Below are 57671 nucleotides of genomic sequence, written 5' to 3' on the forward strand. Positions count from 1 at the left end.
GAGAAGTACCAGCTCAAGCCACGCGACTGGGCCGCCGCCGCCCGCGAGGGCCGCACCATCGCCCCCCTCATCACCAAGCTCAACACCATCCGGCGTGCGAACCCGGCACTCCACCAGCTGCGCGATCTGCACTTCCATCCCACGGACAAGGAGGAGGTGATCGCCTACTCGAAGCGGCAGGGGTCGAACACGGTTCTGGTGGTCGCCAACCTCGACCCCCACCACACCCAGGAGGCCACGGTCTCGTTGGACATGCCGCAACTCGGCCTGGACTGGCACGAGTCGGTGCCGGTGCGCGACGAGCTGACCGGCGAGACCTACCACTGGGGCAGGGCCAACTATGTGCGCCTGGAGCCGGGCCGTTCGCCCGCGCACGTCTGCACGGTTCTGCGACCGTCCCACCCGCAGATCGGAGGGTCACCCACCATATGATCGTCAACGAGCCCGTGCCGGACACCTTCGAGGACACCCCGGCCAAGGACCGCGACCCGGACTGGTTCAAACGAGCCGTCTTCTACGAGGTCCTCGTCCGCTCCTTCCAGGACAGCAACGGCGACGGCGTCGGCGACCTCAAGGGCCTGACCGCCAAGCTGGACTACCTGCAGTGGCTGGGCGTGGACTGCCTCTGGCTCCCGCCCTTCTTCAAGTCACCGCTCCGGGACGGCGGTTACGACGTCTCCGACTACACCGCGGTGCTTCCCGAGTTCGGCGACCTCGCCGATTTCGTCGAGTTCGTCGACGCCGCCCACCAGCGCGGCATGCGCGTCATCATCGACTTCGTCATGAACCACACCAGCGACCAGCACCCGTGGTTCCAGGAGTCCCGCAAGAACCCCGACGGCCCCTACGGCGACTACTACGTCTGGGCCGACGACGACACCCAGTACGCGGACGCCCGCATCATCTTCGTGGACACCGAGGCGTCCAACTGGACCTACGACCCGGTGCGCAAGCAGTACTTCTGGCACCGGTTCTTCTCCCACCAGCCGGACCTCAACTACGAGAACCCGGCCGTGCAGGAGGAGATGATCTCCGGGCTGAAGTTCTGGCTGGACCTGGGCATCGACGGGTTCCGGCTGGACGCGGTGCCGTACCTGTACGCCGAAGAGGGCACCAACTGCGAGAACCTGCCGCGTACCCACGAGTTCCTGAAGCGGGTGCGCAAGGAGATCGACGCGCAGTACCCGGACACGGTGGTGCTGGCCGAGGCCAACCAGTGGCCCGAGGACGTGGTCGACTACTTCGGCGACTACTCCGCGGGCGGCGACGAGTGCCACATGGCGTTCCACTTCCCGGTCATGCCGCGCATCTTCATGGCGGTCAGAAGAGAGTCGCGCTACCCGGTCTCCGAGATCCTCGCCAAGACCCCGGCCATCCCGTCCGGCTGCCAGTGGGGCATCTTCCTGCGCAACCACGACGAGCTGACCCTGGAAATGGTCACCGACGAAGAGCGCGACTACATGTACGCGGAGTACGCCAAGGACCCGCGGATGCGCGCCAACATCGGCATCCGGCGGCGCCTGGCCCCGCTCCTCGACAACGACCGCGACCAGATCGAGCTGTTCACCGCGCTGCTGCTCTCCCTGCCCGGCTCGCCGATCCTCTACTACGGCGACGAGATCGGCATGGGCGACAACATCTGGCTCGGCGACCGCGACGCGGTGCGCACCCCGATGCAGTGGACGCCGGACCGCAACGCCGGCTTCTCGTCGTGCGACCCGGGACGGCTGTTCCTGCCGACGATCATGGACCCGGTCCACGGCTACCAGGTGACGAACGTCGAGGCGTCGATGGCCTCGCCCTCGTCGCTGCTGCACTGGACCCGGCGCATGATCGAGATCCGCAAGCAGAACCCGGCCTTCGGACTCGGCACCTACACGGAACTGCCCTCTTCCAACCCGGCCGTCCTGGCCTTCCTGCGTGAGTACGAGGACGACCTGGTGCTGTGCGTCCACAACTTCTCGCGGTTCGCGCAGCCCACCGAACTCGACCTCAGCGCCTTCGGGGGACGCCACCCGGTGGAGCTGTTCGGCGGAGTCCGCTTCCCCGCGGTCGGCGACCTGCCGTACCTGCTGACCCTCGGGGGCCACGGCTTCTACTGGTTCCGGCTCCGCAAGGACGCCGTCTGACCGAGCCCCCGGGCGGGACGGTTTCCACCGCCCCGCCCGGGGCACGCATCAGTAACACCCCGACGATCCGGGGAAAGGACGCTACGCCATGCCGGAAGCCGTCACACGCACCGTCACGAGCCCGCCGGGCCTCCTAGCGTCTCTTGATCCACTTCTGCGGGACTGGCTGCCACGGCAGCGCTGGTTCGCCGGCAAGGGACGCCCGGTCACCGGCTTCTCGCTGGTCGCCGCCACCGACCTGCTCCCCGCCGACTCCCGGCTGGGCCTCCACCACGTGCTGGTCCGCGCCCACCAGCAGTCCTCCCCCGCCGCGGGCGCGCCCGAGGAGCCCGGCGACTGCTACCAGCTGCTCATAGGCACGCGCGAGGCGCTCCCGCCCCGGCTGGCGCCCGCGCTGATCGGACACGTGACCGAGGGCCCGTCCGCCGGCCGCACCGCCTACGACGCCCTGTACGACACCCGGCCCGCCGAGGTGCTCCTGGAGGCCATGCGCACCGGGGCCCGTATCGGCGGGCTCCGCTTCGAGCGGGAGGAGGACCGCGAGATACGCGCCGGCCTGGTGCCGCGGCTGATGACCGCCGAGCAGTCGAACTCGTCGGTCGTGTTTGGAGATACGTTCATTCTCAAGGTGCTGCGCCGGATCGTGCCCGGCGTCAACCCCGACCTGGAGCTGCCGCTGGCGCTGGCCCGCGAGGGCAGCGCCCGGGTGCCCGCCCCGGCGGGCTGGATGACGGCCGACCTGGACGGCCGGACCTGGGTGCTGGGGGTGCTCCAGCCGTACCTGCAGGGCGCGACCGACGGCTGGGAGCTGGCGCTGCGCGAACTGGCCAAGGGCGAGGACTTCGCCGCCGAGGCGCGGGCGCTCGGCCGGGCCACCGCCGAGGTGCACACCGCGCTGGCCCGCGCGCTGCCGACCGTCACCCTCGGCCACGCCCAGGTGCGGCAGCTCGCCGACGGCATGATCGCGCGGCTGGAGGAGGCCGCCCGGGCGGTGCCCTCGCTGCGGCCGTACGCGCCCGCCCTGCGCACCACCTTCACCGCGCTGGGCGACCTGGCGGCCGAGGGCCGCACCTGGACCGCGCAGCGCGTCCACGGCGATCTGCACCTCGGCCAGTGCCTGCGCTCGCCCACCGGGCGGTGGTCGCTGATCGACTTCGAGGGGGAGCCCGCGAAACCGCTGGCCGAGCGCCGGCTGCCGCAGCCGACGGTGCGGGACGTCGCCGGGATGCTGCGTTCCTTCGACTACGCGGCGCACTCGGCCGAGGCTCCGGTACCGGGATGGGCCGCGGGCTGCCGGGCAGCCTACTGCACCGGGTACGCGGAGGCCGGCGGCGGCGACCCGCGCACCGATCCGGTGCTGCTGCGCGCCTACGAGACCGACAAGGCGGTCTACGAGGTCCTGTACGAGGCACGGCACCGTCCCGACTGGCTCCCGGTGCCGCTGGCCGCGGTCCGCCGCCTGTCGGCACCCGAACCGGCCTGACGCCCCCGCTGTTGCTCCCACTCGCCCAGGAGGCTCCACCCGTGACCCCCCGCCCCTCGTCCAGCGGTCCCGACCCGAAGAAGACGGCCGCCAAGCAGGCGGCCGAGAAGAAGACGACCGACAAGCAGGCCGCCGCGAAGAAGTCACCCTCGAAGAAGACGGCCAAGACGGCTAAGACGACCGACAGGGCCGGGACGGCGAAGGCCGGCGTGAAGAAGACCGCGACGAAGAAGAGCGCCACGAAGAAGGCGGTGGCGAGCAAGGCGGTGGCCGGCAAAGCCGTGCCCAAGAAGGCCATGACGAAGAAGGCCACCGCAAAGGAGGCCACCGCCAAGAAGCCCCCTGCCCATGAGCCTGCCGCCCGGAAGGTCACCGCTCCCGCCGTCGAGATCGCCGTCTCCCCCTCCCTGGACGCCGGCGACCGGGGACGGCTGCTGGCCGGCACGCACCACGACCCCCACTCCGTGCTCGGCGCCCACCGGGTGCCCGGCGGGGTCGCCTTCCGGGTCCTGCGGCCGTACGCCCGCCAGGTGACCGTCCTCTCCGGCGACCTGCGCGTCGAGCTGCACGACGACGGGGACGGCTTCTTCTCCGGGCTGCTGCCCCTGCGGGAGGTCCCCCTGCACCGGCTGCGCGTGGCGTACGAGGAGACGGTGCAGGAGGTCGAGGACCCGTACCGCTTCCTGCCCACACTGGGCGAGCTGGACCTGCACCTGATCGGCGAGGGCCGGCACGAGCAGCTGTGGCAGGCGCTGGGCGCGCACCCGATGACCCACGACGGCGTCGCGGGCACCCGCTTCACGGTGTGGGCGCCGAACGCGCGCGGGGTCCGGGTGGCCGGCGGCTTCAACTTCTGGGACGGCACCGGCCACCCCATGCGGTCGCTGGGCGCCACCGGGGTGTGGGAGCTGTTCCTGCCCGGCGTCGGCGCGGGCGAGCTGTACAAGTTCGAGATCACCCGCGCCGACGGCTCGCGCACCTTCCGCGCCGATCCGCTGGCCCGCGCCACGGAGGTCCCGCCGGCCACCTCGTCCGTCGTCCACGCCTCGCACTACACCTGGGGCGACGAGGAGTGGCTGGCCCACCGCGCCGACGCGCCCGCGCACGAGGCCCCGATGTCGGTGTACGAGGTCCACCTGGCCTCCTGGCGGCCGGGACTGACGTACCGGGAACTGGCCGAACAGCTCCCCGCGTACGTGGCCGACCTCGGCTTCACGCACGTCGAGCTGATGCCGGTCGCCGAGCACCCCTTCGGCGGCTCCTGGGGCTACCAGGTCACCGGCTTCTACGCGCCCACGGCCCGCCTCGGCGACCCCGACGACTTCAAGTACCTGGTGGACCGGCTGCACCAGGCCGGCATCGGTGTCCTGATGGACTGGGTGCCGGCGCACTTCCCGCGCGACGACTGGGCGCTGGCCGAGTTCGACGGGCGCCCGCTGTACGAGCACTCCGACCCGCTGCGGGCCGCGCACCCGGACTGGGGGACGCTGGAGTTCGACTTCGGGCGGCGCGAGGTGCGCAACTTCCTCGTCGCCAACGCCGTGTACTGGTGCGAGGAGTTCCACATCGACGGGCTGCGGGTCGACGCGGTCGCCTCGATGCTCTACCTGGACTACTCGCGCGAGCCCGGGCAGTGGACGCCCAACGCGCGGGGCGGCCGGGAGAACCTGGACGCGGTGGCGTTCCTCCAGGAGATGAACGCCACGGTGTACCGGCGGGTGCCGGGCGTCGTGACCGTCGCCGAGGAGTCGACGGCCTGGGACGGGGTCACCCGGGCCACCCACCACAAGGGGCCGAGCGGCTTCGGCGGGCTCGGGTTCGGGCTGAAGTGGAACATGGGCTGGATGCACGACTCGCTCCAGTACATGAGCCACGAGCCGGTGCACCGCAGGTACCACCACGGGGAGATGACCTTCTCCATGGTGTACGCCTACAGCGAGAACTACGTGCTGCCGATATCCCACGACGAGGTCGTGCACGGCAAGCGGTCGCTGGTGTCCAAGATGCCCGGCGACTGGTGGCAGCAGCGCGCGAACGAGCGGGCGTACCTGGCCTTCATGTGGGCCCATCCCGGCAAGCAACTGCTGTTCATGGGGCAGGAGTTCGCGCAGGGCGCCGAGTGGTCCGAGGCGCACGGCCCCGACTGGTGGCTCCTCGACCCGGAGTACGGGGCGGCGGCGGACCACCGGGGCGTGCGGGATCTGGTGCGGGACCTGAACACCGTCTACCGGACCACCCCCGCGCTGTGGCGGCTCGACACCCATCCGTCCGGGTTCGCCTGGGTGGTCGGGGACGCCGCCGAGGACAACGTGCTGGCGTTCCTGCGGCTGGACGCCGACGGCACCCCGCTGCTCGCCGTGTCGAACTTCGCCCCGGTCGTCCGCGCCGACTACCGCCTCGGCGTCCCGGACGACGTCCCCGCCTGGCACGAGGTGCTCAACACCGACGCCGCGCGCTACGGCGGCGGCGACGTGGGCAACCCGGACCCGGTGAAGCCGGAGCCGCAGGGCTGGCACGGACGGCCGGCGAGCGTGCGGCTGACCCTGCCGCCGCTGGCGACGGTGTGGTTGCGTCCGGCGTGACGGCGGCTCCCCGGCCGCCGACGGCGGCGGCCGGGTCCCCCGCGCGGTCGCCTATCCGGCCGCGTCCACCAGCCCCTTCGGCAGCGGCCCGGTGTGCAGGACGCCGAGCCGCTGGGTGGCGCGGGTGAGGGCCACGTAGAGGTCGCTGGTGCCGTAGCGGCCCGGCTCGACGACGAGGACGGAGTCGAACTCCAGGCCCTTGGACTGGCGCGGGTCGAGCAGGACGACCGTCCGCGTCAGGTCCGGCTCGGCGCCCGGCGTCACGCCGTCCAGCCGGGCGGCCAGGACCCGGTGCAGCTCGCGCGGTGCGATGACGGCGAGGCGCCCCTCCTCGGGGGTCAGCTCCCGGACGGCCTGGGCGACGGCGGCCGGGAGGTCTCCGGTGGCGCGGACCCAGGGGCGTACGCCCGTGGAGCGTACCGAACTCGGCGGCGCGAACTCCGGGTCCTCGGCCCGCACGACGGCCGCCGCCACGTCCATGATCTCGGCCGGGGTGCGGTAGTTGACGCCCAGCCGGGTGTGCTCGAAGCGGTCCTCGACGTAGGGGGCGAGGATCTTCGACCAGGAACCGACTCCGGCCGCCTCCGCGGTCTGCGCCGGGTCGCCGACCAGGGTCATCGAGCGGGTCGGGCAGCGCCGCATCAGCAGCCGCCACGCCATCGGGGACAGCTCCTGCGCCTCGTCCACGATGATGTGCCCGAACGCCCAGGTGCGGTCGGCCGCCGCGCGCTCGGCGGCGCTGCGGTGGTCGTCCTCCTCCTGCCGCTCGGCGAACCGCTCCGCGTCGATGATGTCGTGCGCGGACAGGACCTCGGCGTCGTCCTCGTGCTTGTCCTCGAACTCGTAGGTCCGGGACGCGTACGACACGTCCAGCACGCCCTGCGCGTAGGCGATCTGCTCCGCCCGCTCGCGCTCGGCGCGGGAGCGGGCCACCCGGTCGTCCACGCCGAGCAGTTCCGCGGCCTCGTCCAGCAGCGGCACGTCGGCGACGGTCCAGTGCCGGGTGACCGGGCGGCGCACGGCGGCCGCGTCCTCGGCGGACAGGAACGCCTCGGGGGCGGCGAGGAAGTCGGCGACCAGGCGGCGCGGGGTCAGGCGCGGCCACAGCTGGTCGACGGCGGACCAGACCTCGGGGTTCTCGGCGAGTTCGTCGCGGATCTGCGTGATGTCGCTGGGGTCGAGGAGGTTGGAGCCGTCGTAGGGGTCGGTGCCGATGCGTTCGGCGACCATGTCGGTGAGGGTGTTGAGGATGTGGCCCTCGAAGTGCTCGCGGGCCGCGTTGTGCGGCAGCCGCGTGGCGCGGGTGCGCTCACGGGCGACGTTCACCAGGTCGTCGTCGAGCATCAGGATCTCGCGGTCGTGCTCGATCGCGATCACCGGGTCGGGCAGCGCCTGCCGGTCCCGGACCACTTCGGCGAGCACGTCGGCCATGTCCGCGCGGCCCTTCACCGCCGCCGCCTCGGGGGTGTCCGTCGCCGTGGCCCGCACGCCCGGGTACAGCTCGCCGACCGTCGACAGCAGGACGCCGGTCTCGCCCAGGGAGGGCAGCACCTCACCGATGTAGCCGAGGAAGGCGGGGTTGGGGCCGACGATGAGGACGGCGCGCTTGGCGAGCAGTTCGCGGTGCTCGTAGAGCAGGTAGGCCGCCCGGTGCAGGGCGACGGCGGTCTTGCCGGTGCCGGGGCCGCCCTCGACGACCAGCACGCCCCGGTGCGGGGCGCGGATGATGCGGTCCTGGTCGGCCTGGATGGTCTGCACGATGTCGCCCATGCGGCCGGTGCGCGCGGAGTTCAGCGCCGCCAGCAGCACGGCGTCGCCGGACGGGTCCTCGTGACCGGTCCGCGTCTCGTCGCCGAGGTCCAGGATCTCGTCGTGCAGGGCGGCGACCCGGCGGCCCTCGGTGGCGAGGTGCCGGCGGCGGCGCAGGCCCATCGGGGTGTGGCCGGTCGCCAGGTAGAAGGGGCGGGCGACGTCGGCCCGCCAGTCGATGAGGACCGGGGTGCGTTCGGCGTCGTCGGTGCGCAGCCCGATACGGCCGATGTGGTGGACGTCCCCGGAGGCGAGGTCGATCCGGCCGAAGCAGAGGGAGCCGTCCACCGCGTTGAGCGCGGCGAGCAGCCCGGAGCGCTCGGCCACCAGGATGTCCCGCTCCAGCCTGGCCTGCTGGGGGGTGTTGCCCTGCGCGAGTGCGTCCGTGACCGAGACCTCGGTGTCGCCGCGCAGCGCGTCCACGCGCGCGTAGAGTCCGTCGACGAATTCCTGCTCGTGCCGCAATTCATCGTCCGGAAATTCGGTGTTTGACAATTCCACTCCCGCCCGGATATACTGTGCACACTGAACTTCTTCATGACCTCATTTCCTTGAAGTCACGAATCCCCGAATATACGCAGAGAAATCCCCCGAGCGCAATTGCTCGGGGGATTTCTCGTGCCGCGCGCGGGTCGGCGGCCCACGGTCAGAGCCCGGTCAGAACACGTCGGCCAGCTCCTCCAGCAGCCGCCGCTTGGGCCGGGAGCCCACCATCGACTTCACCGGCTCACCCCCGCGGAACACCATGAAGGTCGGCATCGACAGCACCTTGTACGCGTTCGTCGTCGCCGGATTCCGGTCCACGTTCAGCTGCACCACGCGCAGCCGGCCGCCCTCCTCCTCGGCCACGGCACTGAGCACCGGCGCCATCTGCCGGCACGGCGGGCACCAGTCCGCGGTGAACTCCACCAGCACGGGCAGCTCACTGCCCAGCACCTCGCTGCCGAACTCCGCGTCCGTCACCTCGGGCACCCCGCTGCTCGTCATGCGTGTCCTCCCAGTTCGCACTTGGGCTCCGGACCCCCCGGAACCGCCGCCTCGGCCCGCGCCAGCTGCGCGCCCACCTGCGCCCGCACGGACGTGAGCTCCTCGATCAGCGCGTCCAACTGCGCCAGCTTGCGCCGGTAGACCACGAGGGACGCCGGGCACGAGTCGCCCTCGGGGTGTCCGGCGCGCAGGCACTCCACGAACGGGCGGGTCTCCTCCAGGTCGAACCCGAAGTCCTGGAGCGTCCTGATCTGCCGCAGCAGCCTCAGGTCGTCCTCGTCGTACGTCCGGTACCCGTTGCCGGTGCGCCGCGCGGGCAGCAGCCCCCGCGATTCGTAGTACCGCAGCGTCCGCGTCGTGGTCCCGGCCCGTGCGGCCAGCTCGCCGATTCGCATGGCACGAACGTAGGCGTTGACCCGGACGTCAAGGCAAGAGGCCCGGCGCCGGGGGGCGCGGGGCCTCTTGCGGGAGGGGGATCGAGCGGCTTGCGGGAGGGACCGGGCGGCTGAGCAACGGGGGGAGCACCTCAGCCGCCCGGAGCGTGCGGGCCGGGCCTCGGACTCAGGCCCGCGCCAGCTCCTTCTCGCCGCCCTGCTCGGGCAGGTCCGGTGCGTCGTCGGCGTCGTCGGCGCCGTGGTGGTCGTCCAGCAGGGTCTTCTCGTCGAAGGGGGCCCGGCCGGCGAGCACCTCCTTCACCCGGTCCTTGTCGATCTCCTTGGTCCAGGTGCCGATCAGGACCGTGGCCACCGCGTTGCCGCCGAAGTTGGTCAGGGCACGGGCCTCGCTCATGAAGCGGTCGATGCCGACGATCAGGCCGATGCCGTCCACCAGGGCGGGCTTGTGCGAGGACAGGCCGCCGGCCAGCGTGGCGAGACCGGCGCCGGAGACACCGGCGGCGCCCTTGGAGGCCACCAGCAGGAAGAGGAGGAGCGGGATCTGCTCGCCGATGGACATCGGCGTACCCATGGCGTCGGCGATGAACAGCGAGGCCATGGTCATGTAGATCATGGTGCCGTCGAGGTTGAAGGAGTAGCCGGTCGGGACGGTGATGCCGACCACCGGCTTGCTGACGCCCAGGTGCTCCATCTTGGCGATCAGGCGCGGCAGCGCCGACTCCGAGGAGGAGGTGGACAGGATCAGCAGGAACTCGCGGCCCAGGTACTTGAAGAGCGAGAGGACGTTCACCCCGGCGACCAGGCGCAGCATCGCGCCCAGTACCAGGAAGAGGAAGAGGAAGCAGGTCACGTAGAAGCCGAGCATCAGCACGGCCAGGCTCTTCAGCGCGTCCACGCCGGCCGATCCGGTGACGGCCGCGATGGCACCGAAGGCGCCGACCGGGGCGGCCCACATGATCATGGCCAGGACGCGGAAGACGAGTCGCTGGATGTGCTCGATGCCGCGCAGCACGGGCTGTCCGGCGGAGCCCATGGCCTGCAGGGCGAAGCCGCACAGCAGGGCGATCAGCAGGGTCTGCAGGACCTCGCCGGAGGTGAACGCGGAGACGATGGTGGTCGGGATGACGCCCATCAGGAAGTCGACGGTGCCCTTGGCCTCCGCGTCGACCTGCGCCTGGCCGGTCTCCTTGACGGCGTCGGTCACGGCGAGGCCCGTGCCCGGGTCCAGGATGTTGCCGACGATCAGGCCGATGGCGAGCGCCACCAGCGACATCACCAGGAAGTAGCCCAGGGCGATCCCGCCGACCGCGCCGACCTTGGCGGCCTTGCGCACCGATCCGATGCCCAGCACGATCGTGCAGAAGATGATCGGCGAGATCATCATCTTGATCAGGTTCACGAAGCCGGTGCCCAGGGGCTTCAGCTCGGTGGCGAAGTCCGGAGCGATCAGACCCACCGCGATGCCGAGGGCGACCGCGATGATCACCGCGATGTAGAGATAGTGCGTGCGGTCGCGCTTGGCTTTGGGTGCGGCAGGTGCCGTAGCGGCTTTGCTGGTCACGGCGGCCCTCCTTGACGACGTCGTCGGCATCACCGGCGTGCGGCTCACGTCCGGGGGTTTGTATCGGGGATGCGGTGACTATCTCCCGGCGTGTGAGGGCGGTCACCCTTGCGTTCATTGAGTTCACAATCCAGCCAGGAGGGAGACTGACGGCATGCACCTCCACGTCCCGAGACCCCGAAGCCTGGCCGGGCAGCTCTTCGCCATGCAGGCCGTGCTGATAGCGGTCGTCGTGGTCGGGTACGCGCTGTTCAGCTGGATCAGCGACCGGGGGCAGGCCGAAGACGCGGCCGGGCGGCAGGCCAGGGCGGTGTCGCTGGCCATCGCGGACTCGCCGTCGGTGGTGGCGGCGATCGGCACGCCGGATCCGACGGCGCGGCTCCAGCCGTACGCGGTGCGGGTCATGCGGGACACCGACGTGGACTTCGTGACGATCATGGATCCGCGCGGCATCCGCTGGACCCATCCGGACCCGGCGCAAATCGGCCACCCCTTCCAGGGGCACATCGAGCGCGCGCAGCGGGGCGAGACCTTTACGGAGACCTACACGGGCACGCTCGGGCCCTCGGTGCGGGCGGTCACCCCGGTCCTGGACGGGGACCGGGTGGTCGGACTGGTCAGCGCCGGGATCAAGGTCGAGGAGATCAGCAAGCGGGCGCAGGAGCAGCTCACCGCCCTGACGGGGGTGGCGGCCGGGGCGCTGCTGCTCGGCGCGGTCGGCACGTACGTGATCAACGCGCGGCTGCGCCGGCACACGCACGGCATGAACGCGGACGAGCTGAGCCGGATGCACGACTACCATCAGGCCGCGCTGCACGCGGTGCGCGAGGGGCTGCTGATGCTGGACGGGCAGTACCGGGTCGCGCTGATCAACGACGGTGGACGGGAGCTGCTGGGCGTGACCGGTGACGTGGTGGGCGCCTCGGTGGCGGAGCTCGGGCTGCCGGCGCAGCTGACGGGGGCGCTGCTGGCGTCGGAGCCCCGGGTGGACGAGGTGCACCTGGCGGCCGAGCGGGTGCTGGTCGTCAATACCTCGCCGGTCTCCGGCGGTGAACGGCGGGGCACGGTGGTGACGCTGCGGGACGTGACCGAGCTGCAGTCGCTGACGGGCGAGCTGGACTCCGAGCGCGGGTTCACGCAGGCGCTGCGCTCACAGGCGCACGAGGCCGCGAACCGGCTGCACACGGTCGTCTCGCTGATCGAGCTGGGGCGCGCGGAGGAGGCCGTGGAGTTCGCGACGGCCGAGCTGGAGCTGGCGCAGGCGCTCACCGACCAGGTGGTGGCGGCGGTCGGCGAGCCGGTGCTGGCGGCGCTGCTGCTGGGCAAGACGGCGCAGGCTAACGAGCGGGGAGTGGAGCTGGTGGTGTCGCGGGAGAGCCGGCTGGACGACGGTCTGCTGCCGCCGTCGCTGCCCGCCAGGGACCTGGTGACGATCCTGGGCAACCTGGTGGACAACGCGGTGGACGCGGCGCAGGGCGCGGTGCCCTCGCGGGTGACGGTGGCGGCGTACACCGAGGCGGCGGGGGACGGTTCCGAGCTGGTGATGCGGGTGTCGGACACGGGGGCCGGGGTCGATCCCGCCCATGCCGACCTGGTCTTCCAGCGGGGTTTCTCCACGAAGCCGTCCGGTGAGGGCGGCCGGGGCCTGGGCCTGGCTCTGGTCCGCCAGGCGGTACGACGCCACGGCGGCACCCTCACGGTCACGGCGGCCGAGGGCGGCGGCGCCCGCTTCGAGGCACGGCTGCCACTGGGCGATGCCGGAAGCGGCACGGCGACGCCGGCCGGCGTGGCGGGCGGAGCGGACTCGGGAGGCTCCGCATGACCACGCACCCGGTTCACGTGCGCACCATCGCCGATGCGCGAGCCTCGTACAGCGGTCAGGGCCCGGGCCCCACGACGCCACCCGCGGGATCGCACGCCGCGCGGCGGCCCGGCCCGGCGGTGCCCTCCGGACCCGTCGCGGGCAGACCGGACTCGGGAGGCGCCGTATGACCACCAACCCGGTCACCGTGGCCGGCGCGCGAGCCCCGTACGACGGGCGGGGACCCGGCTCCGGACCCGTCACGGGCACCCCGTACTCCGGAGGCTCCGCATGACCGGGGAGCAGCCCATCCGGGTCCTGGTCGTCGAGGACGACCCGGTCGCCGCCGACGCGCACGTGATGTACGTCGGCCGGGTCCCCGGGTTCACGGCCGTCGGCAAGGCGCACACCGGGGCGGAGGCTCGGCGCCTGCTGGACCGTATGCCGGTGGACCTGCTCCTGCTGGACCTGCACCTGCCGGACGTGCACGGGTTGCAGCTGGCCCGTTCGCTGCGGGCGGCCGGGCATCACACCGACGTGATAGCGGTGACGTCGGCGCGGGACCTGACGGTCGTGCGGGAGGGCGTGTCGCTGGGGGTCGTCCAGTACGTCCTGAAGCCGTTCACCTTCGCCACCCTGCGCGACCGGCTCGTCCGGTACGCGGAGTTCCGGGGCACCGCCGGAGAGGCGAGCGGCCAGGACGAGGTCGACCGCGCCCTGGCCACCCTCCGCGCCCCCGGCCCGGCCGCCCTGCCGAAGGGCCTGAGCGGACCGACCCTGGAACGCGTCACGGGCGCCCTGCGCGGCTCCGACGAGGGCCTGACGGCGGCCGGGGTGGCCGAGGTGGTGGGCATCTCCCGTATCACGGCCCGGCGTTACCTGGAACACCTGGTGGACGCGGGGCGGGCGGGGCGGAGTCCGCAGTACGGGCAGGTGGGGCGGCCGGAGTTGGTCTATCGGTGGGTACGGGGCCGGTAGCGGACCGGCCGCCGTCGTCCCCTGCTCACGCTCACGCCGCCCTCGCGTACCGCACCACCTGCGAGGCGAGCCCCGCCACCGCGAGCGCCTCCAGTGCCGAGAGCCCGACGAGCAGGCCTCCGGCGTCCCCGTTGGACCAGAAGACGATCAGCGCGGCCAGCGGTACCGCGCAGAACGCCGTCAGGTCGATCACGGTCTGTATCGCCTTGCGGGACCGGCGCCGGGTGTCGCCGCGGTGGTACGCCTCCCACCCGAACGTCGTGAAACCGGCCCCGTGTGCCGCGAGGGCGGCCAGCCGGGGGCCCAGATCGTCCCGGACGTAGAGCCCGATCGCCGAGATCTTCTCGTCGTTGACTAGGTAGGTCCAACCCAGGACGACACACACCGGCGGCAGCGCCAGCAGCATCGAGGGCTGCTTCGCCTGGGCCGTCGCGGCGATCACGGCCGCCACGACCGCGAGTGTCACGTAGAGGAGGTTGTCCCGGAACCCGATCCTCGCCCTCTGCTCGCTCTTCACACTCTCGTACTCGGCAAGCAGCAACTGCCCGGCCGTGACGTCCTGTTCCGGCACCTGAACCCCATCTCCCAGCGGTAACCCATGACTGTGCAGGAGGCGGTCGAGGCATACGGCAACGAAGCCGCACAGTCCCGCGCCACCGCGCACCCGGCTCCCCCGAATCCCCACTCGCAGGAGCATTGACCTGACTAGACCATTCCTCTTACGTTCGCCACGCAGCCGTCCAGGCCACAGTGTCGTGTGCCCGTAGGAGGTCATGCCCGTGCGTCCCACCGTCCGGTTCACCGCCCTGTTCTCCCTCACCGCGCTCGCCGCCACCTCGCTCGCCGCCTGCGGAAGCGGCTCCGGCAGTGATCCGGACACGGTGAAGGTCTCCTTCAAGCAGTCGACGGACAACTCCATCAAGGTGATGGACACGTATCTCGCCGACATCAAGAAGCAGTTCGAGAAGGCCAACCCGGGGAAGAAGGTCGAACTCGTCCCCATCAAGGCCCCGGACTCGGAGTACTACACCAAGCTCCAGCAGATGCTCCGCTCCCCCAAGACCGCACCGGACCTGGTCTACGAGGACACCTTCCTCATCAACTCCGACATCACCAGCGGGTACTTGAAGCCCCTCGACCCGTACCTGGAGAAGTGGAAGGACTGGGACCAGTTCATCGACACGGCCAAGGCGGCGACCGCGGGCGAGGACGGCAAGACGTACGGCGTCCCGGACGGCACCGACACCCGCGGGCTGTGGTTCAGCAAGGACGTCTTCGCCAAGGCCGGGCTGCCCGCCGACTGGCAGCCGAAGATGTGGGCCGAGGTGCTCGACGCCGCCCGCACCATCAAGGAGAAGGTCCCCGGCGTCACCCCGGTCAACGTGTACACCGGCAAGCCGGCCGGTGAAGCGGCCACCATGCAGGGCTTCGAGATGCTGCTGTACGGCACGAACGACGGGACCACGGACCCGCTGTACGACAAGGACAGCAAGAAGTGGATCACGGCGGGGAAGGGGTTCGAGGACTCCCTCTCCTTCGTCGAGAGCGTGTACAAGGAGAAGCTCGGCCCGGAGGTCTCCGACGCGCTCGACCCCAACTTCGGCACCGCCGTCCGCGGTGAGCTGCTGCCGCAGGGCAAGCTCGGCATCGCCCTGGACGGCTCCTGGCTGCCGCAGGACTGGCTGGAGGGCAGCGGGCACGAGTGGCCCGAGTGGTCGGAGGAGCTGGGCCTGGCGGCCATGCCGACTCAGCACGGCCAGGCGCCCGGCAAGGTGAGCATGTCCGGCGGCTGGGCCTGGTCGATCCCGGCCAAGGCGGCCAACCCGGACCTGGCCTTCGACTTCGTCAAGACCATGCAGACCAAGGCCAACGCGCAGAAGTGGTACATCGCCAACTCCGGCATCGCGGTCCGCGAGGACGTCGCGAACGATCCCGCGTACGTCGACGCCCAGCCCGGCATCAAGTTCTTCACCGACCTGGTCGAGAGCACCCACTACCGGCCCGCCTACCCGGCGTACCCGAAGGTGTCGGTGGCCATCCAGGAGGCGATGGAGGGCGTGACGACCGGTGACCTGTCGGTCGAGGAGGCGGCGCGCGGATACGACGAGGCGCTCAAGGAGGCCACCGACAACCAGGTGGTGAGCAGGTGACCGCGGCCACGCCGCGGCACGCCGGTCCGGAGGCCGCCAAGGCTCCGCCGGGTGCGCCCGCCCCGGGCCAGGCCGGGGGCGGGCGGTCCGTCACCGCCCGCCGCTCCCTGCTGCGCGCCCTGCCCGTCTCCCCCGCAGTCGTCCTGCTGCTGCTCTTCCTCGCCGGCCCGATCGCCTACTGCGTGGTCATCGCCTTCACCGACCTCCAGCTCACCGGTCAGGCAACGGAGTCCTTCGTCGGCTTCGAGAACTTCCGGCGGGCCTTCCAGGACGAGGCGTTCCTCAACGCGGTGTGGCTGACCCTGGTGTTCACGGTGCTGTCCTCGCTGATCGGGCAGAACACCCTGGGGCTCGCGCTGGCCACGCTGATGCAGCGGGCCTCGAAGCCGGTCCGCACGCTCACCGGTGGCATCGTTGTCACCGCCTGGGTGCTGCCGGAGGTGGTGGCCGGCTTCCTGCTCTACGCCTTCTTCCGCCGCGAGGGCACCCTCAACGCCGTCCTGGACTGGCTCCATCTGCCCTCCCAGAACTGGCTGTTCACGCTGCCGATCCTGGCGGTGTCCTTCGCCAACGTGTGGCGGGGCACCGCGTTCTCGATGCTGGTCTACTCGGCCGCCCTGAACGAGATCCCCAAGGAGGTCACCGAGGCCGCCGAGGTCGACGGCGCGGGCGGCTGGCGCCGCATGTGGCACGTCACGCTGCCGATGATCCGGCGCTCCATCGCCACCAACCTCATGCTGAACACCCTCCAGACGCTGTCGGTCTTCGGGCTGATCTGGGTGATGACCCGGGGCGGTCCCAGCGGCAAGAGCCAGACGCTGCCGCTGTTCATGTACGAACAGGCCTTCCAGAACAGCCTGATCGGCTACGGCACGGCGGTGGCGCTGCTGCTGTTGCTGATCGGCTCGCTGTTCTCGGTCGTGTACCTGCGCCTGCTCCGGACGGAGGTCTGATCCCGATGGCCCTCATGACACGCCCGCCCGCCAGGCGCCGCACACGGCGCAGGCTGGCCGCCGACGCCGGTCTGCTGGTGGTGACGGCGGCCTTCGTCCTGCCGCTGGCCTGGGTGGTGCTGTCCGCCCTCGACCCGGACGCGGGGCTGCGGGTGAAGGTCCCCGACGGGCTGACCCTGGACAACTTCGACGCGATCCTCACCCCGGAGATCACCTTCACCCCGCTGCTCAACAGCCTGATCCTGTGCGGCGGAGCGACCCTGCTGACGGTGGTCTGCGCGGCGCTCGCGGCGTATCCGCTCTCCCGATTCCGGTCCCGGCTCAACCGGCCCTTCCTGCTGACCATCCTGTTCGCGACCAGCCTGCCGATCACGGCGATCATGGTGCCGGTCTACGCGCTGTTCGTGCGGGTGAACATGATCGACACCATGCAGGGGACGATCTTCTTCTTCGCCGCCTCCCAGCTGCCCTTCGCCATCTGGCTGATGAAGAACTTCATGGACGGCGTGCCCAAGGAGCTGGAGGAGGCGGCGTGGACGGACGGGGCCTCGTCCTTCCAGTCGCTGCTGCGGATCGTGCTGCCGCTGATGGGTCCGGGGGTGGCGGTGGTGACGGTGTTCTCGTTCGTGATGATGTGGGGGAACTTCTTCGTCCCCTTCATGCTGCTGCTCTCCCCGGACCAGATGCCCGCCTCGGTCAGCATCAACGACTTCTTCGGCAACCGGGGCATGGTGGCGTACGGGCAGCTCGCGGCGTTCTCGATCGTCTACTCGACGCCGGTCGTGCTGCTGTACGTGCTGATCTCCCGGCGGCTGGGCGGCGGGTTCGCGCTGGGCGGGGCGGTCAAGGGGTGAGCGGCGGGGGCGCACCCGGGTCCACGCGCCCCCGTACGTTCCTACAATCCGTATCGCTGGTTGAACGGCCCGTAGTCAGCCCGGCCCCGTACCCCTACGGTGTGGCGCGTGCGCCGACCCTCATCCGGCCCGAACCAGTCGGGCCCCCCGTTCAACGCCCTCGCCGCCCGCCGGCTGCGTGCCGCCCTCAACATGGGCCCCGAGCACGTCGCCCACAACATACGGGTCTCCTACGGACTGCCGTACGTCACTCCCGACCTCGTCATCGCCTGGGAGCGGGGGACGGTCTCCCCGGGGAATCCGGAGCTGACCGCGCTCGCCGGGGTGCTGTGGTGCTCCCCCGGTGAGCTGATCGGCCGGCCGCAGACCCTGCGCGAGCACCGGGTCGCCCGCGGTCTCGCGCCCGAGGACGTGGCGCGGACCGTGGGGCTCGCGCTCGCGGCCTACCTGCGGATGGAGGAGACCGACGACTGGCGGGGCACCGACCGCCAGTCCGCCCAGCTGGCCGACGTGCTGGGGCTGTCGCTGCCGGACTTCGTGACCGTCACGGGCCGCGAGGAGAAGCTGGCCGACCTGCTGACCAGCGCCGTGAGCACCCGCTGGCAGGGCTATGTGCGCCCGGTCGCCAAGCTGGCCCCGCTGGACCGGCGCGTCCTGGAGAACGTCCTCCAGGTGCTGCACCAGGACTACCAGGGGCACATGGCCTCCACCCTCAGCTGGGGCGGGGGCGGCGGTGACGCCGGCGCCGGGGGGCGCGACTTCCTGGACCGCATCGTGGATCACTTCTGGTCGGCGGTCGAGAGGCACCCGTGAACGTCGGCGGGCGGCCGGGCGGCGGTCCGGGCCGGCGGCCGGAAGACCGGCGGTCAGAAGACCGACTCCGCCTCGTCCATCCGGTCCTTCGGCACCGTCTTCAGCTCGGTGACGGCCTCCGCGAGCGGCACCATCACGACGTCCGTGCCACGCAGCGCGGTCATGTGACCGAACTCGCCCTGGTGCGCCGCCTCCACCGCGTGCCAGCCGAAGCGGGTGGCGAGCACCCTGTCGTACGCGGTCGGCACGCCACCGCGCTGGACGTGGCCGAGGATGACGGGCTTGGCCTCCTTGCCGAGCCGGCGCTCCAGCTCGTACGCCAGCGCGGTGCCGATGCCCTGGAACCGCTCGTGGCCGAACTTGTCGATCGCGCCCTTGCCGTAGTCCATGGAGCCCTCGGCGGGGTGGGCGCCCTCGGCGACGCAGACGACGGCGAACTTCTTGCCGCGGGAGAACCGCTCCTCGACCATCTTGACCAGGTCGGCGGGGTCGAAGGGGCGCTCGGGCAGGCAGATGCCGTGGGCGCCGGCGGCCATGCCGGACTCCAGGGCGATCCAGCCCGCGTGCCGGCCCATGACCTCGACGACCATCACGCGCTGGTGGGACTCGGCGGTGGTCTTGAGGCGGTCCATGGCCTCGGTGGCCACTCCGACGGCGGTGTCGAAGCCGAAGGTGCGGTCGGTGGAGGAGATGTCGTTGTCGATCGTCTTCGGCACGCCGACCACCGGCAGACCGGCGTCGGAGAGCATCCGGGCGGCGGTCAGCGTGCCCTCGCCGCCGATCGGGATCAACGCGTCGATGCCGAAGTTCTGGATCATGTCCGAGGCGTTCTCACAGGCCTCGCGGAGCCGGTCGCGCTCCAGCCGGGAGGAGCCGAGGATGGTGCCGCCGCGGGCCAGGATGCCGCTGACCGCGTTCAGGTCGAGGGTGCGGTAGCGGCCGTCCAGCAGGCCCGCGTAGCCGTCCTCGAATCCGATGACCTCGTCGCCGTAGTTGTCGACCGCTCGGTGCACGACCGACCGGATCACTGCGTTCAGGCCGGGGCAGTCGCCGCCTGCGGTGAGAACTCCGATACGCATCGTGCTGTGTCTCCTGCTCGCTGTGGACACCGGTGAGCCGATGCAATTGTTCCACGGCCCGGGGAGCGAGGGGCACTGACGGGCGCCTTAGCTACTGAGAGAGGTATTGTCAAGAGGGTTCCGCTCACCCCGGTGGGCGATTTTTGTGCCCGGGTCAGCCGCCGCCAGACCGACACCAGACGAAACGGAGAGCACGCGTGACGCGCAGCGTGTACGTGACCGGTATCGACCGCGGGGACGGCCGCCAGGTCGTCGAGCTGGGGGTCATGGAACTCCTGACCCGGCAGGTCGACCGGGTCGGCGTCTTCCGCCCTCTCGTGCACGACGGGCCGGACCGCCTCTTCGAGCTGCTGCGCTCCCGCTACCGGCTCTCGCAGGACCCGTCGACGGTCTACGGCATGGACTACCAGGAGGCGTCCGCCCTCCAGGCCGAGCAGGGCACCGACGAGCTGGTCTCGGCGCTGGTCGACCGCTTCCACCTGGTCGCCCGGGACTACGACGTCGTCCTCGTCCTCGGCACCGACTTCGCCGGCACCCAGTTCCCGGACGAGCTGTCGATGAACGCCCGGCTCGCCAACGAGTTCGGTGCCTCGGTCGTCCCGGTCGTGGGCGGCCGCAAGCAGACCGCGGAGTCCGTGCTCGCCGAGACCGTCAACGCCTTCCGCGCCTACGACACGCTGGGCTGCGACGTCCTGGCCATGGTGACCAACCGGGTCGCCCGCGAGGACCTGGACGAGATCGCCGAACGGCTGGCGAACCGGCTGCCGGTGCCGTGCTGGGTGGTGCCGGACGAGCCCGCCCTGTCCGCGCCGACCGTCTCCCAGATCGCGCACACCCTCGGCGCGCAGGTGGTCCTCGGCGACGACTCCGGGCTCGCCCGCGACGCGCTGGACTTCGTCTTCGGCGGGGCCATGCTGCCCAACCTGCTGGCCGCGCTGACCCCGGGCTGCCTGGTCATCACGCCCGGCGACCGCGCCGACCTGGTGATCGGCTCCCTCGCCGCGCACAGCGCGGGCACCCCGCCGATAGCCGGCCTGCTGCTGACCCTGGACGAGGTGCCCGGCGACGGCATCCTCACCCTCGCCGCCCGCCTCGCCCCCGGTACGCCGGTGCTCTCGGTGACCGGCAACAGCTTCCCCACCGCCGAGCAGCTGTTCTCCCTGGAGGGCAAGCTCAACGCGGCCACCCCGCGCAAGGCGGAGACCGCCCTCGGCCTGTTCGAGCGGTACGTCGACACGGCCGAGCTGAGCAGCCGGGTCTCCGCCCCGAGCAGCGACCGCGTCACGCCGATGATGTTCGAGCACAAGCTGCTGGAGCAGGCCCGCTCCGACCTGCGCCGGGTCGTCCTCCCGGAGGGCACCGAGGAGCGGGTGCTGCACGCGGCGGAGGTGCTGCTGCGCCGGGGCGTGTGCGAGCTGACCCTGCTCGGCCCGGTCGAGCAGATCCGCAAGAAGGCCGCCGACCTGGGCATCGACCTGGAGGGCGCCGAGCTGACCGACCCCGCGGTCTCCGAGCTGCGGGACTCCTTCGCCGAGAAGTACGCCGATCTGCGCGCCCACAAGGGCGTGACCGTGGAGCTGGCGTACGACGTGGTGTCGGACGTGAACTACTTCGGCACCCTGATGGTGCAGGAAGGATTCGCGGACGGCATGGTGTCGGGGTCGGTGCACTCCACCGCGGCGACCATCCGGCCCGCCTTCGAGATCATCAAGACGAAGCCGGACGCGTCGATCGTCTCGTCCGTCTTCTTCATGTGCCTGGCCGACAAGGTCCTCGCCTACGGCGACTGCGCGGTCAACCCCGATCCGAACGCGGAGCAGCTCGCCGACATCGCGATCCAGTCGGCGGCCACGGCGGCCCGGTTCGGGGTGGACCCGCGCATCGCGATGCTGTCCTACTCGACGGGCACCTCCGGGTCCGGCGCCGACGTCGACAAGGTGCGCGCGGCGACGGAGCTGGTCCGCGCGCGCCGGCCGGACCTCAGGATCGAGGGGCCGATCCAGTACGACGCCGCGGTGGAGCCCTCGGTGGCCGCGACCAAGCTGCCGGACTCGGAGGTCGCCGGGCAGGCCAGCGTGCTGATCTTCCCCGACCTGAACACCGGCAACAACACCTACAAGGCCGTGCAGCGCTCGGCCGGCGCCATCGCGGTGGGCCCGGTGCTCCAGGGTCTGCGCAAGCCGGTCAACGACCTGTCCCGGGGTGCGCTCGTGCAGGACATCGTCAACACCGTCGCCATCACGGCGATCCAGGCCCAGCAGTCCCCCACCGAGAAGGCTTCCGACCAGTGAGTCCCACGCGCGTCCTCGTCCTCAACTCCGGCTCCTCGTCGGTCAAGTACCAGCTGCTGGACATGCGCGGCAGCGACCGGCTGGCCGTGGGCCTCGTCGAGCGGATCGGCGAGGAGACCTCGCGCCTGAAGCACACGCCGGCCGGCGGCGACAGCCGTGAGTGGAGCGGCTCCGTCCCCGACCACGCGTCCGCGCTGAAGGCCGTGGCGGCCGAGCTGGCCAAGGACGGCCTCGGCCTGGACTCGCCGGAGCTGGCCGCGATCGGGCACCGCGTGGTGCACGGCGGCAGGCAGTTCACCGAGCCGACCGTGATCGACGACGCCGTGCTCGCCGAGATCGAGCGGCTGATCCCGGTCGCCCCGCTGCACAACCCGGCCAACCTCACCGGCATCCGCACCGCGCGGGCGCTCCGCCCCGACCTGCCGCAGGTCGCCGTCTTCGACACCGCCTTCCACACCACGATGCCGGAGTCCGCGGCCCGCTACGCGATCGACGTGGAGACCGCCGACGCGCACCGCATCCGCCGCTACGGCTTCCACGGCACCTCGCACGCGTACGTGTCCCGGGAGACCGCGCGGCTGCTGGGCCGGGCGCCCGAGGACGTGAACGTGATCGTGCTGCACCTGGGCAACGGGGCGTCGGCCTCGGCGGTGCGGGGCGGGCGGTGCGTGGACACCTCCATGGGGCTGACGCCTTTGGAGGGGCTGGTGATGGGTACGCGCTCGGGAGACATGGACCCGGCCGTCATCTTCCATTTGATGCGTGTTGGAGGAATGTCCGCCGACGAGATCGACACTCTCCTCAACAAGAGGAGCGGTCTGACCGGGCTGTGCGGTGACAACGACATGCGGGAGATCCGCCGCCGCGTCGACGCCGGCGACGAGCGGGCCCGGCTGGCCTTCGACATCTACCTTCACCGGCTGAAGAAGTACATCGGCGCCTATTACGCCGTACTCGGACGGGTGGACGCGGTGGCCTTCACGGCCGGGGTCGGCGAGAACGCGGCGCCGGTGCGGGAGGCCGCCGTGGCGGGCCTGGAAGGGCTGGGCCTGGCGGTCGACGGCGGGCTGAACGCCGTACGCGGCGACGGGGCGCGGCTGATCTCGCCCGCGGACGCGCGGGTGGCGGTGGCCGTCGTACCGACCGACGAGGAAATGGAGATCGCGACACAGACCTACGCGCTGGTAATTGGTTCAGGTGGTTCGGCGGGTTCCGGGAATCTCACCTGAGCGGCATCCCGCCCTTTTGTATTTTCCGCCAGACGGAATATTCCGCGCCGAAACAAACCGATAGGATGGCACCCATGCGCCGTTCGAAAATCGTCTGTACTCTCGGCCCCGCGGTCGACTCCCACGAGCAGCTCGTCACGCTGATCGAAGCCGGCATGAACGTGGCCCGCTTCAACTTCAGCCACGGCACTCACGCCGAGCACCAGGGGCGGTACGACCGCCTGCGGGCCGCCGCCAAGGAGACCGGGAGGGCCATCGGTGTCCTCGCCGACCTCCAGGGCCCGAAGATCCGCCTGGAGACCTTCGCGGAGGGCCCCGTCGAGCTGGTGCGCGGTGACGAGTTCACCATCACCACCGAGGACGTGCCGGGCGACAGGACGATCTGCGGCACGACGTACAAGGGCCTGCCCGGCGACGTCACCAAGGGCGACCAGGTGCTCATCAACGACGGCAACGTCGAGCTGAAGGTCACCGGGGTCGAGGGCCCGCGGGTGAAGACGATCGTCATCGAGGGCGGCGTCATCTCCGACCACAAGGGCATCAACCTGCCCGGCGCCGCGGTCAACGTGCCCGCGCTGAGCGAGAAGGACGTGGAGGACCTCCGGTTCGCCCTCCGCATGGGCTGCGACCTGGTCGCCCTCTCCTTCGTCCGGGACGCCAAGGACGTCGACGACGTGCACCGCGTGATGGACGAGGAGGGCCGCCGGGTCCCCGTCATCGCCAAGGTGGAGAAGCCGCAGGCGGTGGAGAACATGGAGGGCGTCGTCGCGGCCTTCGACGCCGTCATGGTCGCCCGTGGCGACCTGGCCGTCGAGTACCCGCTCGAGAAGGTCCCGATGGTGCAGAAGCGCCTGATCGAGCTGTGCCGGCGCAACGCCAAGCCGGTGATCGTGGCGACCCAGATGATGGAGTCGATGATCACCAACTCCCGGCCGACCCGCGCCGAGGCCTCCGACGTGGCCAACGCGATCCTGGACGGCGCCGACGCGGTCATGCTGTCCGCGGAGTCGTCGGTGGGCGCGTACCCCATCGAGACGGTCAAGACGATGTCGAAGATCGTCACCGCCGCCGAGCAGGAGCTGCTCTCCAAGGGCCTGCAGCCGCTGGTGCCGGGCAAGAAGCCGCGCACGCAGGGCGGTTCGGTGGCCCGTGCCGCCGCCGAGATCGCCGACTTCCTGGGCGGCAAGGGCCTGGTGGCCTTCACCCAGTCCGGCGACACCGCCCGCCGCCTGTCCCGCTACCGCGCGGCCCAGCCCGTGCTCGCCTTCACCACCGACGAGTCGACCCGCAACCAGCTGGCGCTCAGCTGGGGCGTGGAGCCGCACGTGGTGCCCTTCGTCAACAGCACCGACGAGATGGTCGACCTGGTGGACCAGGAGACGGCCCGGCTCGGCCTGTTCAGCGACGGCGACATCGTCGTGATCACCGCCGGTTCGCCCCCCGGCGTCCCCGGCACCACCAACATGGTCCGCGTCCTGCACCTGGGCGAGACGCGCCGCGGCTGAGACAGCGCGCACGGTCTCTGTACGGCGCTGAGGGCGCCCCCTGCGGACAGGGGGCGCCCTCTGCGGTTCCGCGGCTCCCGAACGGGCTTGTGGGCGCGCTCAGTCGGTCACGTACTGGTGCAGGCCCGGGACGTGGAGCGTGCCGCCGAACTGGCCGGCCTGGACGACCGTCACCTTGGTGAAGTAGATCAGCGGGATGTCCAGCGGCGGCGGATTCTCCGGGTCGAAGGTGATCGGGATCAGCCCGAGCAGGTTGCCCGAGATGCTCTCGGTGTACATCACCGTCTCGCCGTCACGGATCGTGGACGTCGAGCCCTCGGCCGCCTGGACGTGGTGCGTCTTGCCGGCCTGCTTGTCCTTGACCGTCTGGTGCAGGTCGCCGATGTCGGTGCCGTTGGATATGACGTACTTCAGCACCTTCTTGGTGGTGCCGTTGGCCGTCCTCACCTCGACGACGCCCTTGTAGGAGGCGCCCTTCAGCAGCAGCGAGCTGGCGTTGAGGTACCAGGGGTCGTCGGGCAGCGGCACCTTGTTGTCGACGCCGCCCTCGTCGTCGGTGGCGACGGGGCAGTCGTCGGCGTCCACACCGGCGCTCTCGGAGGCACTGGGCGTGGGTGAGGCGGTGGCCTCCTCCTTCGCCTTCTCGGCGGCCTCCTTGGCCTTCTCGGCCTCCTCCTTCGCCTTCTCGGCCGCCTCGTCCACCGACTTCCCGGTGTCCTCGGCCGCCTTCGACGCCGCGTCGGTCGCGCCCCCGACGGTGTCCTTCGCCGTGTCGGTGACCGTGTCGGTCGTGTCCTTCACGGTGTCGGAGGCGTCGTCGCCGGCCTTCTCGGACGCGGACGGTGACTCGGAGGGGGTCGCCTCGGGGCCCGGGGTCTCCTCGGCCTTCTTGCCGCCGGTGAAGAGGCCCTCGATGGCGTCGCCGATGCCGTCCAGCAGCCCGCCCTTGTCCTCCGACTCGGAGGGTGCGGGCGCCGGGGCGTCACCGCCGGCCGACTCGCCGCCCTGCGACGCGGAAGGGCTCGGGGCGGGCTGGGACTTGTCGTCCTTGCCGGCCTCGCCGCCCTCGGCACCGGTGCCGTCCTCGTCGTCGGAACCTGAATCCGACGAAGAGGACTCGCCCTTGTCCGTGCCCGAGTCCGAGGCGTCGGGCTCCTTCGCGTCGCCCTCGTCCTCCTTGCCGCCCTTCTCGTCGGTCTTCCCGTCCGTCGCCGAGGGAGACGGGGTGGGCGACGCGGACGTGTCCTTCTCGGCGTCCTCCAGGGCCGCCACGCAGTCCTTGTACTCGTCGGCCGTCAGGCTGTTGGAGGACGGCGCCGCGTCGTTGCCGTCGGCGAGGGCGAGCGTCGGCGTGAACCCCATCCCCATGAGCACGGCCGTGGGCATCGCCGCGATGGCTATCGCCTTGCCGGCCGGCATGTGGAACCTGGTGAACAACGGCTTTTTGGGTGCCGCGTGGCGCGGCCCGGTTCTCGCACGGGACGACTCCACGTCAGTCCCGCGGGTCACCTCGTCAGCCGGCACTGTGCCTCCCGTTCGCCCCGTTGGCCGGGCTCGTTCCTGACAGATCGTGCGCCCCCAGTGCCTCGAAGGTCTGGGTGGGACCCCCGCCCTCCATCCCTTCGCGCGGCCTCGGCACCGTGGCGTCGGACGCCGTGCTGCCGGGCGCCGGGATGCCGGGGAACTCGGTGCCGGGGACCGCGCCCTCGGGCGCGTCACCCCTTCCCTCACCCTCCACCGGCGGCTCGTCCTGCGGCGGTTCGCCCGGCACCCACGAGACGGCCATCGCTCCGCCGACCAGCGCGAGCAGGAAGCCGATGAGGAAGCCGCCGAGGTTGGACACGGGGATGGAGACCAGCGCGAGCAGGATCGCCGCCACGCCCGCGAAGACCCGGACGTGCTTCTGGAACCACAGGCTGACGCCCAGGACGACCAGCAGCACACCGATGATCAGTGACCCGGAACCCGCGGTGGTGGCCATCGCGAGGGTCAGGTGACCGATCTGGAGGTTGGCGTACGGGAAGTAGGCGATGGGGAGTCCGCCGAGCGCGATGAACAGGCCGGCCCAGAACGGCCGCCCGCCTCGCCAGGCACGGAACTGCAGCCTCCGGCGGGTGAACTGGCCGGCTGCGGCAGGAGTCTCGGCGCTCATGGAAAACAGCTCCCTGGTACGGCTTTGCTGTGGTGGAGATGTGGGCCGCCCGTGAAGGTGCGACCGGAGAGTGGACGGGCGGGGGCGCCAGTGGCTCCCCCGCCCGTCAGGGGGTGCTTAGTAGCACTCCTTGACACCCTTGGACAGCGACATCTTCAGACCGCTGAGCTTGAAGGTTCCGGCGGTGGTCGCCCACGCCGTCTGCTTCACACCGGTCAGCGTGGCCGAGTCGGCCTGCTGCGCGAATCCGTTCGGGTTCGCGGTGTCGCCCTTCTTGATGCCGGGACCCTTGTTGGCGTCCTTGGCGGCCACACCGATGTCGATGCCGCGGAACGTCGCGTCGGCCTCGAGTTCCTCGACGTCGATGTAGAGGTTCTGCGCCTCGACCGGCTTGTCACCGCCGCCGGCCTTCAGCATGAGGCTGACGGAACCGATCAGCGGGATGTCCGGGGTGACCACGGACTGGCACATGTTCTTGATCGACGCGGACTTGAACGCCGAGACCGCGACGGGGTGAGCCGTCTTCTCGCCCTTCAGCGTGTAACCCGAGTCGATCGCCCCGTACTGGGAGAAGCCCGTGCCGTCGAGCCGGTCCGCCGTCACCTTGAACGACTGGCCGGAAACGCTGAACGACGCGGCGAGAGCGCCCTGCGCGAGCGCGACGCCTATCGCAGCCGTGGCGGCAACGCTGGGCACCATCACCACAGCGAACCGCTTCCATCTGGTCCCGCCACGCACCTGGGACTCCATATTTCCTCCTTCTCGGACGTACATCTCCTGGCCTCGGCCGGCCGCCGGTTCGACGGCCCGGTCTGGCAGGGATGGGAGAAGTGCTACGTCCTCGGGAAGGAGAGCGCCCGGACTCGGCGGCGCGTACCACGCGCCCGAGTCACCGGCGATCACCCCCGAGCGACAACCACTGGTCGCGCCTGACACGCATCACGCACAACCCTGCTGGGCAGGCTTCGCCGGGTGAGCGAAGACCCCCCTGCCCAAGAGCCGGCTCCACTGCCGCCGGCCCTGCTCGGTGGGGACCCAGGAACCCCCGCGACCCGACTGGCTTTCGGGGTACGGGAATGGACCGAGCGTCGCCGATCGTGGTGCATTCTCGCCGCCGACACAAGGGGGTTCGTTACTCGCTAGTAACGGCCGGGTCACCACGGGACGACGCATCGGGCCCGAACGGCGACGCTGGGTGTGCCATGGGTGCGGAACAAAACTATTGATCGATGGACAGAGTCCGACAGATCGACGCCGTCGACTTACTGGCAGTAACAGCGGCCGCGATTGCCAAGTTTTGGCAAAGCGCGGCCGCATTGACGCCTCGTCGACAGCTCCTTCACACCGGCAACACTCCGGTGGACACCTCTAAAAGAGGGCGCGAGCCAGTGCCCTGCGGGCCGCGGTGACCCGCGGATCGTCGGCGCCGACCACCTCGAACAGCTCCAGCAGCCGGACGCGTACGGCGTTGCGGTCGTCGCCGGCCGTGACGCGCACCGCGTCGATGAGACGGCCGAAGGCGTCCTCCACGTGACCGCCCACCAGGTCCAGGTCGGCGGCGGCGATCTGCGCCTGCGCGTCGCCCGGCTTGTCGGCCGCCTCCTGGCGGACCTTCTGCGGGTCGGCGTTCTGCACCCGCTGGAGCAACTCGGCCTGCGCGAGACCCAGTTTGGCCTCCGCGTTGCCCGGGTCCTCGGCCAGCACGTTCTTGTACGACTGGACGGCACCGCCCAGGTCGCCCGCGTCCAGCGCCTGCACGGCGGCCTCGAGCGCCGCGTCGTGCGGTCCCGCCGGACGCTCCTCGGCGGCGGGCCGCTCGGCACCGGGCTGGGCCTCGGGGTCGACGACGAGACCGGTCAGACCGAAGCGCTCCTCGGCGACCTGCACCAACTGGTCCAGGGTCTGGCGGATCTGCGCCTCGCCCGCGGCGCCCTGGAAGAGCGGCAGCGCCTGGCCGGCCACGACCGCGAATACGGCCGGGATGCCCTGGACACCGAACTGCTGCATCAGCATCTGGTTGGCGTCGACGTCGATCTTGGCGAGGAGGAAACGCCCGCCGTACTCGACGGCGAGCCGTTCGAGGACCGGGCTGAGCTGCTTGCAGGGCTCGCACCACTCGGCCCAGAAGTCGATGACGACCGGGACCTCGGTGGACCGCTGCAGGACCTCGCTCTCGAAACCGGCCTCGTCGACGTCGATGACGAGGTCGGCCGGTGAGACCGCCCCCGTCCCGCCGTGCCGGGCGGCCTCGGCGCGGGCCTGCTCCGCCTTCGTCTTGGCCTCCTGGGCCGCCTTCACCGCGGCGAGGTCGACGACCCCGCTCATGGACATGTTCCGTGGCTGCATGGGTCTATCCTCCCCCGTCCTGCGCGCGCGTGTGAAAACCGGGTCGAAAGCCCGCCCGGATGTGTGCTGTTCGGCATGTGTGCTGTTCGGCGCCGGGTCCCCACCCCACGCCCGTGGTCGTCGCTGGGGCACGGGCACACCCGTGCTTTCGCTACGAGTCGTAGCGTAATACCGGGAGGCGCCCGCGGAACACCCCACCCCGGTGATCTCCCTCACGGCCACACGGAACCCGCCGATTGTGGCCGGGGACTTATGGTCGGGGAATGCAGAGCAGTACCCACGCCGGCCGTGCCGGGCGCCCGCGCAGTGCCGCGGCGGACACCGCCATCCTGGCCGCGACGCGGGAGGCCCTGGTCGACCTGGGGTGGTCCAGGCTCACCCTCGGAGACGTCGCGGGCCGGGCCGGGGTTGCCAAGACGACGCTCTATCGCCGCTGGGCGGGCAAGAACGAGCTGGTGGTCGACGCGGTGGCGGAGCTGTTCGACGAACTGCGCCTCCCGGACCGCGGCTCCCTGGCCGCCGACATCGAGGGCGTGGTGCTCCAGTTCGCGGCGATCCTGGCCCGTCCGGAGGCCAAGAGCGGCCTGATGGCGGTGGTCGCCGAGTCGACCCGGGACGACGCGCTGCGCGAGCGCATCCGCACGTCGATCGTGGAGCGCCAGAAGCGCCTGGTCCTGGAGGGCAGGGCGCGCGCCCAGGCCCGCGGCGAGCTGCCCGCCGAGACCGACCCGGCCGAGGCCGCCCGCACCGCCGACCTCATCTTCGACGTGGTCGCGGGCGCGGTGGTGCACCGCACCCTGGTCAGCGCGGAACCGGCGGACGGCGACTGGGTACGCGGCTTCACCCAGGTACTCCTGTGGGGACTGACCGCCCCCGCCCCGAACCACCGACACCCTGACCCGCCCACCCGACCGACGTAGCGCAGGTGCCGGCACCGGGAGCCGGGGGGCCGGGAGCCGGGGGGCCGGGAGCCGGGGGACCGGGCGACCTTTCAACGGGCCGAGGCGCCGGGTGGCTCGCCCTTCAACTGACCGAGTCGGGTGGTGGGTGGGCACAGGCCGGGGGTCCAGGGGGCGGAGCCCCCTGGTAACGCCCGCACCGGCGCCGGGCCCTAGAACCCCGCCGGTTCCGTGTACACCCCCCACTCGTCCCGCAGCACCCCGCAGATCTCCCCGAGCGTCGCCTCAGCCCGCACCGCGTCCAGCATCGGCCCGATCATGTTGGCCCCGGACCGCGCCGCCGCCAGCATTGCGTCCAGCGCACCGCGCACCGCCGCGTCGTCCCGGCGGGCCTTGCGCTCGCCGAGCACCCGCACCTGCTCCCGCTCCACCTCGTGGCTGACCCGCAGGATCTCCAGGTCGCCGGTGACGGAACCGGTGTGCACGTTGACGCCGACGACCTTCTTCTCGTCCTTCTCCAGGGACTGCTGGTACCGGAAGGCGGACTCGGCGATCTCGCCGGTGAACCACCCGTCCTCGATGCCCCGCAGGATGCCGGAGGTGACCGGCCCGATCGGGTGCTGCCCGTCCGGGTGCGCCCTGAGCCCCCGCTCCTTGATCTGCTCGAAGATCTTCTCGGCGTCGGCCTCGATCCGGTCCGTCAGCTGCTCGATGAACCAGGAACCGCCCAGCGGGTCGGCGACGTTGGCGACGCCGGTCTCCTCCATCAGCACCTGCTGCGTGCGCAGGGCGATCTCGGCGGCCTGCTCACTGGGCAGGGCGAGGGTCTCGTCGAGCGCGTTGGTGTGCAGGGAGTTGGTGCCGCCGAGCACCGCCGCCAGCGCCTCCACGGCCGTACGCACCACGTTGTTGTACGGCTGCTGCGCGGTCAGCGAGACCCCGGCGGTCTGGGTGTGGAAGCGCAGCCACTGCGCCTTGTCGGTCTTCGCGCCGTACACGTCCCGCATCCAGCGGGCCCAGATGCGCCGGGCCGCGCGGAACTTGGCGATCTCCTCGAAGAAGTCGAGGTGCGCGTCGAAGAAGAAGGAGAGGCCGGGGGCGAAGACGTCGACGTCCAGGCCGCGCGAGAGACCCAGCTCCACATACCCGAAGCCGTCCGCCAGGGTGTACGCCAGCTCCTGCGCGGCCGTCGCCCCGGCCTCGCGGATGTGGTAGCCGGAGACGGAGAGCGGCTTGTAGGCGGGGATGCCGGCCGCGCAGTGCTCCATCAGGTCACCGATGAGGCGCAGGTGCGGCTCGGGCTGGAAGAGCCACTCCTTCTGGGCGATGTACTCCTTGAAGATGTCGGTCTGGAGCGTGCCGTTGAGGACGGACGCGTCCACGCCCTGCCGTTCAGCGGCGACCAGGTACATGCAGAACGCGGGCACGGCGGGCCCGCTGATCGTCATGGAGGTCGTCACGTCGCCGAGCGGGATGTCCTTGAAGAGCACCTCCATGTCGGCGGCCGAGTCGATGGCCACCCCGCAGTGCCCGACCTCGCCGAGCGAGCGCGGGTCGTCGGAGTCGCGGCCCATCAGCGTCGGCATGTCGAAGGCGACGGAGAGCCCGCCTCCGCCATTGCGGAGGATCATCTTGTAGCGCTCGTTGGTCTGCTCGGCGTTGCCGAACCCGGCGAACTGCCGGATGGTCCACGTGCGCCCCCGGTAGCCGGTCGCGTGCAGGCCCCGGGTGAAGGGGTACTCCCCCGGCCAGCCGATCCGCTCGAAGCCCTCGTACTCGTCCCCGGGCCGGGGCCCGTAGACCGGCTCCACCGGGTCGCCGGAGAGCGTGGTGAAGTCCGCGTCGCGCTTGCGCGCCGCGTCGTACCGGGCCTGCCACCGAAGGCGGCCTTCCTCTATGGCGTGAGCGTCCATACCCCCAATTTACTAGGACGTCCAAGTAAATGTCGATGGGAAACCGCCGCACGGGTGTCCGCACGGCGGTGGGACCGGGTGACTCAGGCCTTGACGGCCACCGGCTCGGCCCCGGCGACCTTGGCGTCCAGCTCCCGGCTGATCCGTCGCTCCACGAAGAAGGCGGCCGTCGGAACGGTCCCGGCGAGCAGCACCCAGAGCTGCTTCTTCACCGGCCACTTCGCCTTGGACCCCAGGTCGAAGGCGAAGATGAGATAGACGACGTACAGCCAGCCGTGGGCGATGCTGACGACCTGGGTGAAGTCCGCGGCGCCGTCCATCTCCAGGGCGTACTTGGCGATCATGCCAAGGCACAGCGCGATCAGCAGCACACCGGTGACGTACGCCATGACCCGGTAGCGGGTCAGCACGCTCTTTTTCATGGGTCCGAGCGTAACCGTCCGTTTCACGCGATCTTCGGGCAGCCCCGGCGACTCGCCCGGGCCTCGTCCGGGGCCCTCACCCCAGACCCTCACCCCAGACCTCCGCCCTCAGTCCTCGGCGAAGTCCCCGGCGGCGACCCGCAGCGGGCGGAGCATCGCGAAGATCTCGCCGCACTCCTCGGCGTCGTACGCGCCCAGGCCGAAGTCCATCGCCATGAGGTCACGGGTGGCGGCCTCCACCACCTCGCGGCCCCGGCCGGTGATGGAGGCCAGGGTGCCCCGGCCGTCGTTGGGGTTGGGGCGCTTGTCCACCAGGCCGGATCTCACCAGCCGGTCGACGGTGTTCGTCACGGACGTGGGGTGCACCATCAGGCGCTCGCCGATCTTGGACATCGGCAGTTCGCCCGACTGGGAGAAGGTGAGCAGCACCAGCGCCTCGTAGCGCGCGAAGGTCAGCCCGTACGGCTTGACCACCGCGTCGACCTCGGCCAGCAGGATCTGGTGAGCCCGCATGATCGAGGTGATCGCGGACATCGAGGGCACGCCGCCCCAGCGCTGCTTCCAGAGTTCGTCGGCTCGGGCGATGGGGTCGAAGGAGAGACTGAGCGGCTTGGACACGGCACCAGACCTTACCGGCCGGTCATATGCCGGTCAGCCCCGTCTCGCCCTTCGATACCACCGCCCGCGGCGGACGGCTACTCGGCGAGGTGCCGCTCCACCGTGTCCACCTTCGACGTGAGGCCGTCCGTCACTCCGGGGCGGATGTCCGCCTTGAGGACCAGGGAGACGCGCGGCGCCCGCGCCTCGACGGCCGCGACCGCCCGCCGGACCACGTCCATGACCTGGTCCCACTCGCCCTCGACGGAGGTGAACATCGCGTCGGTGCGGTTCGGCAGCCCCGACTCGCGGACCACCCGTACGGCGTCGGCGACGTACTCCCCGACGTCCTCGCCGACGCCGAGCGGCGTCACGGAGAAGGCGACGATCATGCGCCGACGATCCCTTCCTGGCGGGCGCGGGAGGCGATGACCGCGCTCTCGGCCTCACGCTTGAGCATGCGCTCCGCGAAGAAGCCGCCGGTGGGCAGGACGGAGAGGACGAAGTAGAGGGCGGCGGTCTTCAGCGGCCACTTGGCGCGGTTCCAGGCGTCCGCCCAGAAGAGCACGTAGAGGACGAAGAGGAAGCCGTGGACCGCGCCCATCACCGGCACCGCGTTGAAGTCGGTGGTCCGCTTCAGCACCGAGCAGACGAGCAGCAGCAGGAACGAGATCGCCTCGGGGCCCGAAACCAGGCGGAGGCGGCGGAGGGCGGAGGCGGTCTTCAGGTCCACGGGTCACCTTCGGTGGGAGAGGAATCGGTACTCGGGCGCACCGCCGGCCGCGGCGGTTTGTGAACGCACGCACAAGCGCACGCCCATTGTGGCAAACCCCTCGACGCGCCCGGGTGAGGGGGTCGATCCCTGTCGGCGGACCCGCTCGGCGGGCTACCTTCGCATTTGTGGCGATGTTCCGACTTCAAGGAAGCAAGGTACTCGCCGTCGACATGACCGGAGACGCCGTCAAGGCGAAGAACGGCTCGATGGTCGCGTACGACGGGGAGATGGCCTTCAAGAAACTGAGCGGCGGCGGTGAGGGCATCCGCGGGATGGTGACCCGGCGGATCACCGGCGAGCAGATGACGGTGATGGAGGTGAGGGGGCAGGGGACCTGCTGGTTCGCGGACCGGGCCTCGGAGATCAACCTCTTGGGTCTCCAGGGCGACAAGCTGTACGTCGAGTCGAGCAACTTCCTGGCGGCGGACGCCGGACTGCGCACCGGCACCAGCTTCACGGGGACGCGCGGCGCCTCGCAGGGCAACGGGCTGTTCACCACGACCGTCGAGGGGCACGGGCAGGTGGCGATCATGTCGGACGGCCCGGCGGTGGCGCTGCGGGTCAGCGCGCAGTACCCGCTGACCGTCGACCCGGGGGCGTACGTGGCGCACCAGGGGAACCTGCGGCAGTCCTTCCAGTCGGGTGTGACCTTCCGCACCCTGCTCGGGGAGGGCGGCGGCGAGGCGTTCCAGATCCGCTTCGAGGGCGACGGAGTGGTGTACGTGCAGCCGAGCGAGCGGAACACGATCGCGGGGGATGTCTGACGATGGCCTTCCAGGAGATCAACTCCAAGATGGTGCAGGCGACCGTCGCCCCCGGGCAGCGGCTGTTCAGTCAGCGCGGCGCGATGCTCGCCTACCGGGGCGAGGTGTCCTTCACCCCGAACCTGCGGGGCGGCCAGGGCGGCGTCATGTCGATGATCGGCCGCCGGGTGGCGAACGAGGACACCCCGCTGATGACCGTGGAGGGCAGCGGCACCGTCCTCTTCGGGCACGGCGGCCACCACGTCCAGGTGATCAACCTCGCCGGCGACACGCTCTACGTCGAGGCGGACCGCCTCCTCGCCTTCGAGGGCACCCTGGAGCAGGGCACGGTGTTCCTGGGCTCCCAGGGCGGCGTCATGGGCATGGTGCGCGGGCAGGTCAGCGGGCAAGGGCTGTTCACCACGACGCTGAAGGGCCACGGCTCGGTGGCCGTGATGGCCCACGGCGGTGTCTTCGAGGTCCCGGTCACCCCGCAGCGGCCGGTGCGCGTCGACCCCCAGGCGTACGTCGCCCACCACGGCGACGTACGCAACAAGCTGTCCACCGCCATGGGCTGGCGGGACATGGTGGGGCGCGGCTCGGGCGAGGCGTTCCAGCTGGAGCTGAGCGGCAGCGGCACGGTGTTCGTCCAGGCGTCGGAGGAGAAACTGTGAGCACGGTCCACCACGACCCGTCGACCCTGCCGGCCGACGACAACGTGAACGCGTACACCTTCTGCGTGGAGCTGAAGGGGAGCCAGTGGTTCCTGCAGAAGGGGAAGATGATCGCCTACTACGGGACGATCGATTTCAACGGGATCGGGCACGGCCGGCTGGACCGTCTGGTGCGTACGTCGTTCCATTCGCCACTGCACGCGAGCGACTGGGTCGTGGCCGAGGGTTCGGGCAAGATGCTCCTCGCCGACCGGGCCTTCGACGTGAATTCGTACGACCTCGAGGACGGCAACCTGACCATTCGCTCCGGCAACCTGCTCGCTTTTCAGCCAAGTCTCGCGCTGAAGCAGTCGATCGTGCCGGGTTTTCTGACGCTGATCGGAACCGGAAAGTTCGTGGCCGCGTCGAACGGTCCGGTGGTGTTCATGGAACCGCCGATCCGGGTCGACCCGCAGGCCCTGGTCGGCTGGGCCGACTGCCCGTCTCCGTGCCATCACTACGACCACGGGTACATGACCGGCCTGATGGGCGGTCTACGTGCGATGACGGGGCTCGGCGGGGCCTCCGGGGAGGAGCACCAGTTCGAGTTCGTGGGAGCGGGGACGGTGCTGCTGCAGTCGAGCGAGGCGCTGATGGCGGAGCAGGCCACGGGGGCTCCGCCGCAGCAGGCGGGGGTGCCCGGCGGCGGGTCGCCGGGAGCGCACGGAGGGCGTTCCGGGGTACCGGGGCTTCCCGGACAGCTGGGGGACCTCCAGCGCCGCTTCGGGCTGTGAGCGGTAATCTGCGGAGTGTGACATCGAACGCGTGCGCACCGTCACCGTCACAGAAGAGCCCTCACTAGTTCGCCTTTCAACTTCTTAGGTAGACTTCATTCATGGAGACCGAGACGGCCACCCGCTGGCTGACCGATACGGAGCAGTGTGCTTGGCGCACCCACCTGGAGGTCAACAGACTGTTGACGCACCAGCTGGAGAAGGACCTGCAGCCGTTCGGCCTGACAATGAACGACTACGAGATCCTGGTGAACCTCTCCGAGTCGGACGGGAACCGCATGCGGATGAGCGACCTGGCCACCGCCACGATGCAGTCCAAGAGCCGCCTCTCCCACCAGATCACGCGCATGGAGAACGCGGACCTGGTCCGCCGGGAGAACTGCGAGTCCGACCGCCGCGGCCTCTACGCCGTCCTCACCGAGCACGGCATGGAGACGATGCGGAAGGTCGCACCGCACCACGTGGCCTCCGTCCGCAGGCACTTCATCGACCTGCTGGCCCCCGAGACCCTGACCGAGCTGGACAAGGCACTCAAGCCCATCGCGGAGCACCTGCGCGGACAGCGCGGACGTTCTTGATCTAGGCGGCCGGCAGGCGGAGCTCGAACAGGGCGCCGCCTGCCGGCGCGTCGTGCACGGTGAGCGTGCCGCCGTGCCGCACGGCGACGTCGCGGGCGATGGCCAGCCCGAGCCCCGCCCCGCCGTCGTCGCGGCTGCGGGCGGCGTCGAGCCGTACGAACCGTTCGAAGATCCGCTCCCGGTCGGCCACCGGCACCCCCTCGCCGTCGTCGGCCACCCCGACCACGGCCAGGTCGCCGTCCCTGCGCACGGACACCTCCACCGCCGAGCGGGCGTGCCGCTGGGCGTTGTCGAGCAGATTGGCCAGCACCCGGCCCAGCTGCCCGCGCGAGCCGGCCACCGTCACCCCGCCGGCGACCCCGGCGTCCTCCCGCACGCTCACCCCGGCCCGTCCCCCGGCCTCCTCCCGCGCCAGCGCCGCGAGGTCGACCCGCGCGTCGGCGGGCCGCTCCCCCGCGTCCAGCCGGGCCAGCAGCAACAGGTCGGCGGCGAGGTGCTGGAGCCGTACGGTGTCCTCCACCGCGCCGTCCAGGTCCAGCAGCTCGGGGTGGGCGGCGGCCACCTCCAGCTGGGTGCGCAGCGAGGCGATCGGGCTGCGCAGCTCGTGCGAGGCGTCGGCGACGAACCGCCGCTGCCGCTCCACGGAGGTCTCCAGCGCGGCCAGCGTCTCGTTGGTGGTCGAGGCGAGCCTGGCCACCTCGTCGTGGGTGCCGGGCACCGGGACGCGGCGGGCCAGGTCCTCGCTGGCGGTGATCGCGGCCATCTCGCGCCGGATGCCCTCCACCGGGCGCAGCGCCCGCCGGGTCACCAGCCAGGTCACCCACCCCACGACCGCGAGCAGCACCGGGAAGCCGATCAGCATGACGGTCAGCGCGGTGTTCACGGCGCCGTGCTCGGCGGAGAGCGGGGCCCCGGCGTAGACGGTGAGGCGGCCCCGGTCCTCGGTCTTCACGGGGACGGCGGCGAAACGGTAGTCCTCCGTGTCGCCGTCGATGGTCGCCGAACCGTCGCTGACGGTGGTCCGTTCGCCGATCTCCCCCGCTTCGAGCGGCTCCCCCGCGTCGTCATCGTCGTCCGCGTCGTCCGTGTCGCCGGCGTCACCGGTGCCGTCGGTGCCGTCGGTGCCGTCGGGCGAGGCGGCCGGCCGCGGCTCGACCGCCTCGACGCCGGTGCCGGTGATGCGCTCCAGGTCCTCACTGGCGGCGACCAGCGTGCCGTCCTCGTCGACGACCTGCACCGGGCGGTCGTCCACGTCCAGTGACAGGTCGGCGTACGGCGTCCCGACCGCCAGCTCGGTGGCGACCTCCCGCGCGGAGCGTTCGGCCTGGGTGCCGGCCTCGCCGAGCAGGTTGGAGCGCAGGGAGAGCAGGACGGCGGCACCCGCCGCGACGAGGGCGACGGCGACCACCAGGGTCGCGCCGAGCGTGGCGCGGGCGCGGACCGACCCGAAGAGGCGGCTCATCGCCCGCCGTCCAGGCGGTACCCGGCGCCGCGCACGGTCCGGATGAGCCCGGCGCGCAGCTTGCGCCGCAGGGCGCTGACGTACACCTCGACGATGTTCGGGTCGCCGTCGTAGGCGAAGTCCCAGACGTGCTCCAGGATCTCCGCCTTGGACACGACCTGCCCGGCCCGCACCACGAGCTGCTCCAGGACCGCGAACTCCTTCGCGGTGAGGGTGACCTCGTCCTCGCCGAGGAAGACCCGGCGGGCGGCGGTGTCCACCTTCAGGTCTCCGTGGACGTGCACGGGCGAGGCCCCGCCGCCCTGCGCGCGCCGCCGCAGCAGCGCCTTCACGCGGGCGACCAGGACGACGTACGAGAAGGGCTTGGTGAGGTAGTCGTCCGCGCCCGTGTCCAGGCCCTCCGCCTCGTCGTACTCGCCGTCCTTGGCGGTGAGCATCAGGATCGGCACGTCGTGGCCGGCGGCGCGCAGGGCGGCGCAGACCCGGTAGCCGTTGAGGCCGGGCAGCATGATGTCGAGGATGACGAGGTCGTAGTCGCCCTCGCCGGCCCGGTGCAGGCCCTCCATGCCGTCGTGGACGACGTCCACGGCGTATCCCTCCGCGGTGAGGCCCTTGGCGAGCGACACCGCCAGACGCTTTTCGTCCTCGACGATCAAGAGTCGGGAGGGGCGGCGCGAAGCGCCTCGAGCAGGGTGGTGGTGGGCGACGGGTGGGTGCATGCCTAAAGAGTGGCAAAGGGTGGCTGAAGATCCCTTCAGGAGGCTTCAGCTCCGGCTCAGCGTCGCTCCGCGACAGTGCAGAGGTCGGAAAACGACAGCACTCTGGACGACTCGGGAGGAACCAGCATGAGGCGCAACATCGTCATCGCCGCCGTCACCGCCGCCGCACTGATCGGAGGCGGTACGGCGACGGCCCTCGCGACCACGGGCGACGGCGACGACGCCGCCCGCGCGTCCTCCGCCGAGGTGACGGCGGCCGACGCCATCGCCGCCGCCCTGCGGGACACGCCGGGCACCGCCGTCTCCGCCGACCTGGACGACGAGGACGACCACGCGGACGACGACGGCGACGGCGACCGCGGTGAGCGTGCCGCCTGGGAGGTCGACGTCCTCGCCGGCGACGGCACCTGGCACAGCGTCCGGATCGACCCGGCCTCCGGCAAGGTCCTCGGCTCCCACAAGGACACCGACGAGGACGACACGGCCGAGGCGCGGGCCGCCCTCGAGGGCGGTTCCGTCAGCGCTGCCGAGGCGGCGCGGGCCGCGGCCGGCAAGTCCACGGTGACCTCCGTGGACCTGGACGACGACGGCGACGACGGCCCGGCCGCCTGGGAGGTCGAGACCCGTGCCGACGGCAAGGGCGAGCAGGACTGGCGGGTCGACCTGAAGACCGGCAAGGTCACGGCCGACCGCTCGGACTCGGACGACTCCGGCTCGGACGACTCCGGCTCGGACGACGACTGACCGGTCCGGCCGGCCAAGAGGAGGAACACGCGGGTCAAGGTAGCGGCGCGGCGCCGGGTGCACGCGGCCTTTTCCGGACCCCGGTGTCAGCCGCCGAACGCCCGGTGTCAGCCGTCGGACGCCGGATGCCGGCCGTCGGACGCCGGGCGTCAGCCGTCGGACGCCGGGCGTCAGCCGTTCGTCAGCCCCGTCACCAGTTCGTCCGCCGCGCGGTACGGGTCGAGCGTGCCCGCCACGATCCGTTCCGCGAGGGCGCCGAGGCGGCGGTCGCCGTGCAGGTCGCCGATGCGTTCGCGCAGGGTGGTGACGGCGATGGTCTCGACCTCGCGGGCGGCGCGGGCGCGACGGCGTTCGGCGAGGACGTCGCGCTCCTCCATCCACGCGCGGTGCTTCTCCAGGGCCTCGACCACCTCGTCGACGCCCTCGCCGCGGGCGGCGACCGTCTTGACGATGGGCGGGCGCCAGTCGCCGGCGGCGCGGGCCTCGCCGAGGCCCAGCATGTGGTTCAGCTCGCGGGCGGTGGCGTCGGCGCCGTCCCGGTCGGCCTTGTTGACGACGTAGACGTCGCCGATCTCCAGGATTCCGGCCTTGGCCGCCTGGATGCCGTCGCCCATGCCGGGGGCGAGGAGGACGACCGAGGTGTCGGCCTGGGAGGCGATCTCGACCTCGGACTGGCCGACGCCGACCGTCTCCACCAGGATCACGTCGCAGCCCGCCGCGTCCAGGACGCGGATCGCCTGCGGGGCCGCCCAGGCGAGACCGCCGAGGTGGCCGCGGGTCGCCATGGAGCGGATGTAGACGCCGGGGTCGGAGGCGTGGTCGGACATCCGGACGCGGTCGCCCAGCAGCGCGCCGCCGGAGAAGGGGGAGGAGGGGTCGACGGCGAGGACGCCGACCCGCCTGCCCTGCTTGCGGTACGCCGTCACCAGGGCCGAGGTGGAGGTGGACTTGCCGACGCCCGGCGAACCCGTCAGACCGACCACGTAGGCCTGGCCGGTCAGCGGCGCGAGCGTCTCCATGACCTCCCTGAGCTGCGGGGACGCCCCCTCCACCAGAGAGATCAGCCTGGCCACGGCCCGCGGTCGGCCTTCCCTGGCCTGGGCCACCAGTGAGGAGACGTCCTGCATCACAGCTCCGTTCAGCTCCGTCCGACTGCGTATCGACTGCGTTCGACTGCGTTGACTGGGTTCCTGAGACGCCGTACGGGCGCGCTCAGGCCTTCGGGACCCGGATGATCAGCGCGTCGCCCTGGCCGCCACCGCCGCACAGGGCCGCCGCGCCGACCCCGCCGCCGCGCCGGCCCAGCTCCAGCGCCAGGTGCAGCACCAGCCGGGCGCCGGACATGCCGATCGGATGGCCCAGCGCGATGGCCCCGCCGTTGACGTTCACCTTTTCGGTGGACACGCCGAGGTCCTTCATTGACTGCACGGCGACGGCCGCGAAGGCCTCGTTGATCTCGATCAGGTCGAGGTCGCCGACCTCCAGGCCCTCCTTCTTCAGCGCGTGCCGGATGGCGTTGGAGGGCTGCGACTGCAAAGAGTTGTCCGGTCCCGCGACGTTGCCGTGCGCGCCGATCTCGGCGATCCACTCCAGGCCCAGCTCCTCGGCCTTCGCCCTGCTCATCACGACCACGGCGGCGGCGCCGTCGGAGATCTGCGAGGAGGAGCCGGCGGTGATCGTGCCCTCCTTGGAGAACGCCGGCCGGAGCTTGCCCAGCGACTCCGCGGTGGTGTCGCCGCGGATGCCCTCGTCCTTGCTGAAGACCACCGGGTCGCCCTTGCGCTGCGGGATCTCGACCGGGGTGATCTCGGCGTCGTACACGCCGTTCTTCTGGGCGGCCGCGGCGCGCTGGTGGGACAGGGCAGCGATCTCGTCCTGGGGGCCGCGCTCGATGCCGAGGCGAGTGTTGTGGTGCTCGGTGGACTCGCCCATGGCGACGTTCTCGAAGGAGTCGGTCAGGCCGTCGTACGCCATGGCGTCGATCATCTGGACCGCGCCGTACTTGTAGCCCTCGCGGGACTTGGGCAGCAGGTGCGGGGCGTTGGTCATGGACTCCTGGCCGCCGGCCACGACCACGTCGAATTCACCCGCGCGAATGAGCTGGTCGGCGAGGGCGATGGCGTCGAGGCCGGAGAGGCACACCTTGTTGATCGTGAGCGCCGGGACGTTCATGGGAATGCCGGCCTTGACGGCGGCCTGGCGGGCGGGAATCTGCCCGGCGCCCGCCTGGAGCACCTGGCCCATGATCACGTACTGGACCTGGTCGCCGGTGACGCCCGCGCGCTCCAGGGCCGCCTTGATGGCGAAACCGCCGAGGTCGGCCCCGGAGAAGGACTTCAGCGAGCCGAGCAGCCGTCCCATCGGGGTGCGGGCACCCGCGACGATGACGGAGGTCGTGCCGTTCGTTGCAGAAGACATGAGCTGCGATCCCCTTTTCCGGCCCGCACAGGCCGAGGAGTGAACGAGGGTTTACTCGAATGTACTGAGCGGTATCCCGCCCGTCACCCGGCGGTCGGTGTGATCGCGCGCACGTTGCGTAACCACCTCCGGAGCGCTGCACTGAATCCATGCTGACGCGAATCGACCACATCGGAATCGCCTGCCGCGACCTCGACACCACCGTCGAGTTCTACCGTGCCACCTACGGCTTCGAGGTGTTCCACACCGAGGTCAACGAGGAACAGGGCGTCCGGGAGGCCATGCTCAAGATCAACGATACGTCGGACGGCGGAGCGTCGTACCTCCAGCTTCTCGAGCCCACCCGCGAGGACTCCGCGGTCGGCAAGTGGCTGGCGAAGAACGGCGAGGGCGTCCACCACATCGCCTTCGGTACGGCGGATGTCGACGCGGACGCCGCGGACATCCGGGAGAAGGGCGTACGCGTTCTGTACGACGAGCCCCGGCGGGGTTCCATGGGGTCGCGGATCACTTTCCTGCACCCCAAGGACTGCCATGGCGTACTGACAGAACTGGTCACTTCGGCGGCCGTTGAGACACCTGAGCACTGACTCCCGTACATAGGGGCCGGTAGGGTTGGGTGCGGTCGCCGCTCAATCCAGGGTGACCCGGTCCTGTCGTCGGCGACGGCGGGATCGCCGGGGTCGTGTTTCGGGGGGCGGGCGACGGGGCAGCGGCACATGCCCCGCCGTTGATCTGACACCATTCCCCGGGGGCCCCGTCCGTCGGACGGACGGAGCTCAGTCGGGAAGATTTGCGACCAGGGGACGGATGGGACCGCGCAGTGCGGGGCTACGAGAGCCAGGAGCGAGAGCCGGCGGCTGACGTCGACCACCTCTCTCGGTTCGAGGCCGAGATGAAGCGGCTGAAGACCGAGCGGGAAAAGGCGATCCAGCACGCCGAGGACCTCGGCTACCAGGTCGAGGTGCTGCGCGCCAAGTTGCACGAGGCGCGGCGCACCATCATGTCCCGGCCCGCCTTCGACGGCGGTGACATCGGGTACCAGGCCGAGCAGTTGCTGCGCAACGCGCAGACGCAGGCCGACCAGCTGCGCTCGGACGCCGAGCGGGAGCTGAGCCAGGCCCGGGCGCAGACCCAGCGCATCCTCCAGGAGCACGCCGAGCAGGCCGCCCGGCTCCAGGCGGAGCTGCACCAGGAGGCGGTGACCCGCCGCCAGCAGCTGGACCAGGAGCTGGCCGAGCGCCGGCAGACCGTCGAGTCGCACGTCAACGAGAACGTGGCCTGGGCGGAGCAGCTGCGCGCCCGCACCGAGCAGCAGGCCCGCCGCCTCCTCGACGAGTCCCGCACCGAGGCCGAGCAGTCCCTGGCCACCGCCCGCGCCGAGGCCGAGCGGCTGACCTCCGAGGCCCGGCAGCGGCTGACCGACGACGCCGAGAGCGCCCGCGCCGAGGCCGAGCAGATCCTGCGCCGCGCCCGCACCGACGCGGAGCGGCTGCTGAACGCCGCCTCCACCCAGGCCCAGGAGGCCACCGACCACGCGGAGCAGCTGCGCACCTCCACCGCCGACGAGTCGGAGTCCGCGCGGCGCCAGTCCCAGGAGCTGAGCCGGGCCGCCGAGCGGCGCATGACGGAGGCCGAGGAGGCGCTGCGCAAGGCGCAGGCCGAGGCCGAGAAGGTGGTCGCCGAGGCGAAGGAGTCGGCGGCCAAGGCGCTGGCCGGCGCCGAGGCGACCAACGAACAGCGCACCCGCACCGCCAAGGAGCAGGTCGCCCGGCTGGTCGGCGAGGCCACCAAGGACGCCGAGAACACCAGGTCCGAGGCCGAGCAGCTGGTCGCGGACGCCCGCGCCGAGGCCGAGCGGATCGTCGCCGAGGCCGCCGAGAAGGCCCGTACGCTCACCGCCGAGGAGTCGGCCACCCAGCTGTCCAAGGCGGCCAAGACCGCCGAGGACGTGCTGAACAAGGCGTCCGAGGACGCCAGGCGGACCACGAAGGCCGCCACCGAGGAGGCCGAGCGGATCCGCACCGAGGCCGAGGCCGAGGCGGACCGGCTGCGCGCCGAGGCGCACGACATCGCCACGGAGCTCAAGGGCGCGGCGAAGGACGACACCAAGGAGTACCGCGCCAAGACGGTCGAGCTGCAGGAGGAGGCGCGCCGGCTGCGCGGCGAGGCCGAGCAGCTGCGCGCCGACGCGGTCGCCGAGGGCGAGAAGATCCGCGCCGAGGCCCGCAAGGAAGCCGTGGCGCAGATCGAGGAGGCGGCGAAGACCGCCGAGGAGCTGCTCGCCAAGGCCAAGGCCGACGCCGACGAGCTGCGGCAGACCGCGACGGCGGACAGCGAGAAGGTCCGCACCGAAGCCATCGAGCGGGCCACCACCCTGCGCCGGCAGGCCGAGGAGACCCTGGAGCGCACCCGCGCGGAGGCCGAGCGGCACCGCACGGAGGCCGCCGAACGCGCCGAGGAGCTCCAGGCGGAGGCCGAGCGGGCCGCCCGCGAGCTGCGCGAGGAGACCGAGCGCGCCGTCGAGGCCCGTAAGACGGAGGCCGCCGAGGACCTGACGCGGCTGCACACGGAGGCCGAGGAGCACCGCACGGCCGCCGAGGAGGCGCTGACCGAGGCCCGCGAGGAGGGCGCGCGGCTCCGCCGGGAGGCCGCCGAGGAGAGCGAACGGCTGCGCACCGAGGCCGCGGAGCGGATCCGTACGCTCCAGCAGCAGGCCGAGACGGAGGCCGAGCGGCTGCGCACCGAGGCCGCCGCCGACGCGTCCGCCTCCCGCGCGGAGGGCGAGTCCGTCGCCGTACGGCTGCGGTCGGAGGCGGCCGCCGAGGCCGAGCGGCTGAAGTCGGAGGCGCAGGAGAGCGCCGACCGGGTCCGCGCGGAGGCGCAGACCGCGGCCGAGCGCATCGCCGCCGAGGCGTCGGAGGCGCTGGGCGCCGCCCAGGAGGAGGCCGCCCGGCGCCGCCGCGAGGCGGAGGAACTGCTCGGGTCCGCCCGGCAGGAGGCCGACCAGGAGCGCGAGCGGGCCCGCGAGCAGAGCGAGGAGCTGCTGGCCTCGGCGCGCAACCGCGTGGAGGAGGCGCAGGCCGAGGCGGTGCGGCTGGTCGAGGAGGCCGACCGGCGCGCGACCGAGATGGTGTCGGCCGCCGAGCAGCACGCGCAGCAGGTGCGGGACTCCGTCGCCGGGCTGCACGAGCAGGCCCAGGAGGAGATCACCGGACTGCGCAGCGCCGCCGAGCACGCGGCGGAGCGCACCCGGAACGAGGCCGAGCAGGAGGCGGACCGGGTCCGCGCCGACGCCCACGCCGAGCGGGAGCGGGCGGGCGAGGACGCCGGACGGCTGCGGCGCGAGGCGCGGGAGGAGACCGAGGCAGCCAAGACGCTGGCCGAGCGGACGGTGTCCGAGGCCATCGCGGAGGCCGACCGGATCCGCGCGGACGTCTCGGAGCACGCCCAGCGGGTGCGCACCGAGGCCTCCGACGCCATCGCCGAGGCCGAGCAGGCGGCGTCGCGCACCCGGGCGGACGCCCGCGAGGACGCCAACCGCATCCGGTCCGACGCGGCGACGCAGGCGGACACCCTGATCACCGAGGCGAGCGCCGAGGCGGAGCGGCTCACCACGCAGACGGTGGCCGAGACCGACCGGCTCCGGACGGAGACGGTCGCGGAGGCGGAGCGCGTCCGTACGGAGGCGTCGAGCGAGGCGGAGCGGGTGCGGGCCGAGGCGGGCGCCCGGGCCGAGCGGCTCCTCTCGGACGCCACCGGGGAGGCGGAGCGGCTGCGGGCCGAGGCCGCCGACACCGTCGGGTCCGCCCAGCAGCACGCCGAGCGGATCCGCACCGAGGCCGACCGGGTCCGTGCCGAGGCCGCGGCGGAGGCGGAGCGGGTCACCACGGCCGCCCGCGAGGAGGCCGACCGCACCCTGGACGAGGCCCGCAAGGACGCCAACAAGCGGCGTTCGGAGGCGGCCGAGCAGGTCGACACGCTCATCACGGAGACCACGTCCGAGGCGGACAAGCTGCTCTCCGAGGCGCAGCAGCAGGCCCAGAAGACCACCGCGGAGGCCGAGTCGCAGGCCGACACGATGGTCGGCGCGGCCCGCGCGGAGGCCGACCGGCTCGTCTCGGAGGCGACGGTCGAGGGCAACACCCGGGTGGAGAAGGCCCGTACGGACGCGGACGAGCTGCTGGTCGGCGCCCGCCGGGACGCGACCGCCATAAGGGAGCGCGCGGAGGAGCTGCGCGAGCGTCTCACGTCCGAGATCGAGGAACTGCACGAGCGGGCGCGCCGCGAGGCCGCGGAGACCATGAAGTCGGCGGGCGACCGCTGCGACGCGCTCATCAAGGCCGCCGAGGAGCAGCTGGCCAAGGCGGAGGCGAAGGCCAAGGAGCTGGTGTCAGAGGCGAACTCCGAGGCGGGCAAGGTACGCATCGCCGCCGTGAAGAAGGCCGAGGGGCTGCTCAAGGAGGCCGAGCAGAAGAAGGCCACCCTGGTCCGGGAGGCCGAGGAGCTGAAGGCCGAGGCGGTCCAGGAGGCCCGGCGCACGGTCGACGAGGGCAAGCGGGAGCTGGAGGTCCTGGTGCGGCGCCGCGAGGACATCAACGCGGAGATCTCCCGGGTGCAGGACGTGCTGGAGGCGCTGGAGTCCTTCGAGACGCCGGCGGGGGCCAAGGAGAACGGGGTGAAGGCCGGAGCCACGGTGGGCGCCCCACGTTCGGGTGGCAAGTCGTCAGACGGCTAGCGTGCGGGGTGGTTTCGGTGTCTCCTGGAGGTCTTTGGCCGACTCCGGGTCAGACCCTTGACCAGAACTTTGGCAAGCCATCCGCGGGTCAGCCACTCAAAAGAGGTGTCATTCTCCGTATCAAACGCGCATCCGCTCGATGACACACCGCATTGGCGCCTAGGATTCCCTCTATCACCTCACCCGGTCTCTTTCGACAGGAACCCCATGAGCGACACTTCCCCCTACGGCTTCGAGCTTGTGCGGCGTGGGTACGACCGCGCTCAGGTGGACGAACGCATCTCCAAGCTCGTCTCCGACCGTGACAGCGCTCTCGCCCGCATCACCGCTCTGGAAAAGCGCATCGAGGAGCTTCACCTCGAGACCCAGAACGCCCAGGCCCAGGTCAACGACGCCGAACCGTCGTACGCCGGTCTCGGTGCCCGGGTCGAGAAGATCCTGCGGCTCGCCGAGGAAGAGGCGAAGGACCTGCGCGAGGAGGCCCGTCGCGCGGCCGAGCAGCACCGCGAGCTGGCCGAGTCCTCGGCCCAGCAGGTGCGCAACGACGCGGAGTCCTACGCCGCGGAGCGCAAGGCCAAGGCCGAGGACGAGGGCGTCCGGATCGTCGAGAAGGCGAAGGGCGACGCCTCGCAGCTCCGTTCCGAGGCGCAGAAGGACGCGCAGTCCAAGCGCGACGAGGCGGACGCCCTGTTCGAGGAGACCCGCGCCAAGGCCGCCCAGGCCGCGGCCGACTTCGAGACGAACCTGGCCAAGCGCCGCGAGCAGTCCGAGCGTGACCTGGCCTCCCGTCAGGCCAAGGCCGAGAAGCGCCTCGCGGAGATCGAGCACCGCGCGGAGCAGCTGCGCCTGGAGGCGGAGAAGCTGCGCACGGACGCCGAGCGCCGGGCCCGCCAGACCGTCGAGACGGCGCAGCGCCAGTCCGAGGACATCGTGGCCGACGCCAACGCCAAGGCCGACCGGATCCGTTCGGAGTCGGAGCGCGAGCTGGCCGCCCTCACCAACCGCCGCGACTCCATCAACGCGCAGCTCACCAACGTGCGCGAGATGCTGGCGTCCCTCACGGGCGCCGCGGTGGCCGCCGGTACGCCGGCCGAGGACGAGTCGGTCTCCCGCGGGGTGCCGGCCCAGCAGTCCCGCTGACGCGGTCGTACCGCGGCGGAACACAAGCGGAACAAAGGACGAGGCCTTCTGTCACTGGGGTGGCAGTGGGCCTCGTCCCGTTCTAGCGTGGGCGCCATGATCGAGCTCGAGGGGCTGACCAAGCGGTACGGCGAGAAGGTGGCGGTCAACAATCTCTCCTTCACCGTAAGACCCGGCATCATCACGGGCTTTCTCGGCCCCAACGGGGCGGGCAAGTCCACCACCATGCGCATGGTGCTGGGCCTGGACCGGCCGACCGCCGGGGACGTGCGGATCGACGGCAAGCACTACGACCAGCTGACGGACCCGCTGACGTACATCGGGGCGCTGCTGGAGGCCAAGGCGTGGCACGGCGGGCGCAGCGCCTACAACCACCTGCTGTGCCTGGCGCAGAGCAACGGCATCCCGGCGACCCGGGTCCGCGAGGTGCTGGACACGGTGGGGCTGTCGGCGGTGGCCAGGAAGAAGACGAAGGGGTTCTCCCTCGGCATGGGACAGCGGCTCGGCATCGCCGGGGCGCTGCTCGGCGACCCGCGGATCCTGATGTTCGACGAGCCGGTCAACGGCCTCGACCCCGAGGGCATCCACTGGATCCGCAATCTGATGAAGACTCTGGCCGCGCAGGGGCGCACGGTCTTCGTCTCCTCCCACCTGATGAGCGAGATGGCGCTGACCGCGGACCACCTGGTGGTCATCGGCCAGGGCAGACTGCTCGCGGACACGTCGATGGCCGACTTCATCGCGGAGAACTCGCGCAGTTTCGTCCGGATCCGCACCCCGCACCGCGAGCGGCTGCTCGACGCGCTGCACGGTGCCGGCATCGAGGTCGCCGACACCGGCGCCGAGGTGCTGGAGGTGGACGGCGACAAGTCGGAGGCCGTCGGTGAGCTGGCGGCGCGCAACCAGGTCGTGCTGTACGAGCTGAGCCCGCAGCGGGCCTCGCTGGAGGAGGCGTTCATGCAGCTGACCGCGGAGTCCGTGGAGTACCACGCGCACGACGGGCAGCCGGCCGGGCCGGTGCCGCCGCAACAACAGCAACAGCCGCAGCAGCCGTGGGGCAGCGACTGGAAGAGGGGATGAGCATGGCGACGGCACAGGTCGTCCGGTCGGAGTGGACCAAGATCCGTTCGGTCGCGTCCACGGTGTGGACGCTGTCCCTCGCCGTGGTCGTCACCATCGCCCTCGGCATGCTGATCTCGGCGCTGTCGAAGAGCGAGTTCGACGGCATGAGCGAGCGGGACCAGCTCTCCTTCGACCCGACCTTCATCAGCTTCGCCGGCACCAGCCTCGGCCAGCTGGCGATGATCGTGTTCGGCGTGCTGGTGGTGGGCAACGAGTACAGCTCGGGCATGATCCGCACCTCGCTGTCGGCGGTGCCGCGGCGCGGCAGGTTCCTGTTCAGCAAGATCGCGGTGGCCACCGTGCTCGCCTTCGTCGTGGCCATGATCACCAGCTTCGCGACCTTCTTCCTCGGGCAGGCGATGCTCGGCGACCTCAAGGCGTCGATCGGCGACCCGGGTGTGCTGCGCGCGGTGATCGGCGGCGGCCTCTACATGACCCTCATCGCGATGTTCTCGATGGGCGTGGCGGCGATGCTGCGCTCCCCGATGCTGTCGCTGGGCATCCTGATGCCGTTCTTCTTCCTGATCTCCAACATCCTGGGCAACGTCCCGGCCACCGAGAAGGTCGGCCGCTTCCTGCCCGACCAGGCCGGCAGCAAGATCATGCAGGTGGTCACCCCGATCGACGACGACGTCCCCTACGGCCCGTGGGGCGGCCTCGGGATCATGGTCCTGTGGGTGATCGCGTCCCTCGTCGGGGGGTACGTGGTGCTGAAGCGACGGGACGCCTAGGGCCTCCGGCGGAGCGGCTGGGAGGGAGGCGCCCGGCGCTTCGGCGGAGCCGTGGGCGAGGGCTGATGGATCCGGTTGCCCTGGGGCCGCGCGCTGCCGCAGTCGGGGACCGCAACGCCGCAGGTGGGCGGGCATGACCCCGCCTCCGCGGCGTGATCCGCGGGTGGTTCCGGGCCGGTCGGACCGGTGCGGAAAGGGTTCCGTGGGGCGTCGGATTTTGCCCGGGCTTGAACGGAACCGTCAGCGCCTGGATATCCTCCTAACCCTTACGGGGGCGTGTGCCCTGCTGTCCTGAACCTTTCGATGGGTGCGGAGCATGATCGAGGCTGTCGGCCTGACCAAGCGATACGGCGACAAGACCGCCGTGTACAACCTCTCCTTCCAGGTGCGGCCCGGTGCCGTCACCGGCTTCCTCGGGCCCAACGGCTCGGGCAAGTCGACGACGATGCGGATGATCCTCGGCCTGGACAACCCCACCGCGGGTCACGTGACGATCGGGGGCCACCCGTACCGCAGGCTGCCGAACGCCGCGCGGCACGTCGGTGCGCTGCTGGACGCCAAGGCGGTGCACGGCGGCCGGTCCGCCCGCAACCACCTGCTGAGCCTGGCCCAGCTCTCCGGCATCCCCGCCCGGCGGGTGGACGAGGTACTCGGCGTGGTCGGCCTCCAGGACGTGGCCAAGCGGCGCTCCAAGGGCTTCTCGCTCGGTATGGGCCAGCGGCTCGGCATCGCGGCGGCGCTGCTCGGCGACCCCCAGGTGCTGCTCTTCGACGAGCCGGTCAACGGCCTCGACCCCGAGGGCATCCACTGGGTGCGCAACCTGATGAAGGCGCTCGCGGCGGAGGGCCGTACCGTCTTCGTCTCCTCGCACCTGATGAGCGAGATGGCGCTGACCGCGGACCACCTGATCGTCATCGGGCGCGGCCAGCTGCTCGCCGACATGAGCGTGACGGAGTTCATCTCGGCCAACTCCGCCGACTTCGCGCGCGTGCGGACGCCGGACACCGACCCGCAGCTGCGCGAGAAGCTGACCTCCGCGCTGACCGAGGCGGGCGGCCACGTGCTGCCCGAGCAGGACGGCGCGCTGCGCGTGACCGGCCTCGCGCTCCCCCGGATCAGCGACATCGCGCACGGCAGTGACGTACGTCTGTGGGAGCTGTCGCCGCACCAGGCGTCCCTGGAGGAGGCGTACATGCGGATGACGCAGGGCGCCGTCGACTACCGGTCGACCGCGGACCAGAAAGCGGGTCTCCAGCAGCCGCTGCCGCCGGGCGCGCAGCCGCCGATGCCGGTGCCCGGCCAGGGACAGCCCGGCTGGTACGCCCCGCCGCCGCCCCAGCAGGGCGGTCAGCCCTTCGCGCCGCAGGGCGCGCCGGGCCAGGCCCCGACGGGACCGTACGGCGCCCCGGCCGCGCCCGGCGCCGGCGCGCAGCCGGCCAACCCGTACGCGGCGCCTCAGGCGCCTCAGGCACCCCAGCCCCCGCAGGCACCGCAGACGCCTCAGGCCCCGCAGGCCGCCGCTCCGGCCCCGGCGCCGCCCGCCGACCCCGCGCCGCTGCCCGCCTCCGCGCCCGTCACCGACCCGACCAAGCCCGAGGACGCCCGATGAGCACGCCCCAGCCCCCGACCCCTCAGGCCGCCCCCGACTGGCAGGCGGCGCCCGGTTCGCCGTACCCCACCTACACGTCGCCGATCCCGGTGGTGCGCACCAGCCTCGTGCACGCGCTCGCCTCCGAGTGGACGAAGATCAAGTCGGTGCGCTCGACGATGTGGACGCTGGGCGTGTTCGTCCTGCTGGTCATCGGCATCGGCCTGCTGACCGGCGCGGTGGTGGCGAGCTCGTCCACCGACCTGGCCGGCGAGAGCGCGCTGAGCCTCGGCTTCTTCGGGCTGCTGCTCGGCAGCATCTGCGTCATCACGCTCGGCGTGATGACCACCGCCTCGGAGTACGGCACCGGCATGATCCGTACGACGATGACCGCCTGTCCCAGCCGCGGCCGGGTGCTGACGGCGAAGGCGATCGTCTTCTTCCTGGTGGCCTTCGTGGTGACCCTGGTCTCCGCGACGCTGGTCGGCCTCGCGCACGTGGCGATGCTGGAGGGCAACGGGGCGGCCGAGCCCACCGGCTCGGAGTGGCTGAAGGGCACCGTCGGCGTCTCGCTGTACATCGCGCTGCTCGGCCTGCTCTCGCTGGCCGTCGGCTCGGTCATCCGGCACTCGGCGGGCGCCATCACCATCATGATCGGCGTGCTGCTCGCGCCGCTGGTGATCGCGCTGTTCATGTTCTCGGAGTCCCTGAAGGACGTGCAGCAGGCGCTGTTCGAGTACTCGATCCCGAACCAGATGAGCATCTTCTACGCCAACTCGCTGTCCGAGTCCGGCCCCTCGGGCTGGGACCCGCTGTGGATCGTGCTCGGGGTGACCGCGGCCGCGTTCGCCGGCGCCTTCGCCCTGCTGGAGAAGCGGGACGTCTGACCCGGCTCAGAACTTCGGCGCGTTACGGGACCGCTGCACCCGCGTGGTGCGGCGGTCCTTCGCGTTCCAGCACGCCTTGTGCCAGTGCCGGCGCTCGTCGACCCCCGAGTGCGCGGGCCAGGCCACCACGTGCGAGACGCCGTCCGGAATCAACTGGTCGCAGCCCGGGCAGCGGTACGCCTTCCCCCGCGCGCTCGCGCCCGCCACGTGCCGTACGTTCCACTCCTCGCCCTGCCAGTCCTCCGACGACTGCCAGCCGCCGTAGCGGCCGGCGCCGTCGTCCTCGGCGCTCCGGCCGGACGAAGCGGCTTCCTTCGGTCGGTTGCGACGCGGGGACACGGGACACCTCACGGAGCTATACAGGAAGTACGGGCGGCATCCAGCCTACGCGGCACGGACGGGGGTACCCGTGCCCTGCCGCGACGGCCGACGACGGCCGATTCTGCAGACAATCCGGAAAATCCTCCGTCCGGCCGTGTCCTCGGCACGTGTCAGGCGGTTATGCCGTGTGGGGGAGCTCCGTGTCGGGGCCGAGGAAGCAGGAAAAGGCAATGCGCGTTGGAAGTTTCGTGTTGGGGGCCCAGTTCCCGGGCCAGGGTCAGGGGGAGGCGCTGCACCGCGCGGTCCGCTCGGCCGAGGTCGCCGAGGAGGCCGGGCTCGACGCGGTCTGGCTGGCCGAGCACCACTTCGTGCCGTACGGCACGTGCCCGTCGGCCGTGACGCTGGCCGCGCTGCTGCTGGGCCGGACCCGGCGCATCCGGGTCGGCACCGCGGTCAGCGTGCTGCCCACCGTCCATCCCGTGGCGCTCGGCGAGCAGGCCGCGCTGCTGCACGTCACGAGCGGCGGCCGGTTCTCGCTGGGCGTGGGCCGGGGCGGCCCGTGGGTGGACCTGGAGGTCTTCGGCGCGGGCCTGGAGGCGTACGAGAAGGGGTTTCCGGAGTCGCTCGACCTCCTGGTGCGCTGGCTGCGCGAACCGGCCGTCGGCGCCTCGGGGGAACGCTTCAGCTTCCGCGAGGTGCCCGTCGTGCCCCGCCCCTCGGAGGCCCTCTCGGAGGCGGCGGGCCCGGAGGTCGTCGTCGCCTGCACCTCGCCGTCGAGCGTGCGGATGGCGGCCGAGCGCGGGCTCCCGATGCTGCTGGGCATGCACGTCGGCGACGAGGAGAAGGCGGAGATGGTCGCCCTGTGGCGGCGGCACGCCCGCGCGGCCGGACGCCCCGCCGCCGAGGTCCACGCCGCGGCTCATGTCTCGGCCGGCGTCTGCCAGATCGCCGACCGGCGCACGGACGCGGCGGAGACCCTGCTCAAGGCGATGCCGGGCTGGCTGCGCCAGGGGCTGGGCGCCCATGTCACGGTGGACGGCCGCGCCCGGCAGATGCGCGACCCGCACGCGTACACAGAACTGCTCTGCGGCCTGCACCCGGTGGGCACGCCCCGGCTCTGCGCGGACCGGCTGGCGGCCACGTCCGAGCGCACCGGCATCTCCCGCTTCGCGCTGCTCGTCGAGGGCTCCGGAGACCTCGCGGCGACCGAGGACAACGTACGGCGGCTCGGCGCCGAGGTACTCCCCCAGCTCGGCTGAGGCCATGGGCGGAGAGCTTGCCGCTCCGGTACAGAACTGCACCTCCCGCGTACGGAGCGGCAAGCGGACGATCGTGGCCTCAGCAGTCGCGGAACTCGGGCGACTGGTTCAGCACCTGGCTGCGCACCGAGGTGAAGCGGGTCAGTTTCTCGTCGACAGAGGAGTCCAACGGGAACACCGCCACCCGGTGGCAGTTCTGGAAGGCCAGCCGCACCCCGAAGTGCCGCTGCAGTGCACCGCGTATGGCGTCACTCGCGAGCGCACGCAGCAGCTGGCCGCGCGCCTGCTCGTCCGGCGGAGGCGTCTGGTTGTCGGCGAACGCACCGCCGTCGACCTTCAGCTGTGCCACCAGGGAGCTGACCATCTCCCATGCGTAGGGCAGGGAAGTCCGGACGCAGTCGACGAAGGCTGCTTCGTCGACCTCGCCTCGCTCGGCCTGTTCGAGTAGGGCCGGTGAGACGTCGAGCGACATGGGTTCTCCTCTCGCACCCCCGACGGGCGGGGGTTGCCGGACAGTTGAGGGAGTCCGCGATTTCGAACACGCTGAGTACACAGTTCGCGACCTCCCGTTCAATACCGTAAGCAACCGATCGTGACCGCACCAGGAGAATGCCGAGATGGACACCATCCCGTAGGCGCACAATCGGCCAGTGCGCAAGACGGGGTCAATGGGAGAAGTGGGACAGCCCTCGGGGCGTCCGGGCACGGGCGAATCGCGTCGGGCCGGGCACGTCGAGTAGCGTTGCCGACCATGCGTCTCGTCATTGCCCGCTGCTCCGTCGACTACGCCGGGCGGCTCACCGCCCATCTGCCCTCGGCGCCCCGCCTGATCCTGGTCAAGGCGGACGGCAGCGTCTCGATCCACGCCGACGACCGGGCCTACAAGCCCCTCAACTGGATGTCGCCGCCCTGCACCCTGAAGGAGGGAACGGGCGAGGAGGAGGGCGTCTGGACCGTCGTCAACAAGGCGGGCGAGAAGCTCATCATCACGATGGAGGAGGTCCTCCACGACTCCTCGCACGAATTGGGCGTCGATCCCGGCCTGATCAAGGACGGCGTGGAAGCACACCTCCAGGAACTGCTCGCCGACCGCATCGAGACGCTGGGCGAGGGCTACACCCTCATCCGCCGCGAGTACATGACGGCCATCGGCCCCGTCGACATCCTGTGCCGCGATGCCGACGGCGGGACGGTCGCGGTCGAGATCAAGCGGCGCGGCGAGATCGACGGCGTGGAGCAACTCACGCGCTATCTGGAGCTGTTGAACCGCGATCCCCATCTCGCCCCGGTGCGGGGTGTGTTCGCCGCGCAGGAGATCAAGCCGCAGGCCCGGGTGCTGGCGACGGACCGCGGCATCGGCTGCCAGGTGCTGGACTACAACGCCATGCGGGGCATCGAGGACGACAAGCTGCGGCTGTTCTGAGCGGCAGCATCGATACCGAAGGGCCGGGTCCGACACGCGGACCCGGCCCTCCCGTATGCCTGTCTGCCCCGGACCTCAGATGATCTGCTCCGTCGCCGGGTCCGAGCCGCTGGGCGTGCCCGTGCCCGTGCTGCTCTGTGCGGCGGTGGGCGTACTGGTGCTGCTGGCGCTGTTGGAGGCTGGCGGTTCCTCCGTGGACGTCGGCGGTTCCTCCGACCCCGTCGGGGTGGGGCTGGGGTCGGGTGAGCTGGGCGAGGTGGACGGGTCGTCCGGTTCGCTCGACGTCGGGTCCGGCGACGTCGGCCTCGTCGTGGGAGAACTCGGCGACTTGCTCGGCTCGTTCGGCGAACCAGGGTCGTCCGGGCTCTCATCGTTGCCCGGGTCGGTGTCGCCGCCACTGCTCGGTCCGTCCGAGGGCTGCCCCGACTCTGTCGGCGTCGGTGCCCCCGATGTGCTGGGCGTGCCGGAGTCGCTCGGCCGGCCGGTGGTGCCCTGTCCCTGCCCGTCGTCGGACGGCCGGTCCGCGCCGAGGCCGCCGTCGTCGATGCCCTGGCTGGCCGAGGGGTTGACGCCGACCTCGTTGGAGGGGTCGCCCGGGTCGTTCTCGGAGGTGGCGCCGAGCGTCACCACCGTGCCGAGCACGGCGACGAGCAGCGCGCCCGCCCCGGCGGCCACGAGGTTGCGCCGGGCGAAGCCCTTGATGCCGCTGCCGACCGTGCGGGACGGCTCCTCGGCGTGCTCGCGGCTGGTGGTGACCAGGGTCGGGGCCTGCGGAGGCGGCTGGAGCGGCGGGAAGGGCGCGGGGACGCCCGCGGACGGCGACGCCGACTCCTCGTGCCGGGCGTCGGGCACCTCCTCCCCCGCCGTCGGGCCGAGGCCGGCGCCGACGACGCCGAATCCGGCGGCGGCCCCCACGGCACCGAAGGCACCCGCACCGCTGCCCAGGCCGGGGGTGTCCCCGGTCCGGTCGGCGACCAGGGCGAGGGCACGGCGGCCGGCGACGGCGCCGTGCTTGTCGGAGAGCGCGCCGCGCAGCCCGATGGACGCCTCCAGCTCGGCGCGGGCCCGGTCGAGCTGGTCCTCGCAGAGGGCGAGGACGCCCAGCTCGTGGTGGAAGTAGGCCTGTTCGGCGACGTCCCCGGCGAGCCGGGAGGCCTCGGTGCCGGCCCGCAGGGCCCGCTCCCAGGCGCTCCAGTGCAGCCCGGCGGCGAACGCGGGCGCCGCGGTGCGGGCCAGCTGGACGGCGGGGCTCTCCTCGTCGTCCGCGGTCGAGGTCGTCGTCGGCACCAGCACCGCGAGGGCGGCCAGCACGGCGTCGGCCTCGGCGCAGACCCGCTCCGGGGTGACCGAGGGGTGCCCGGTCCACCAGGCGTAGTGCTGGGCGGCGGCCAGCGCACGGGCCCCCACGCCGTCGGTGTAGCCGCCGCTCTCCAGCTGGGTCAGCACTCCGGCGGCCAGCCGGTAGCGAGAGCCGACCGGCGAGACCAGTCCGCAGTCGGCCAGCTCGCCGAGGGCGGCGTCCGCGTGGGTGTCGCCGACCAGCGCGGGCAGGTGCGCCTGGTGGGGCAGCTCGCCGCCGAGCGCGACCGCGAACTCCAGGGTGGCGCGCGCCGAGGCGCTCAGCCGGGAGGCGAGCAGCGGCGCGGGCGCGGCGGCCTCGCCGAGGGACGGCAGGGGCGACACGTCGCCGGCGTCGGTCTCGGCGGCGTCGAAGGGCGTGTCGTCGTCGGCCGGGCGGGCGTCGGCGAAGACGCCGAACTCGTCCACCGCGTCGGCGCCGGCCCGCAGCCGGTCGCGGCGGCGCAGCAGGGCACCCGCCTGGACGAAGCGCAGGGGCAGGCCCTCGGACTCGAACCAGAGGTCGCCGGCCCAGTTGGCCTCCTCCTCGGTGAGACCGCGGCCGGCGGCGCGCTCCAGCAGCTCCACGCCGTCCGAACGGTCCAGGCCGGTGAGGGAGACCTCCTCGACGGCCGAGTCGGCGGAGGGGGCGGGCACGTCCGGGGTGGCGCCGATGAGGAAGGCGCACTCGGGGGTGGCCTCCAGCAGTTCGTCGAGGGCGGTGCCGCCGAACTCGACGTCGTCCAGGACGACGACGGCGCCGACCTCGCGCAGGTGCCCGAGCAGTTCCTCCCGGCCCGGGCGGTGCAGGGGCGCGCGGTGGACGGCGTAGAAGAGGTCGTGGAGCAGGTCGTCGGCGGTGCGGTGGAAGCCGTTCAGGCGGACGACGCCGTCGGGCGCGAGGCCCGCGCAGTCCTCGGCGACGAGGTCGAGGAGGCTGGTGCGGCCGGAGCCGCCGGGGCCGGTGAGGCGGACGGAACGGCCGCGGGCGAGCAGTCGTACGAGGCGTTCGCGTTCGTCCTCGCGGGCCAGCAGCCCCAGCACGGTCCTGGTGGGGCCGGGCGGGACGGGCGGCAGGGCGGCGCGGGCCGTCTCCGCGCGTTCGGCCGCGGTGAGCTTCGCCGGGCGGGCGGGCCGTTCGGCGGGCGGGCAGACCTCGATCTCGCTGCCGTCGACGGGGTTGACGGTGAGGAGGAAATCGCCGGAGACGAGCTGCACCGTGCGGGCGAGCGCGGGCTGTCCGAAGTCGGAGGTGAGGGGATCCCTGGGAGGGCGCGGGCGCGGCGTGTCGCCGTCGTGGCCGTACTCCT

Annotated in this window: 49 protein-coding genes and 1 pseudogene (1 of these 50 running past the window's edge); 28 read left to right on the forward strand and 22 right to left on the reverse strand. The window is 71.6% G+C overall.

The annotated features are described in order from the left end of the window. From ACFW01_RS10615 to glgB, 4 genes and pseudogenes are all read left to right on the forward strand, one after another. A pseudogene (locus tag ACFW01_RS10615) lies at positions 1-432 on the forward strand (alpha-1,4-glucan--maltose-1-phosphate maltosyltransferase); the annotation flags it as partial. Then, positions 429-2129 (forward strand): maltose alpha-D-glucosyltransferase, encoded by a 1701-nt coding sequence (treS, locus tag ACFW01_RS10620; RefSeq protein WP_384502989.1) that lies wholly within the window; start codon positions 429-431, stop codon positions 2127-2129. The pseudogene ACFW01_RS10615 and the gene treS, both read left to right, overlap by 4 nt. A gap of 88 nt (positions 2130-2217) precedes the next feature. Then, the gene (locus tag ACFW01_RS10625; protein WP_234960938.1) at positions 2218-3612 is read left to right on the forward strand and encodes a maltokinase; all 1395 of its coding nucleotides are present in this window, start codon (positions 2218-2220) and stop codon (positions 3610-3612) included. A 41-nt stretch (positions 3613-3653) separates the two neighbouring features. Continuing rightward, on the forward strand, positions 3654-6194 hold the full coding sequence (gene glgB / locus ACFW01_RS10630) for a 1,4-alpha-glucan branching enzyme (protein ID WP_234960937.1): 2541 nt from the start codon (positions 3654-3656) through the stop codon (positions 6192-6194). Positions 6195-6245: 51 nt separating this feature from the next. Here glgB and ACFW01_RS10635 read toward each other — a convergent pair whose 3' ends face one another. From ACFW01_RS10635 to ACFW01_RS10650, 4 genes are all read right to left on the reverse strand, one after another. Further along, the gene (locus ACFW01_RS10635; RefSeq protein WP_234960936.1) at positions 6246-8498 is read right to left on the reverse strand and encodes an AAA family ATPase; all 2253 of its coding nucleotides are present in this window, start codon (positions 8496-8498) and stop codon (positions 6246-6248) included. A gap of 162 nt (positions 8499-8660) precedes the next feature. Next, on the reverse strand, positions 8661-8975 hold the full coding sequence (locus tag ACFW01_RS10640) for a thioredoxin domain-containing protein (protein WP_234960945.1): 315 nt from the start codon (positions 8973-8975) through the stop codon (positions 8661-8663). Positions 8976-8986: 11 nt separating this feature from the next. Continuing rightward, a complete protein-coding gene (locus ACFW01_RS10645; protein ID WP_122616302.1) occupies positions 8987-9385 on the reverse strand; it encodes a MerR family transcriptional regulator in 399 nt (132 codons plus the stop codon). A gap of 166 nt (positions 9386-9551) precedes the next feature. Beyond that, positions 9552-10946 carry a cation:dicarboxylate symporter family transporter gene (locus ACFW01_RS10650; RefSeq protein ID WP_234960935.1) on the reverse strand — a complete coding sequence of 465 codons (1395 nt, stop codon included), beginning with the start codon at positions 10944-10946 and terminating at the stop codon, positions 9552-9554. A gap of 154 nt (positions 10947-11100) precedes the next feature. On the opposite strand from ACFW01_RS10650, the gene ACFW01_RS10655 reads away from it, so the two are divergent. Together ACFW01_RS10655 and ACFW01_RS10660 are read left to right on the forward strand one after the other, a co-directional pair. Next, entirely contained in the window at positions 11101-12768 is a 1668-nt protein-coding gene (locus tag ACFW01_RS10655; RefSeq protein ID WP_234960934.1) for a sensor histidine kinase, read from the forward strand. Positions 12769-13038: 270 nt separating this feature from the next. Beyond that, the gene (locus tag ACFW01_RS10660; RefSeq protein ID WP_234960933.1) at positions 13039-13725 is read left to right on the forward strand and encodes a response regulator; all 687 of its coding nucleotides are present in this window, start codon (positions 13039-13041) and stop codon (positions 13723-13725) included. Between the two features lie 31 nt (positions 13726-13756). Here the strand turns inward: ACFW01_RS10660 and ACFW01_RS10665 are convergent, their stop codons facing one another. Beyond that, positions 13757-14296: a hypothetical protein gene (locus tag ACFW01_RS10665; RefSeq protein WP_234960932.1), complete on the reverse strand. Its 540-nt coding sequence runs from the start codon at positions 14294-14296 to the stop codon at positions 13757-13759. Between the two features lie 202 nt (positions 14297-14498). Between ACFW01_RS10665 and ACFW01_RS10670 the strand changes: the two genes are divergently transcribed. The 4 genes from ACFW01_RS10670 to ACFW01_RS10685 all read left to right on the forward strand — a co-directional run bounded on the left by ACFW01_RS10670 (position 14499) and on the right by ACFW01_RS10685 (position 18495). Continuing rightward, complete coding sequence (locus ACFW01_RS10670; RefSeq protein WP_384502994.1) at positions 14499-15875, forward strand: extracellular solute-binding protein; 1377 nt, start codon at positions 14499-14501, stop codon at positions 15873-15875. Further along, entirely contained in the window at positions 15872-16828 is a 957-nt protein-coding gene (locus ACFW01_RS10675; protein ID WP_384502996.1) for a carbohydrate ABC transporter permease, read from the forward strand. The genes ACFW01_RS10670 and ACFW01_RS10675 overlap by 4 nt, the downstream gene beginning before the upstream one ends. Positions 16829-16842: 14 nt before the next feature. Further along, positions 16843-17682, forward strand: a complete 840-nt coding sequence (locus ACFW01_RS10680) for a carbohydrate ABC transporter permease (protein WP_234960944.1) — start codon at positions 16843-16845, stop codon at positions 17680-17682. A 99-nt stretch (positions 17683-17781) separates the two neighbouring features. Then, the gene (locus ACFW01_RS10685) at positions 17782-18495 is read left to right on the forward strand and encodes a helix-turn-helix transcriptional regulator (RefSeq protein WP_234960929.1); all 714 of its coding nucleotides are present in this window, start codon (positions 17782-17784) and stop codon (positions 18493-18495) included. A 53-nt stretch (positions 18496-18548) separates the two neighbouring features. On the opposite strand, the gene ACFW01_RS10690 is transcribed toward ACFW01_RS10685, so the two are convergent. After that, positions 18549-19574 (reverse strand): ATP-dependent 6-phosphofructokinase, encoded by a 1026-nt coding sequence (locus ACFW01_RS10690; RefSeq protein ID WP_234960928.1) that lies wholly within the window; start codon positions 19572-19574, stop codon positions 18549-18551. Between the two features lie 197 nt (positions 19575-19771). Here ACFW01_RS10690 and pta point away from each other — a divergent pair, with 197 nt between their 5' ends. The 3 genes from pta (at position 19772) to pyk (ending at position 24599) form a co-directional block, all read left to right on the forward strand. Further along, complete coding sequence (pta, locus tag ACFW01_RS10695) at positions 19772-21865, forward strand: phosphate acetyltransferase (protein WP_384502999.1); 2094 nt, start codon at positions 19772-19774, stop codon at positions 21863-21865. Further along, the gene (locus ACFW01_RS10700; protein WP_384503001.1) at positions 21862-23094 is read left to right on the forward strand and encodes an acetate kinase; all 1233 of its coding nucleotides are present in this window, start codon (positions 21862-21864) and stop codon (positions 23092-23094) included. Before pta ends, ACFW01_RS10700 begins: the two co-directional genes overlap by 4 nt. A 74-nt stretch (positions 23095-23168) precedes the next feature. Next, positions 23169-24599 carry a pyruvate kinase gene (gene pyk / locus ACFW01_RS10705; RefSeq protein WP_384503003.1) on the forward strand — a complete coding sequence of 477 codons (1431 nt, stop codon included), beginning with the start codon at positions 23169-23171 and terminating at the stop codon, positions 24597-24599. A gap of 99 nt (positions 24600-24698) precedes the next feature. Here the strand turns inward: pyk and ACFW01_RS10710 are convergent, their stop codons facing one another. From ACFW01_RS10710 to ACFW01_RS10725, 4 genes are all read right to left on the reverse strand, one after another. Further along, entirely contained in the window at positions 24699-26123 is a 1425-nt protein-coding gene (locus ACFW01_RS10710) for a hypothetical protein (protein ID WP_384503005.1), read from the reverse strand. Beyond that, a complete protein-coding gene (locus tag ACFW01_RS10715; RefSeq protein ID WP_234960923.1) occupies positions 26113-26751 on the reverse strand; it encodes a DUF6114 domain-containing protein in 639 nt (212 codons plus the stop codon). Before ACFW01_RS10715 ends, ACFW01_RS10710 begins: the two co-directional genes overlap by 11 nt. 117 nt (positions 26752-26868) lie before the next feature. Then, positions 26869-27501: a DUF6230 family protein gene (locus tag ACFW01_RS10720; protein WP_234960922.1), complete on the reverse strand. Its 633-nt coding sequence runs from the start codon at positions 27499-27501 to the stop codon at positions 26869-26871. 618 nt (positions 27502-28119) lie between these two features. Beyond that, positions 28120-29097 carry a tetratricopeptide repeat protein gene (locus ACFW01_RS10725; RefSeq protein WP_384503008.1) on the reverse strand — a complete coding sequence of 326 codons (978 nt, stop codon included), beginning with the start codon at positions 29095-29097 and terminating at the stop codon, positions 28120-28122. A gap of 263 nt (positions 29098-29360) precedes the next feature. Between ACFW01_RS10725 and ACFW01_RS10730 the strand changes: the two genes are divergently transcribed. Next, on the forward strand, positions 29361-30017 hold the full coding sequence (locus ACFW01_RS10730; RefSeq protein WP_384503009.1) for a TetR/AcrR family transcriptional regulator: 657 nt from the start codon (positions 29361-29363) through the stop codon (positions 30015-30017). 191 nt (positions 30018-30208) lie between these two features. Here ACFW01_RS10730 and ACFW01_RS10735 read toward each other — a convergent pair whose 3' ends face one another. From ACFW01_RS10735 to ACFW01_RS10755, 5 genes are all read right to left on the reverse strand, one after another. Next, positions 30209-31909, reverse strand: coding sequence for a methylmalonyl-CoA mutase family protein (locus ACFW01_RS10735; RefSeq protein ID WP_234960919.1), 1701 nt, complete (start codon positions 31907-31909; stop codon positions 30209-30211). 83 nt (positions 31910-31992) lie between these two features. After that, complete coding sequence (locus ACFW01_RS10740) at positions 31993-32331, reverse strand: DUF3817 domain-containing protein (protein ID WP_234960918.1); 339 nt, start codon at positions 32329-32331, stop codon at positions 31993-31995. A 108-nt stretch (positions 32332-32439) separates the two neighbouring features. After that, positions 32440-32949, reverse strand: coding sequence for a MarR family transcriptional regulator (locus tag ACFW01_RS10745; RefSeq protein WP_234960917.1), 510 nt, complete (start codon positions 32947-32949; stop codon positions 32440-32442). 77 nt (positions 32950-33026) lie between these two features. Continuing rightward, the gene (locus ACFW01_RS10750) at positions 33027-33320 is read right to left on the reverse strand and encodes an MTH1187 family thiamine-binding protein (protein WP_234960916.1); all 294 of its coding nucleotides are present in this window, start codon (positions 33318-33320) and stop codon (positions 33027-33029) included. After that, the gene (locus ACFW01_RS10755) at positions 33317-33661 is read right to left on the reverse strand and encodes a DUF3817 domain-containing protein (protein ID WP_125493323.1); all 345 of its coding nucleotides are present in this window, start codon (positions 33659-33661) and stop codon (positions 33317-33319) included. Before ACFW01_RS10755 ends, ACFW01_RS10750 begins: the two co-directional genes overlap by 4 nt. A 173-nt stretch (positions 33662-33834) precedes the next feature. Between ACFW01_RS10755 and ACFW01_RS10760 the strand changes: the two genes are divergently transcribed. The 4 genes from ACFW01_RS10760 to ACFW01_RS10775 all read left to right on the forward strand — a co-directional run bounded on the left by ACFW01_RS10760 (position 33835) and on the right by ACFW01_RS10775 (position 36471). Further along, positions 33835-34467 carry an AIM24 family protein gene (locus ACFW01_RS10760; protein WP_234960943.1) on the forward strand — a complete coding sequence of 211 codons (633 nt, stop codon included), beginning with the start codon at positions 33835-33837 and terminating at the stop codon, positions 34465-34467. A gap of 2 nt (positions 34468-34469) precedes the next feature. After that, the gene (locus ACFW01_RS10765; protein ID WP_234960915.1) at positions 34470-35120 is read left to right on the forward strand and encodes an AIM24 family protein; all 651 of its coding nucleotides are present in this window, start codon (positions 34470-34472) and stop codon (positions 35118-35120) included. Continuing rightward, the gene (locus tag ACFW01_RS10770; protein ID WP_384503013.1) at positions 35117-35893 is read left to right on the forward strand and encodes an AIM24 family protein; all 777 of its coding nucleotides are present in this window, start codon (positions 35117-35119) and stop codon (positions 35891-35893) included. The genes ACFW01_RS10765 and ACFW01_RS10770 overlap by 4 nt, the downstream gene beginning before the upstream one ends. Before the next feature lie 101 nt (positions 35894-35994). Next, entirely contained in the window at positions 35995-36471 is a 477-nt protein-coding gene (locus ACFW01_RS10775; RefSeq protein WP_234960913.1) for a MarR family transcriptional regulator, read from the forward strand. Position 36472: 1 nt separating this feature from the next. Here ACFW01_RS10775 and ACFW01_RS10780 read toward each other — a convergent pair whose 3' ends face one another. Then, positions 36473-37933, reverse strand: a complete 1461-nt coding sequence (locus ACFW01_RS10780) for a HAMP domain-containing sensor histidine kinase (protein ID WP_234960912.1) — start codon at positions 37931-37933, stop codon at positions 36473-36475. Further along, entirely contained in the window at positions 37930-38652 is a 723-nt protein-coding gene (locus ACFW01_RS10785; RefSeq protein ID WP_234960911.1) for a response regulator transcription factor, read from the reverse strand. Before ACFW01_RS10785 ends, ACFW01_RS10780 begins: the two co-directional genes overlap by 4 nt. A 126-nt stretch (positions 38653-38778) precedes the next feature. On the opposite strand from ACFW01_RS10785, the gene ACFW01_RS10790 reads away from it, so the two are divergent. Continuing rightward, a complete protein-coding gene (locus ACFW01_RS10790; protein WP_384503016.1) occupies positions 38779-39396 on the forward strand; it encodes a PepSY domain-containing protein in 618 nt (205 codons plus the stop codon). 170 nt (positions 39397-39566) lie between these two features. Here ACFW01_RS10790 and meaB read toward each other — a convergent pair whose 3' ends face one another. Together meaB and ACFW01_RS10800 are read right to left on the reverse strand one after the other, a co-directional pair. Continuing rightward, positions 39567-40523, reverse strand: a complete 957-nt coding sequence (gene meaB, locus ACFW01_RS10795; RefSeq protein ID WP_234960909.1) for a methylmalonyl Co-A mutase-associated GTPase MeaB — start codon at positions 40521-40523, stop codon at positions 39567-39569. Positions 40524-40608: 85 nt separating this feature from the next. Beyond that, positions 40609-41814 (reverse strand): acetyl-CoA C-acetyltransferase, encoded by a 1206-nt coding sequence (locus ACFW01_RS10800; RefSeq protein ID WP_234960908.1) that lies wholly within the window; start codon positions 41812-41814, stop codon positions 40609-40611. 149 nt (positions 41815-41963) lie between these two features. On the opposite strand from ACFW01_RS10800, the gene mce reads away from it, so the two are divergent. From mce to ACFW01_RS10835, 7 genes are all read left to right on the forward strand, one after another. After that, a complete protein-coding gene (gene mce, locus ACFW01_RS10805) occupies positions 41964-42404 on the forward strand; it encodes a methylmalonyl-CoA epimerase (RefSeq protein ID WP_234960907.1) in 441 nt (146 codons plus the stop codon). A 233-nt stretch (positions 42405-42637) separates the two neighbouring features. After that, positions 42638-46552 carry a polarized growth protein Scy gene (gene scy, locus ACFW01_RS10810; protein ID WP_384503019.1) on the forward strand — a complete coding sequence of 1305 codons (3915 nt, stop codon included), beginning with the start codon at positions 42638-42640 and terminating at the stop codon, positions 46550-46552. A 207-nt stretch (positions 46553-46759) separates the two neighbouring features. Further along, positions 46760-47692 (forward strand): hypothetical protein, encoded by a 933-nt coding sequence (locus tag ACFW01_RS10815; RefSeq protein WP_064729881.1) that lies wholly within the window; start codon positions 46760-46762, stop codon positions 47690-47692. Positions 47693-47788: 96 nt separating this feature from the next. Continuing rightward, positions 47789-48772 carry an ABC transporter ATP-binding protein gene (locus ACFW01_RS10820; protein ID WP_384503022.1) on the forward strand — a complete coding sequence of 328 codons (984 nt, stop codon included), beginning with the start codon at positions 47789-47791 and terminating at the stop codon, positions 48770-48772. A gap of 2 nt (positions 48773-48774) precedes the next feature. Beyond that, positions 48775-49545, forward strand: a complete 771-nt coding sequence (locus tag ACFW01_RS10825) for an ABC transporter permease (protein WP_234960904.1) — start codon at positions 48775-48777, stop codon at positions 49543-49545. Positions 49546-49861: 316 nt separating this feature from the next. Further along, a complete protein-coding gene (locus tag ACFW01_RS10830; protein WP_384503024.1) occupies positions 49862-51154 on the forward strand; it encodes an ABC transporter ATP-binding protein in 1293 nt (430 codons plus the stop codon). Beyond that, on the forward strand, positions 51151-52020 hold the full coding sequence (locus ACFW01_RS10835) for an ABC transporter permease (protein WP_384503026.1): 870 nt from the start codon (positions 51151-51153) through the stop codon (positions 52018-52020). The genes ACFW01_RS10830 and ACFW01_RS10835 overlap by 4 nt, the downstream gene beginning before the upstream one ends. 6 nt (positions 52021-52026) lie before the next feature. Here ACFW01_RS10835 and ACFW01_RS10840 read toward each other — a convergent pair whose 3' ends face one another. Beyond that, a complete protein-coding gene (locus ACFW01_RS10840) occupies positions 52027-52359 on the reverse strand; it encodes an ATP/GTP-binding protein (protein WP_384503028.1) in 333 nt (110 codons plus the stop codon). 212 nt (positions 52360-52571) lie between these two features. Between ACFW01_RS10840 and ACFW01_RS10845 the strand changes: the two genes are divergently transcribed. Then, positions 52572-53600: an LLM class flavin-dependent oxidoreductase gene (locus ACFW01_RS10845; RefSeq protein WP_234960900.1), complete on the forward strand. Its 1029-nt coding sequence runs from the start codon at positions 52572-52574 to the stop codon at positions 53598-53600. A 79-nt stretch (positions 53601-53679) separates the two neighbouring features. Here the strand turns inward: ACFW01_RS10845 and ACFW01_RS10850 are convergent, their stop codons facing one another. Further along, the gene (locus ACFW01_RS10850) at positions 53680-54072 is read right to left on the reverse strand and encodes an SCO5389 family protein (protein ID WP_055421911.1); all 393 of its coding nucleotides are present in this window, start codon (positions 54070-54072) and stop codon (positions 53680-53682) included. Between the two features lie 279 nt (positions 54073-54351). Here ACFW01_RS10850 and nucS point away from each other — a divergent pair, with 279 nt between their 5' ends. Beyond that, positions 54352-55023, forward strand: a complete 672-nt coding sequence (nucS, locus tag ACFW01_RS10855; protein ID WP_064729874.1) for an endonuclease NucS — start codon at positions 54352-54354, stop codon at positions 55021-55023. Positions 55024-55098: 75 nt separating this feature from the next. Here nucS and ACFW01_RS10860 read toward each other — a convergent pair whose 3' ends face one another. Next, positions 55099-57671, reverse strand: partial view of an ATP-binding protein gene (locus tag ACFW01_RS10860; protein WP_384503031.1) — the 3' portion only. The gene runs 25 nt beyond the window's last position; only the last 2573 of its 2598 coding nucleotides appear in the window; the start codon falls outside the window, past its right edge — the gene reads right to left on this strand; it ends in the stop codon at positions 55099-55101.

The sequence above is a fragment of the Streptomyces sp. NPDC058985 genome, assembly GCF_042740985.1.
In the GTDB taxonomy this organism is placed as follows: Bacteria; Actinomycetota; Actinomycetes; order Streptomycetales; family Streptomycetaceae; genus Streptomyces.

Bases quoted from the DNA above. Each gene is read 5' to 3' on its own strand.
- ACFW01_RS10830 (WP_384503024.1), top strand. From the start codon at position 49,862: ATGATCGAGGCTGTCGGCCTGACCAAGCGATACGGCGACAAGACCGCC.
- ACFW01_RS10740 (WP_234960918.1), bottom strand. From the start codon at position 32,331: ATGAAAAAGAGCGTGCTGACCCGCTACCGGGTCATGGCGTACGTCACC.
- ACFW01_RS10800 (WP_234960908.1), bottom strand. From the start codon at position 41,814: ATGTCTTCTGCAACGAACGGCACGACCTCCGTCATCGTCGCGGGTGCC.
- ACFW01_RS10750 (WP_234960916.1), bottom strand. From the start codon at position 33,320: ATGATCGTCGCCTTCTCCGTGACGCCGCTCGGCGTCGGCGAGGACGTC.
- nucS (WP_064729874.1), top strand. From the start codon at position 54,352: ATGCGTCTCGTCATTGCCCGCTGCTCCGTCGACTACGCCGGGCGGCTC.
- pyk (WP_384503003.1), top strand. From the start codon at position 23,169: ATGCGCCGTTCGAAAATCGTCTGTACTCTCGGCCCCGCGGTCGACTCC.
- ACFW01_RS10820 (WP_384503022.1), top strand. From the start codon at position 47,789: ATGATCGAGCTCGAGGGGCTGACCAAGCGGTACGGCGAGAAGGTGGCG.
- ACFW01_RS10735 (WP_234960919.1), bottom strand. From the start codon at position 31,909: ATGGACGCTCACGCCATAGAGGAAGGCCGCCTTCGGTGGCAGGCCCGG.
- ACFW01_RS10715 (WP_234960923.1), bottom strand. From the start codon at position 26,751: ATGAGCGCCGAGACTCCTGCCGCAGCCGGCCAGTTCACCCGCCGGAGG.
- ACFW01_RS10825 (WP_234960904.1), top strand. From the start codon at position 48,775: ATGGCGACGGCACAGGTCGTCCGGTCGGAGTGGACCAAGATCCGTTCG.
- ACFW01_RS10760 (WP_234960943.1), top strand. From the start codon at position 33,835: ATGTTCCGACTTCAAGGAAGCAAGGTACTCGCCGTCGACATGACCGGA.
- ACFW01_RS10845 (WP_234960900.1), top strand. From the start codon at position 52,572: ATGCGCGTTGGAAGTTTCGTGTTGGGGGCCCAGTTCCCGGGCCAGGGT.
- ACFW01_RS10725 (WP_384503008.1), bottom strand. From the start codon at position 29,097: ATGCAGCCACGGAACATGTCCATGAGCGGGGTCGTCGACCTCGCCGCG.
- ACFW01_RS10720 (WP_234960922.1), bottom strand. From the start codon at position 27,501: ATGGAGTCCCAGGTGCGTGGCGGGACCAGATGGAAGCGGTTCGCTGTG.
- mce (WP_234960907.1), top strand. From the start codon at position 41,964: ATGCTGACGCGAATCGACCACATCGGAATCGCCTGCCGCGACCTCGAC.
- ACFW01_RS10660 (WP_234960933.1), top strand. From the start codon at position 13,039: ATGACCGGGGAGCAGCCCATCCGGGTCCTGGTCGTCGAGGACGACCCG.
- ACFW01_RS10780 (WP_234960912.1), bottom strand. From the start codon at position 37,933: ATGAGCCGCCTCTTCGGGTCGGTCCGCGCCCGCGCCACGCTCGGCGCG.
- treS (WP_384502989.1), top strand. From the start codon at position 429: ATGATCGTCAACGAGCCCGTGCCGGACACCTTCGAGGACACCCCGGCC.
- ACFW01_RS10775 (WP_234960913.1), top strand. From the start codon at position 35,995: ATGGAGACCGAGACGGCCACCCGCTGGCTGACCGATACGGAGCAGTGT.
- ACFW01_RS10850 (WP_055421911.1), bottom strand. From the start codon at position 54,072: ATGTCGCTCGACGTCTCACCGGCCCTACTCGAACAGGCCGAGCGAGGC.
- ACFW01_RS10625 (WP_234960938.1), top strand. From the start codon at position 2,218: ATGCCGGAAGCCGTCACACGCACCGTCACGAGCCCGCCGGGCCTCCTA.
- ACFW01_RS10790 (WP_384503016.1), top strand. From the start codon at position 38,779: ATGAGGCGCAACATCGTCATCGCCGCCGTCACCGCCGCCGCACTGATC.
- ACFW01_RS10765 (WP_234960915.1), top strand. From the start codon at position 34,470: ATGGCCTTCCAGGAGATCAACTCCAAGATGGTGCAGGCGACCGTCGCC.
- ACFW01_RS10670 (WP_384502994.1), top strand. From the start codon at position 14,499: ATGCCCGTGCGTCCCACCGTCCGGTTCACCGCCCTGTTCTCCCTCACC.
- ACFW01_RS10730 (WP_384503009.1), top strand. From the start codon at position 29,361: ATGCAGAGCAGTACCCACGCCGGCCGTGCCGGGCGCCCGCGCAGTGCC.
- ACFW01_RS10785 (WP_234960911.1), bottom strand. From the start codon at position 38,652: ATGCACCCACCCGTCGCCCACCACCACCCTGCTCGAGGCGCTTCGCGC.
- ACFW01_RS10680 (WP_234960944.1), top strand. From the start codon at position 16,843: ATGACACGCCCGCCCGCCAGGCGCCGCACACGGCGCAGGCTGGCCGCC.
- ACFW01_RS10815 (WP_064729881.1), top strand. From the start codon at position 46,760: ATGAGCGACACTTCCCCCTACGGCTTCGAGCTTGTGCGGCGTGGGTAC.
- ACFW01_RS10690 (WP_234960928.1), bottom strand. From the start codon at position 19,574: ATGCGTATCGGAGTTCTCACCGCAGGCGGCGACTGCCCCGGCCTGAAC.
- ACFW01_RS10645 (WP_122616302.1), bottom strand. From the start codon at position 9,385: ATGCGAATCGGCGAGCTGGCCGCACGGGCCGGGACCACGACGCGGACG.
- meaB (WP_234960909.1), bottom strand. From the start codon at position 40,523: ATGCAGGACGTCTCCTCACTGGTGGCCCAGGCCAGGGAAGGCCGACCG.
- ACFW01_RS10835 (WP_384503026.1), top strand. From the start codon at position 51,151: ATGAGCACGCCCCAGCCCCCGACCCCTCAGGCCGCCCCCGACTGGCAG.
- ACFW01_RS10655 (WP_234960934.1), top strand. From the start codon at position 11,101: ATGCACCTCCACGTCCCGAGACCCCGAAGCCTGGCCGGGCAGCTCTTC.